Below are 47,857 nucleotides of genomic sequence, written 5' to 3'. Positions count from 1 at the left end.
GGTAGCAGTGGGCCGATCAAAGCCCACTCGTCACCCGACACACCAACCCGCTCACCCAATGCTGCCTCCAAAAGGTAGCCTTGAATCAGCGGTCGAGTCTCAGGTCAAGCTTTGTCCACGAAGCCTAAATTTTTGATTGTTTGCAATCCGGGACTTGCGCGACTGTCCCAAAATCGGGCAAGTTTACAAAGCAGATGGTCTGAGGAAGACCTGCTACTTCACCAAAAGATTTCCCGCAGAGAGCTGGCTTGGCGAAATCAATTTGCCCAGCAGGTTCGATTTGCAAACTCAGTGCCTTAACGATGGGTGCTGAACCAACATCGTTTGTAAGTAATCCTTCAAAAGAAGCGGAACCGAACGTCCGCTCTCAGGTGATTGAACCAGAAGCACGAACGGCCGAAGGTGGGGCGCATAGCGGTCGAACCTCGGTTCTGGAAAAGAGTCGATAACTTTGTTCGTCGCCTTGCCAATCTAGCCGTTTCCTAACATTTTGCCACGTACACGGGTCATACGCTCGTGGTTAAACCGCTGTTTTAGCATGGTTAATTTTGCGTGAAGGTCGCAGGTTCGCATCCTGTCTCCCCGACCAACTATCTTCCGTTCAGCGATTTGCCGGGTGCAGGCAGTTCATGCCAACGCGGCTACGGTGGTGGGCCCGGCAGGACTCGAACCCGCGACCTAGCCGTTATGAGCGGCCAGCTCTAACCAACTGAGCTACAGGCCCGACGCACCGTATGCGTGGCCTAGCCGCAGCCAATCACGAGGGCAAGACCGCTTCGGTCGGGACATTGGGATCACCGCTGCACATTCTTTAGAATTTCGCCAATTGTGGTGGGCTTCACCCCCCGAAGGCGTAACTCAGCGTAAACCGCGCGCCACCAGTCATAAAGATCGTCCAGATCCTCCTCGTTTCGGACATATGGCGTAAAACCCGGCACGAGCGACGGGCTGTGGAAGGAGAAAACGAGCACGGGCAGCTTCGCTTCGAGTGCGCAGCCGATGCCCCGCAGGGCTTCTGTCGCATTCACTCCTTCCGGGGTCAGCGAGATGCGCTCCAGCAGTCCGGCCCGGGCCATGGCGCTGCGGATGCTCGGCATGGCCTTCAGCGCGGGATAGATGCAGCGGCCGTGCTGCCGCAACCTGCCGGCAAAGGGACTGGTAAGCGGCAGTTCCAGCAGGGTGCGTTCCCGGTCGATCCAATAGGGGTGCAGGGGGTGGTTCCGGTAATCCGGCCCGCCATGCTCGCCATAATCGAAATGCGCGCGAACGGAGCTGTCGATAAGGATACCGGCATCCTTCAGCAAATCGGCCGTATTGGGCCCCAGGCCATAGCGACCGGCGCGATAGATCAACGGCTGCACGGCGAAATTCTTCGCTATGGCATCGCGCAGGCGCAGGAATTTTTCCCGCTCGACCTCGGCAGGAAGATTTCCGGCGAAACTGTTGAAACCGTTGATTTCTTCACTGTGCGGCGGGTTGACCCAGGGGTGAAGCTGTATGCCCAGTTCAGCCTTGCCGTCACGCACGGCCCCGCCGATGATCTCGATGGCAAAGGGTGAATGCGCGACCGGCCAGTCGATCAGATAAACGGGGGAGACGCCGATATTTTCGCAGAATTGCTGGAACTTCCGCAGCCGGGGCACGTGATCCAGCCCGTGCCCCGTCTGCGAAAACGGACCGTTCCAGTCGAACTCCTCCTCGGTATCGACCGTCAGCAATGCGACCGGCGCGAAGCCGGGGGCGAAAGCTGCTCCGGCCTGTGCCGGCGGAACCTCGAGCATGGAGCGCGTGAAGATGGCAAGCCCCCCTGTTGGCCTTCATCGGTTCTGATCTGCCCGGCCAGTGGCGCGCCGATGGCGGACCGGACCGCGCTAAGCGGACGAAGCCTGCCGGTCAATCGCGGGATCCAGCAGCGGCAGGCGCAGCCGGAGCGAATCGCCTACCCTGTCGAGAGTGCCGCCGATCGAGGCCGCCTCCGCACGTGAGAGACACAGGACGAAGCCGGTTCCGAACATGCCGGTATTCAAGGCGCCGGTCGGCGCCCGATTGGCGAAGGAAAAAACGTCGGCCACTTCGGCAAGCGCTTCAGGCAGGTCGAGGAGAACGGTCGCCCCCTGCGGATCGGATGACAAGCCGATTGCGATCTTCGTTCCCGTTCTGGCAGAATTTGCAAGGGTCGCCAGCAGGCGCCAAACAAGCGCCCGGCATTCATCTGCCGCCAATGCCACGCAAATATCTCCGGCGCTGTTTTCGACCGAGAAAGCAGCGCCGCGGCTCTGCAGCGAGGGAGCAAGCTGCGCGGCCGTCTCGCGCAAAATAGCGGCAAGATCGCTGCTCCCTGGCTCCATCTGCGCCGCGCCACTTTCCAGCCGGGCCAGCCGGTCCAGCGCATCGAAGCCCGACAGTATGCGTGCAGCGTCTCCCGCGATCTCGGCAGCGAAAGCGCGGTAGTCATGCGGCACCGGCCCGAACAATTGCTGCTGGATCACCTCGGCAAATCCCTGGATCGCATTTACCGGCGTCCGCAATTCGTGCAGCAACTGGCGGATGTGATCGGTAGGGTGATCGTAACCTGCCTTCGCGCAGGGTGCGAAAGCACGGCGCAGCTGGCCAGCATATCCGCTGAACGCACCCCCCGGAATGGTAAAGATCGGCACCGCGTCCAGCTGCCACGATCCGGTAATCGCCGGTGCGCCGTCCAGGACGACGGGACATTTCCGGATGATCTGGCGCCGCTGAAATGCCTCCATACCGTGGCCGGCGCGTCCTTTCGGCAGGATCTGGCCCAGCCGGATTCCAAACACCATCGCGCGAATCTGCGGTTCGGCCCGATCGATCCGGCCTTCGGCATCGGTCGCGAAATCGAACGCGTTTACCTCTCGCGGCGGCCGCGACGGAGCGAGATCGTCATGCGCTGTACCGGCCTGGCCGTTCCGAAGGCCGGGCCCATCCTCGCGGGCCTGCTTGAAGGCCGCGATCCGCCTGACGAGTGCGCCGATGGCGCTGCCCGGCTGTTCGGCAGCGGTCGCGGTCTCGTCAATGGCAGCTTCGGGCATCCGGCGGCGGCGCTGGTTCGGAGCCAGGTTCGCCTGCATGCCGGCAGGAGCCGCCGCGCCGGGTTCCGCCGCCACTTGCGCAGAAGGCCCGGCAGGGGGCTGCGGGAGACCGCGGTCGTGAATCCCGAGCCGTTCGAGCAGGCCTACGACAGAAGCCGGCAAATCCTTCCGCAGGCGCAGAAAACCACGCGCTCTCACCGGCAGATTTTCGATCAGCGCCAGCCATTCGGCTTCCGGCAGATCGGCGCGCGAAATAGCGGCCGCGGCGATATCCGGGTCCATGTCTGCCATGCGCTGCAGCACCGATGCGTTGCGGATACGCAGCCAGGGTTCGCGCAGGATCGCCGTCCGGACAGGCGCGGGGATCATCTGCGACAGGACATTCAGCCGCCGGTGCGCCTCGTCCAGCAAATTTTCGTCCGCTGCCGGATCGACCGCGCCAAGCAGATCCAAAAGCTGGCGATACTGCGTATGCGCCGCCATCGCTCCATGCGTGCGCGCACGCGTTACGGTGGCAAGGCGATCGTCGATCTGCATCTGTCTGGCGTTTTCTCCGGTGCCGCCCAATTGGCAGCCAAGCGGCCTTGCTGCAATGGCGACATATCACTTCTCCCCGACTGGCAGAGGCATGGCAGCGGGTGCGTTGCAAAGCGGGACAATTGCTGGCATCAACAATAAAATTAGCCCTTGGGGATACACAAGACGGCGAGAATTGCCTGAACGGCGCTCTTCTTTGATAGGCAAAGAAAATTGGCCTCTATGGGCGAAGAAAATCGGACAGGCAGAGGGGACAGGGGAAACATGGCCAATCTGGACCAGATAGACCGGCGGCTGCTGGCTGAATTGCAGAATGAAGGGCGAGTCACGAATGTAGAGCTGGCGCATCGCGTGGGCCTGACAGCGCCGCCGTGTCTGCGCCGGGTTCGATCGCTGGAAGAGGCAGGCGTCATTCGCGGCTACCACGCGGAACTGGACGCCTCGCAATTGGGGTTCGCCATCACGGTCTTCGCCATGGTGAGCCTGAAGAGCCAGGCCGAAGAGGCGCTGACCGAGTTCGAAAACCACATGCGCGGCCTGCCCGAGGTGCGCGAGGTGCATATGTTGAACGGCGAGATCGATTTCATTCTGAAGATCGTCAGCCGCGACCTGCAAAGCTTCCAGGAATTCCTGACCAGCAAGCTGACGCCTGCGCCGAATGTCGCCAGCGTGAAGACATCGCTCACCATCCGCACGGCCAAATATCAGCCGGGCGTGCCGCTCTGAACGGGAAATGCGCACCCCTGCGGCGGCATTTCGCAGCGGTGCACCGGAGTCAGGCGAAGGGCAGCTTCAGCGGAAGGGCTGTTGACGCGGGCCTGCTCACTTGAGCAAGGATGCAGCATGACCATGTATTTTCGGCTGTTCCTCGCGATCCTCCTCTTCTGCATCGGCCAATTGCCGGGGCAGGCAATAGCTGCGCAGACGGTGCAGATCGCCGAAGTTCCACCCTATGCCCTGAAGGATGGCAGCGGCGGCTGGAGCGGCCCTGCGGTAGACCTCTTCCGCGCTGCCGCGCAGAATGCGGGTGTCGCATACCGTTTCGTCGAAGTGCGTCCTTCGGAACTGGCCACCTCGCCTGCAATGGCGGCGTTTCCGGCATATGCTGATGGAGGTGCGCGCAAAGCCGGGACTGCAGGGACTGCCCACAGCCTGCCCTTCTATACCGATTCGGTAGGATTGATTGGCGGGGCGCAGGCAACGGGCTTCGTGGAAGGGCTCGCCAATCTTGCGAATTGGGGCTTCTTGAAAGTCGTCCTGATCGTCAGCGGCCTCATCTTCGTGGCAGGTGCGCTCTTCTGGCTGGTGGAGCGCCGCGGCAATGAATCGGTGCAGGGTTCCGAAGACCACCTCCAGCATCTTGGCGGGATCGGCAACGGCTTCTGGTGGGCCGGGGTGACCGCCACCACGATCGGTTATGGCGATATCGTTCCAAAGACCAAGGGCGGACGGGTGGTGGCCATGGTGTGGATGCTGTTTTCCATGGCATTGACCGCTATCCTGACCGCCTATCTCGTTTCGCTGACCGGCAAGCCGGGCGGCAATACGAATCTTTCCAGCGCCATAGAGGGGCAGCATGTAGGCGTCGTCGCGGGCGAGGTCGTGCAGCCTGCGGAACTCGGTTCGGCGGAGCGGGTGTCGCGCTTCGCCAGTATCTGGGAAGCCTTGCAGGCTCTGGACGCGGACCGGATCGACCTCGTCGCCTATCCTGCGGCCCAGGCCCGCGCGGTGGCGGGTGACCGGACGGTGCAGGAAACCGGCGGGTCGGTGGTCTTCCCGGTGTTCCGCTTCGCCGAAGACACAGCTTTGTCGCGCGAAATCGACCGCATCATCCTGACCCCCGCCTGGCAGAGCCGTGCACAGCAGGCATTCGGCAAAGACTGACCGGCGCGCGCCGCGGCCCGGCCGTCAGCTCTCCCGCCGGCCCAGCCAGTCCTCCAGCCATTTGATCGAATAATCGCCGGTGCGGATATCGTCCTGCTCGATCAGTTCCTGGTGCAGCGGGATCGACGTCTTCACGCCCTCGATCACCATTTCCTGCAGCGCCCGGCGCAGGCGCATCATGCATTTCTCGCGGCTGCGCCCATAGACGATCAGCTTGGCAATCATGGAATCGTAATAGGGCGGAATGGAATAACCGGCGTAGATGCCGCTATCCACGCGGACATGCATGCCGCCGGCCGCGTGATAGGCCGTGACCTTGCCGGGGCTGGGTGCGAAAGTGTAAGCATCCTCGGCATTGATCCGGCATTCGATGGCATGGCCGGTGAATCTGATTTCATCCTGCGTGCAGGACAGATTCTTGCCGCTGGCGATGCGAATCTGTTCGCGCACCAGGTCGATGCCGGTAATCATTTCCGTTACCGGATGTTCGACCTGCAGACGCGTGTTCATCTCGATGAAATAGAATTCGCCATCTTCCCACAGGAACTCGATGGTCCCGGCCCCGCGATATTCCATGTCGGCCATGGCCTTCGCCACGATACCGCCCATGCGGTCACGCTCCTCGGCCGAGATCACGGGGGAGGGCGCTTCCTCCAGCACCTTCTGATGGCGGCGCTGCAACGAACAGTCGCGTTCGCCCAGATGCACGGCCTTGCCGCGCCCGTCTCCGAAGATCTGGAATTCGATATGGCGCGGGTTGCCGAGATATTTCTCAAGATAGACCGTGTCGTCGCCAAAAGCCGATTTGGCCTCGTTCCGCGCCTGGCTCATCAGGGACTCGAGCTGGCCCTCGTCCGGCACGACCTTCATGCCCCGGCCGCCGCCGCCCGAGGCCGCCTTTACCAATACCGGATAACCGATTTCGGCCGCGACCTGACGGGCCTGTTCGACATTGTCGATCGCCCCGTCGGAACCCGGAACCAAGGGAAGACCCAGTTTGCCGGCGGTTCGCTTGGCCTCCACCTTGTCGCCCATGGTGCGGATATGTTCGGGCTTCGGGCCGATCCAGACGATGTCATGCGCCTCGACGATCTCGGCGAATTTGGCATTTTCCGACAGGAAGCCGTAACCGGGGTGGATCGCATCGCAATGCGCAATTTCCGCCGCCGAGATGATGTTGGCGACGTTCAGATAGCTGTCCGTCGCAGGTGGCGGCCCGATGCAGACGGCGTGGTTGGCAAGGCGGACATGCATGGCATCGGCATCGGCGGTGGAATGCACCGCCACGGTTTCGATACCCATCTCATGCGCGGCCCGCAGGATTCGCAAGGCGATCTCACCGCGATTGGCGATGAGAATGCGGTTTATCGGCTTGGTTTCCGGCATCGTCGGATCAGCCGATCACGACGATCGGCTGATCGAATTCGACCGGCTGCGCATTGTCGACCAGCACTGCCGTCACGGTTCCCGCCCTGTCGGCGGTGATCGGGTTCATCACCTTCATCGCTTCCACGATCAGCAGGGTGTCGCCCGCGGCAACCCTGTCGCCGATGCTGACGAAATTGGGCGATTCCGGTTCGGGTGCCAGATAACATGTGCCGACCATGGGGGAGCGGATCGCATCCGCGGCATTGTCCGGTCCGGCATCGGGCGATGCGGCTTGCGTTTGCGGTGCGGCGGGCTGACTGGCGAGCGGCGCAGCTTGGGCGGCAGCCATGTGCATGACGGGCGCGGCGGCGATGCTGCCGCGCGAAACGCGTATCTTGCGCTCCCCATCGGAAACCTCGATCTCGGTCAGTCCCGTTTCGCCCAGCATTTCCGCCAATTCGCGGACGAGTGCGCTGTCCACCGTCATTGCGCCATTGCTGCTGGCCTGTTTGTCCTCGGCATCATGAGCCATAGTGTACCTTCTGGAATATGTCAGTTGCGGGGCGGTTTATTCCGTGAAGCCGCCGGCTGGCAAGGCTGCTTCGCCTATTCGCGGCGCATTACCTGCATTTCGGCGACATATTCGAGCGCCCGGACATAGGATTGCGCGCCCATGCCCTGAAAAGTGCGGGTGGCGGCAAGGCCGACATAGGAATGGTGGCGGAAATCCTCGCGCGTGGACGGGTCGGACAGGTGGACCTCGACCACCGGCGTGCGGATGGCCCGGATCGCATCGAGCAATGCGATGCTGGTGTGAGTATAGGCGGCAGCGTTCAGCAATACGGCGTGCGCGCCTTCCGCCTGCGCTTCGTGAAGCCATTCGACGAGATGGCCTTCATGGTTGGACTGCCGCATGTCGATCGCCAGATCGAGATCGCGCGCGCGATCTTCCAGCATGGCTGCGATGTCGTCCAGCGTGTCGGAGCCATAGATCTCAGGCTCCCGCAAACCCAGCAGATTGAGGTTGGGGCCGTTCAGGACATAGACGATGTTGCTCATGCGGGCCGACTAGCCGCTGGCGCGCCGCGCGCAAACAATATTGGTAGAACGGCTTTTCCTTGTCGCCTTCTTCGGGCCCGCGCGGTTCCTCCTTCCTTGCCTTCTTATCCTCACATTCGGGTGTGACGGCAATCTGGTGAAAGTGCTCGGCGGCCCCCGGCGCGGTTAAGCAGAGCCGGCGAGTGCCATCCGCTTTTACTGCCAACTTTCCCTGCCAACTTGAAACTTTCTGCTCTCGCAAATAGGTTCATTCGGTATGGACTAGCTGCTTGTTGCAACCAGGCCGGACCGAAACCGAGCAGAAACAGGGAGGTATTTATCCCCTCGAAGCATCTGACACGAATGTCGGCTCTCATTTTGACGGCAACATCGATCATCGCCGCCTGCACGGCTTCGCCGCAGCCTGCCGGAGGGCATCCGCAGATTGCTGCGCCGATGTTGCCTGCATCGGCGAATCCCGGATTCGGTATGCGATCACACCTGCTTCAGGCTCACAATCGCGAGAGGGCGTTGATCGGTTCTGCCCCGCTCCATTGGGATCTTCAGTTGCAGGCGGAAGCCGAAGCCTATGCAGGGAAACTTGCGGCGACGGGACGTTTCGAGCATGCGCCCTCGCATTTGCTCAGGGATCAGGGCGAAAATCTTTGGACAGGAACCCGGGGCGCATTCTCTCCCGGTAGCATGGTGGCGGACTGGGCGTCCGGAAGCCGGTTCTTCCAGCACGGCGAATTTCCGAATGTCAGCCGCACCGGAAATTGGTGGGACGTGGGCCACTACACACAGGTAATCTGGCCGGAAACGCAGAAACTGGGCTGCGCGATCTCATCGTCTTCGGATTTCGACTATCTCGTGTGCCGTTACGCGCCGGCAGGAAATGTGATTGGAGCCCGGGTGCCATAGCCACGCGGGGCGGTGAGCTGAATAGCTCACCTTCGGGAAGGCTCTCTCATGCGCCGTTTCCTTGCGCCTTGCCCCATTGCCGTGCGGCGGTATAGCCGAGGTATCCGGTGCCGAACAATGCGTAGAGCGGTTCGGGCAATCCCGTCAGATAATTGTTCATCCCCGCTGCTATGTTCAGCGCCATCTGCGGGCGAAAGCCGGCCAGCACGCCCATCGGCAGCGCTGCAAGAATGATGACATACATGACGTAGAGGAAAGACGGCCGGGCGCGGCTGGTCCAGGGGTCGTCGCTTCGCGCTTCTGCGACGATGGCGGCCAGGCGCGCCTCTATCGCCTGCAGTTCCTGCGTGCCCTCCAATTCCAGCAGCTCCAGCTTCGCTCTTGCGCGGGCCTCCTTGTCGGGAACGATTCTGTCGATGATTGCGGCGATCGGCCCGACGAGCGATTGAATGACAGCCATGATGTTCCCTTCCGGTGCGTTTACCGGAAGGCTGCTAACCATATCGGTGCATGTAGGAAAGTCTTATCGGCTGAAGCCCCGGTTTCACTCACCGAGCCAGGGCGAGCAGGGCCTGCGCCTGAAGCAGATGCGGACGGTCCAGCATCGCGCCCTCGTGACCGATGGCCCCGGCTTCGGGATTGGCTGCGAACAGGGCCACGACCTCACGCGCTCGGGCAAGCTCTTCCTCACCCGGGGTAAAGGCGGCGTTGATGATCTCCACCTGCGCCGGATGGATCGCCAACATGCCCCGGAAACCGGACCGGCGCAGCATCTCCGCGCGATGTTTCAGCCCGTCCAGATCGCGGAAATCGGCCATGATGGTCTCGATCGGCGCCACCTCGGCAGCGACCGCGCCAAGCAGGCACAGGTTGCGCGCCAGTTCGTAAACCGGCGTGTAGCTGCCGTCGGGCAGGGTGCGCTGGCTGGAGCCGAGCGCGCTGGACAGATCTTCCGCTCCCCAGCTCATTGCCACCAGCCTGTCCGAACCGGGGTAGTGCCCGCGATACTCCCCTGTCGTGAACATGGCGGCGGCCGTTTCGGTGACGAGCGCGATGATCTTCGTCGCGCCCTGTTCGATGCCATTGGCCGCTTCGAGCGCCGAGAGATAATGCGACAAACGCTCGAGATCGGCGCGGCCTTCGCTTTTCGGCAGCATGATTCCCCCCGGCCTGCCGGGCATCACCTGCGCCAGATCGTCCAACGCCATTCCGCTGTTCAGCGGGTTGATTCGTACCCACAGCCGGTCATGATCGGTTGCGGCATCCAGGAAGGCCCGTGTCCTCTCCCGCGCGGCAGGCTTGCTGGCCGGAGCAACCGAATCCTCGAGATCGAAAATGACCGCGTCTGCGGGTCCGTCAGCCGCCTTTTGCATCTTCCGCTCGCTGTCGGCCGGGGCGAACAGCCATGATCTGGCGCTGAAACTGGCAGGCATCGGCATTTCCTCGACTGGTTGCTGGTTCGGCTTTTCTCTGGCGAAAAAGGGCTGCGCTGGCTAGCCCATGGCGGCATGAGCAAAACTTCCAGCAACGCACCGTCATCCGCCGGCCCCGTGCCCCATCCAGGCCCCCTGTCCGGCGTAAGGGTCGTGGATCTGACCGCCATGGTCATGGGCGCCCATGCCACGCAGATGATGGCGGATATGGGCGCCGATGTCATCAAGGTCGAGGCGCCCGAAGGCGATCCCATGCGCTGGTCGAGCGAAGGGCCGGAGCCTGAAATGTCCGGAATATTCGTCAACATCAACCGGGGCAAGCGCGGTATCGAACTCGATCTTGCAAGCTCCGCCGGAAAGGAAGCATTGCGGGCGCTGATCGAAGGCGCGGATGTGTTCATCCATTCGATGCGGGCCAAGGCCATCGCACGGCTGGGGTTCGATTACGCGGCGGTGCGGGACATCCGGCCCGATGTCGTCTATGTCAACGGCTATGGCTACGGGCGGGGCGGGCCCTATGCCGACTTCCCCGCTTACGACGACACGATCCAGGCGGAGGTCGGCCTGCCGCACCTGCAGGAAATGGTCACGGGAGAACCCGGCTTCGTCACGACCATCATGGCGGACAAGATCGCCGGAATGGCGATGTTCCAGGCCAGCCTGCTGGCGCTGTTCCACAAGCAGCGGACGGGGGAGGGCCAGGAGGTCGAAGTGTCGATGTTCGAGACGATGAGCGCCTTCATGCTGGTGGAACATGCCAATGGCGCCATCTTCGATCCGCCCACCGCGCCGGCGCATTACCACCGGATAACCTCGCCGGAACGGCGGCCCTATCGCACGGCGGACGGGCACATTGCGGCGATGGTCTATAACGACCGGCAGTGGAACGCCTTCGTGGATGCCGTCAGGCCGGAATGGTGCGACGGGAGCTATGACACTCTGGCAAAACGTGCAGCCAGGGTGGGCGAAGTCTATGCCAATCTGCGATGGACCTTCGCCACCCGCAGCACGGCGGAATGGCTCCACCTGCTGCGCGGGTTGGGCATTCCTTGCGCGCCGCTACGCTCGACCGCCGATCTGTTCGATAACGAGCATCTGGAAGCGGTCGGCTTCTTCAAAACTGTCGATTCAGGCTACGGCCAGTTGACGCTTCCCGGCATGCCCGCACGATTCTCGAAAACGCCGGGCAGGATCGCCGGACCCGCGCCGCGCAGGGGCGAACATACTGCCGAGATCCTGCGCGAACTCGGGCTGGACGAACCGCCGGGCGGCTGAACTCAGGCAAGGCCCCGCGACATATCCAGCCGCGAGGCATCGCCGACCTGACTGCCGCCATCGCAGTCAAGGATCGTACCCGTCACATAAGCCGCCGCATCGGAGCACAGGAAGACCGCGCTCTCCGCGACATCGCGCGCGGTGCCCCACCGCTTCATGGCGATCCGCGCTTCATGGGCGGCCCTTGTCGCCGGGTCCGGGGCGAGGCGCTTCATGCCCTCGGTATCGGCAATCGGACCGGGCGATATGCCGTTCACCCGCACGTCGGGGCCCCATTCCAGCGCAAGCACCCGCACAAGCTGGTTGATACCGGCCTTCGCCGCGCAAGCGTGGGATTGCAGCGCCATGGCGTTCACCGCCTGGCCCGCCGTGATGGCGATGAGCGATGCGCCGGGCGTATTCAGCAGATCGTGGGAGCCGCGAAAGACATTGAAGGTGCCATTCAGATCGATATCGACCACGGTAGCGAATGCATTCGCCGACATGGCGAGAGCGGGGGCGAGAAAATTACCGGCCGCACCGGAGATGACGATGTCAAGCGCGCCATGAGTGTCATGCGCCTGGACCATGGCACTGCGCACAATTTCATAGTCGCGAACATCGGCAGAAAGGCCCAGCGCGCCATTGCCGATGGTTGCAGCGGCGCGTCGCGCCTTGTCTTCATCGCGGCCGCAAACCGTGACTTTCGCGCCCAGTTCGGCGAGCCGGATGGCGATACCCAGGTTGATGCCGCTGGTGCCGCCCGCAATGAAGGCGGACTTTCCTGCGAACAAATTATCACGAAAAGGGCTCATCGATCCGGTCCTCGCTTCGGTGCAAATGCCGCGCAGGAATTGATACGACGAATTTGCCGCCAGGACGAGCCATGCCGATCGCCGGGTCCAGTCCGAACTGACGGTGAGGGGATTTACCACTGGTCGGGACGAGAGGATTCGAACCTCCGACCCCCACACCCCCAGTGTGATGCGCTACCAGGCTGCGCTACGTCCCGATCCAGTGGAGCGCGGGCCTATAGATCGTGGTTCGGCCCTTGGCAAGCGCGGGTTTGCCTGAATGGCGTTTGGCTGATCCGATGGCGCAATCGGCTGTGAAGCACACGCCGGGACTCGTTGCTCTGCCCGTGCAATGCTGCTAGGCGCGCCGGACGCGGCAGGCCGAGTGATCGACTGTCGGGACGCCTTTGCCAAACCTTTGACGATACAGGCTTGATTTTGTGATGAATCATTTTCTCGCTGCGGTCGGGACCGACGCGCCGCCAGCCCTGCTGCAATTCCTTCCGCTCATCGGCATGGGGCTGATCTTCTGGTTCCTGATCATCCGCCCGCAGATGAAGCGGCAGAAGGAACACGCCGCCAAGGTGGCCGGGCTGAAGAAGGGCGATCAGGTCGTCACTGCTGGCGGGCTGATCGGCAAGGTCGTGAAGGTCGATGAAAATTACGCCGACATTGAACTTGGCCAGAATATTCGCGTGAAGGCCGTGAAAAGCACGATCGGGGACATCATCCCGCCAGGCGGCACAACCGCCGCGAACGACTGAGGCTGCAACCCCGATGCTTGAATTTCCGCGCTGGAAGAAGATCTGGCTCAGTGGTCTGACGCTGCTGGCGATCCTCGCCGCGCTGCCGTCCCTGCTGTCGGTGGTGAATGTCCGCTGGCCTTCTGCGCTGCCCGATCCGATGGTCAATCTGGGTCTCGATCTGGCCGGTGGCAGCCATATCCTGCTGGAGGCCGACCCTGACGAGGTCGCGGCCCTGAGGCTGGAGAATGCCGAGGAAACCGTGCGCAGCCTGATGCGCGATGCCGAGCCGCGCATCCGTATCGGGGATCTTTCGACAGCTAACGGCCGCCTCAGCTTCATGCTGGAAAACGGCAGTGACGTGGACAGGGCGCGCGAATTGCTGCTGCCCTTCGTCAATGGAACGGGGATGACCCGCGAATGGGATCTGTCGGTACTCGACCGCTCGCGGGTGGTCCTGACGCCGACCGAGGACGGACTCGGCACCGCCGTGGCGCAGGCGATGGACAGTGCGACCGAGGTCGTGCGCCGCAGGATCGACGAACTGGGCACGCGTGAGCCGACGATCATCCAGCAGGGTGACAACCGCATCGTGGTCCAGGTTCCCGGCCTGGAAAATCCCGATCAGCTGAAGGATCTGCTGGGCCAGACGGCGGCGCTCGAATTCAAGCTCGTCGATCAGACGGCGCTGCCATCGGATGTCGCGCAGGGCATTGCGCCTCCGGGAAGTCAGATCGTGCCTTACGCGGCCGGGACGCCGTTCGAGGGACAATCGATTGCGGTTCGCCGGCTTGGCGGCATTCAGGGCGACAGCCTGGTGAATGCGCAGCAGACCTTCGATCAGCAGAATAACGAAGCTGTCGTCAGTATCGAATTCGATCAGCAGGGGGCATCGCGTTTTGCCCGGTTGACGACGGAAAATGTCGGCAAGCCCTTCGCCATCATCCTCGACGGCGAGGTGCTGTCGGCTCCCAACATCAACGAACCGATCCGTGGCGGTGCCGCCCAGATTTCCGGCAGCTTCACGGCCGAAAGCGCCAATGCGCTGGCCATTTCGCTGCGGTCGGGTGCGCTGCCGGTCGATCTCGCGGTGGTCGAGGAGCGCACGGTCGGCCCCGATCTCGGTGCCGATTCGATCCGCAAGGGCCTCCTGGCCATGATGATCGGTTCCGTGGCCGTCATCGTGCTGATGATCGTCAGCTATGGCCGTTTCGGGGTCTATGCCACCGTGGCGCTGGTGCTGAACGTGCTGATGCTGCTCGGCATCATGGCGATCATGGGAACGACCCTGACCCTGCCAGGCATCGCGGGGTTCGTGCTGACCATCGGCGCGGCGGTCGATGCCAATGTCCTCATCAACGAGAGAATACGCGAGGAACGCAAGCGCGGACGGCGGGTCGTCGCAGCGGTCGAGAATGGCTACAAGGAAGCGAGCCGCGCGATCTACGATGCGAATGTGACCAATTTCATCGCCGGCGTTCTGCTGTTCCTGTTCGGTTCGGGCCCGATTCGCGGCTTTGCGGTCGTGCTGATCATCGGCCTGTTCACATCGGTCTTCACCGCCGTCACGCTCACGCGCATGTGGGTTGCCGGCTGGCTGCGCAAGGCGCGGCCGACAGACCTCAACATCTAGAGGCGAGCCATCATGCGACTTCTGAAACTCGTCCCGGACGATACGAATATCAACTTCCTCAAGTGGCGTATGCCCTTCTATGTCGTCAGCCTTCTGCTGATAGCGGCAAGCTGGGCGCTCGTTTTCACGCAAGGACTGAACTACGGCGTCGATTTCGCCGGGGGACAGGAGATCCGCGCGACCTTCGTCGGGCAGGAGGAGGCTGACATTCCCGCCATCCGCAGGACGGTCGGCGGACTGCAGGATGTCGGCGATCCCGTCGTCCAGCGCTTCGGTTCGCCCAACGAGGTGTCGATCCGCGTTAAGCTGCCACCCGAAGCCGAGGGCAATCCGGGGTTCGCCGACCGGATGACGCGCACGATTACCGACGCTCTTCAGGCGCAGTACCCCTCCATCCGTATCGACGGGGTGGATTCGGTGAGCGGCAAGGTTTCCGGCGAGTTCAGGGAAAAAGCCGCCTATGCCCTGCTGGCTGCCATGCTGGCGATCGCCATGTACATCTGGGTCCGCTTCGAATGGCAGTTCGGGGTAGGGGCGCTGTTCGCCCTGTTTCACGACGTGTCGCTGACGCTGGGCATGTTCGCCTTGTTCCAGATGGAATTCAGCCTCCAGATCATCGCGGCCATTCTGGCGATCATCGGCTATTCGCTGAACGATACGATCGTCGTTTACGACCGCATCCGTGAAAATCTGAAGAAGTTCCGCAAGATGCCCTTGCCCGAACTGCTGGACCTCTCGGTGAATGAAACGCTCGCGCGGACCGTGATGACCTCGCTGACGCTGCTCGTCGCGCTGATCCCGCTGCTGCTGTTCGGCCCCGCCAGCCTGTTCGGACTGGTCGCGGCAATTACGCTGGGTATTTTCGTCGGCACCTACAGTTCGGTCTACATGGCGGCGCCGATCCTGATCTGGCTGGGCGTCACCTCGCGCAGCTTCGTGCCGCAGGAAGGCGCTGCCGACCGTCAGGAGCGGATCGCGCGCGGCGAAGGCTGACCGGACCGACCGCGCGAACGCGCTTTTGTCTGAAAGCGCGCGTTTACTTCACCCTCAAGGTCTCCTTCACAGTACCGGTGACTGCCGCGTCGTAATATCTCGCGAGCATCCTCGCATTTTCACGCCAGCTGAACCGCCGCGCCGCCGCAGCGGCAGCGTCGGCTGTGGGCAGAGCAGCGAGCAGATCCTGCACTCCGGCAGCAATACTCCTCGCGTCCCGTTCCACGATCAGCCCGGCGTCCCTGCCGGTGACTACTTCCCGGGCGCCGCCGACATCGCTGATGACGATGGGCGTGCCGCAGGCGAGTGCTTCGATCCAGGCATTGGCCAGGCCCTCGCTTGCCGAGGGCAGCACCATGATATCGGCCGCAGAGAGCAGCAGCGGCAGCACATCATGATCGACGGAGCCGAGAAAGTGCACGCGATCGGCAAGCCCCTGCCGCGCCGCCTGTCTGCGGAAAGTGGCTTCATCAGGCCCCTCGCCGACGAGCAGGAGATGGGCGGCAGGCAGCTCCTCCAGCGCCGAGAGGACGAGCTGCTGCCCCTTGCGTTCGACCAGGGCGCCCACGGTCGCCAGCCAGGGCGCGCTGCCGGGCAGATCAATGCCCAGTTCCGCAGCTATTCTCCGCCGGAGAGCGGCATGATCGAGAGGCCGGAACCGGTCATGGTCCAGCCCGGTATAATGCAACGCGGTCCTGTCCGGCGGAATGCCGATCGCTCTCATGTCCTCTGCCAGCGCGCCGCATACTGCCAGCAGCAAATCCGCGGTGCCGGCGCTGCGCATCATGGCCTTTCGCGCGTAGCGCTTGCCGCCCCAGAAATGAATGTCCCCCCCGCGTGCCTTTATCGCCAGAGGCAGATCAAGGGCGCGCGCGATCCGCTCTGCAGCCGGGCCGTCCGGATAGAAGAACTGCGCATCCACCATGTCGAACGGTGTTTCTGCATGGAGGCGGCGCGCGAGCGGCAGGATCGATCGCGCGATCATTGCCGGATTGATGCGTCCACCGATGCGCGGAAGCAGCGGGAAGACAGGACGGTGAACCGGGATGCCATTCTCCATCCCGTCCACCGCTGCCTCTTTCAAGGCGCGGTAGCGACCCATGGCGATGGGCGGCACGCCGATGGGATTGATGACTGTAACCTCCCAAGCCTCGTGCCGGGCGAGCGCCTCCAGCGAGCGTGCGACGAAGCTGCCGAACCGGGGCCGCTGCCGATTGGGATAGAGCGTGGAGATCGAAAGGAGGCGCCGGGTTGCTGCCGGCGCAGTATCGCCGCTCACAACCGGCGGACCAGCATTTCCGCAACCGCGATCCACGCAGGGTCATCTACCACCAGCTGTTTCTGGCCGGCACCGGGCGGCAGAATTCCGACCATGGCGCCTCGCCTGTCGATCAGACGGCCGAAGGCGAAACGGCCACCTTTTCGCGGCACCAGCACGTCACGATTGACGGCGCGGGCGGCGTCGGAGGGTTTCGCCTGCCTGAGCCAGAGCTGGTCGCCGTTTCGATACTCGCCCGCACTTGCCGTGATATCCAGAACCATCAGCGCATCGCCATTTGTCGCCAGCTCGCTCACGAGCAGTGCATCGCGGGGGCTGGACAGCGCCTCTGCGCCCCTGTCGGTCAGAATCGCCACGATCTGGGGCGCGGCCATGGCTTCGGACCGCACCAGCATCTCGGGTTCCACTTGCAGAGCAGCGCCGATACGTTCCATCCATTTCAGCGAAAGATTACGCATCCCGGTTTCAAGCCGTCCGATCGTCTGGGCCGTGGTCGGCGGGTCGCAGGCTGCCGCCACATCGGACAGGGTCATGCCCTTGTCTTTGCGGATCGCGCGGATGCGGTTGATCATACGATAGGTTACCTAACCAAATTGGCTTTTCACTTTCCTACAACCATGCCTTTTTGGCAAGCGCGGATTCAGTTCAGATAAGGATTTGCATGATGCAGCGCAAACTCGTGGAACGGGAATTGACTTCGCAGGGGCCATCGCGGCGAACAGCAGACAGGAACACCCGTCGCAGCGTCACCATAAATGTCGACGAATCGCCGCTATCATGGCTCCATGCACGGGGCCATATTGATGACCGCCTGTTCGACGCGGGCGAGCGATTGCGATCCGATTACGAGAAAGCGCAGTTGAGCCCCAGAGTGACCATGAGCTGGAACCCGGTCCGGAGCAAAGGGGCCGACAGCGGCCTGACACCGACGGAGCGGCAAATGGCCGCAAAAGCCCGGTTCGACGGGGCGCTGGAAAATGCGGGCACCGGCCTTGCCGATATTTTGTGGCGCGTGGTCTGCGGCGGCGAAAGCCTGTCCGATGCGGAGAAGGACCTGTCATGGCCGGCACGCAGCGGCAAGCTGGTCCTGAAGCTGGCGCTGGACCGGGTGGCTACATTCTACCGGATCAACTGACCCAACAATCTTTGGTCAGCCCTCGACCAGTTCCGCCAGTTCCAGCCAGCGATCTTCGGCCGTGTCCTTCTCGGCACGCGCATTCTCGATCCCTTGGGAAATTTCGCGAAAGCGGGCGTTGTCGGCGGTGAACAGGTCCGGATCGGACAGGATCTGTTCTCCCTTGATTATGGCGCTTTCCAGTTCGGCGATCCGCTGCGGCAGAAGGTCGTAATCACGCTGGTCCTTATAGGACAGCTTTCTGGATGGCGGCGGCGGCGCGGTGGGTGATGGGGCAGGAGCGGGAGGGCCGCGGCTTTCCGCCGAGGCTTTCGTGACGCGATCCCTGGACGTGCGCCGCGTCCGTTTCGCTTCCCAATCCGCATAGCCGCCGGCCACGATATCGACCAATCCGCTGCCATCCAGCCCCAGCGTCAGATTGACCGTCCGGTCGAGGAAATCGCGATCATGGCTGACGATCAGGACCGTGCCTTCGTAATCGGCAATCACTTCCTGCAGAAGGTCCAGCGTTTCGAGGTCGAGATCGTTGGTCGGTTCGTCCAGCACGAGCAGATTGGACTTGCGGGCAAATTCGCGCGCGAGCAACAGCCGCGAACGTTCTCCGCCCGACAGCGTCGCCACCTTCGTATCGACGATGCCGGGATCGAACAGGAAATCCTTCAGATAACCCTGCACATGCTTGCGAGTGCCATCCACATCGATCCAGTCGCCGCCTTCGGCCAATATGTCGCGCACGCTCTTGTCCGGCTGCAACAGGGCGCGCTGCTGGTCGATCATCACGCCGGTCAATGTCCTGGCGATGGTGACCTTGCCGGTATCGGGTGGAATTTCTCCGGTCAGCAGCTTCAGCAGAGTCGTCTTGCCCGCACCATTCGCCCCGACAACACCGATGCGGTCGCCCCTCTGGATCCGCAGGGAGAAGTCCCGGATGACGGACCGGCCGTCGTAGGTTTTCGCAACCTTGTCCGCGACGATGACCGATTTGGAGCGGGTTTCGTCCTCGCTTGCCAGTTTCAGCTTTGCCGTGCCGGCGGGGTCGATCATCGCGGCGCGGCGAGCGCGCATCTCGTGTAGTTTTTCCAGCCTGCCCTGATTGCGCTTGCGGCGGGCGGTCACGCCGCGCTCCAGCCAATGCGCCTCCAGCTTCAGCCGCGCGTCGAGCCTTTCGGCCGCGCGGGCTTCTTCCGCCATGACCTGTTCTTCCCAGGCCTCATATCCGCCGAAGCCGACGTCCTTGCGGCGCAGCAGGCCGCGGTCGAGCCACAGCGTTGCATTGGTGAGACGGTTCAGGAACGTCCGGTCGTGGCTGATAACGATGAACGCACCGCGATAGCGGCTGAGCCAGTCCTCGAGCCAGTCGATCGCGGCCAGGTCGAGATGATTGGTCGGTTCGTCCATCAGCAGCAGGTCGGGGTCCTGCGCCAGGGCCCGGGCTATGGCCGCCCTGCGCCTTTCGCCGCCGCTCGCGCCTTCTGCCGGGGTCGTCATGTCGATGCCGAGTTGATCGGCGATCGCCTCCACCTCGTAGCTTTCCGGCGCATCGTCGCCCGCCAGCGCGAAATCCATCAGGGTTTCGCAGTCCGAAAAATCCGGCTCCTGCTCCAATGTGGCGATCCGTGTGCCCGGCTTGACCTTGCGCAGGCCGCGATCGGGTTCGATGATGTCGCGGATCAGGCGGAACAGTGTCGTCTTGCCGGCGCCGTTCCTGCCGATCAGCGCCATGCGGTCACGCGGGCCGACGTGAAGATCGAGGTCGTCGCTGTCGCCGCCGCCGAACAGCCAGCGGCCGCCCTGCTGCAGACCGATGCCTTCGAGGCTGAGAATGGGTGGTTGCGCCATGCAGGGCAGTTAGGGGGGCATGCAGCCATGGACAAGGGCGATGCGCCCGCGCTACTATGTGTTCTTTAGGTTCATTGTGTTCTTGAGGTTCATTGGCTGTCCATCATGAACATTGCACCCGTGGCAGCCAGCAAGATCTGGAGTAACGATTACATGATGCGATATACATCCCGCTTCGCTGCCGCGATCATCTCGGCACCGATCTGCGCTGCGCCGGCAATAGCAGCCGAAATCCAGGTGGCGGCGCAGGGCCCGGTCGTCGAATTGAGCGTGACCGAGACGGTCGAGGCGGAACCGGACATCGCGCAGATTACCGCAGGCGTGACCACCACGGCACCGACGGCGGTCGAGGCCATGCGGATGAATGCCGAGCGGATGAACGCGGTGGTGGCGCGGATCAAGGCTCTGGGTATCGCGGAACGCGACATCCAGACGACAGGCATCAATCTTTCGGCTGATTACGAATATGATCAGCAGACCCGCCAGCAGATTTTTCGCGGGTACAATGCGTCCAACCGTGTCCAGGTGAAGCTGCGCGATGTAAGCCGCACCGGGCCTGTTCTGGACGCCCTGGTCGCGGCCGGTGCGAACGATATCGGCGGCCCGTCCTTCTCCATCGACGACGATACGCAGGCACAGGCGCAGGCACGGCAAGCTGCGATGCGCAAGGCACAGGCGCAGGCGCAGGATTATGCGCGCTGGGCGGGATATTCCGGTGTCAGATTGCTGCAGGTGGGCGAGAACGTCCGATCCGGCCCGCCGATGCCCATGGCCAGCCCCGCCATCATGGTGACCGGAAGCAGGCGCGAAAGAACACCCGTGCAGCCCGGTCTGGTGGGAACATCCGTCACGATTAACGTGACCTACGAGATGACCCGATAAAGCGCGTCAGCAAGGGAGTGGCCGATTTTGCGCCGTCCCATTCAGAAGGGGTTAAAAGCTGCGCCCTTAGGCTTCCCGGCATGATTCCAGGAATATCCCGTATCGCCACTTTCCTGCCCAGTCTGCGCATCGGCATTGCCGCCGCGGCGGGTGCGGCCCTGACCCTGTCTGCTGTCGCGGCGACGCCTGCACTCGCGCAGCGTAGCGAGCAGGGCGCGGCGCGCAAGGAGATGAAGGCGGGTAACGTGCTGTCCCTGCGCGAGATCGAACGGCGTATCCTGCCGATGATGAAGGGCTATGAATATCTCGGCCCCGCCTATGATTCGGCGGCGCTGGCCTATCGCCTGAAGTTCATCAGGGACGGACGGGTCGTGTTCGTTGATGTCGACGCCCGCACGGGCCGAGTCATCAACCGCACCCGCTGAGAGCGAGCGGCCTGATGACACACGCCCGGTGCAAGGAATTGAAACTTTGCATCGGCTTGACGCGTTCCTTCAACAAGCCCAACTGACGGGCAATGTTTTTGAAGGGGAACGGGGACCGATGCGCATCCTGATTGTCGAGGACGAACCTACACTCGGTCAGCAGCTGAAATCGACGCTGGAACAGAACGGCTATGCCGTCGATCTTTCGGCAGATGGCGAAGACGGCCATTATATGGGCGCGAACGAGGATTACGACGCCGTCATTCTCGATCTCGGTCTGCCCGAAATAGACGGCCTGACCGTGCTCGGCATGTGGCGCATGGAAGGGCGGGTGTTCCCCGTCCTCGTCCTGACCGCCCGGGACAGCTGGTCGGACAAGGTGGCGGGTCTCGATGCAGGGGCGGACGACTACCTGGCCAAGCCATTCCAGACCGAGGAACTGATCGCCCGTCTCCGCGCGCTCATCCGCCGCGCTTCGGGCAATACCAGCAGCGAGTTGACGGCGGGCGACGTCCGGCTCGACACGCGCAGCGGCCGGGTTACGCTGAACGGCGAGCCGGTGAAGCTGACCGCGCAGGAATACAAGCTGCTCAGCTATCTGATGCATCACAAGGGCAAGGTGGTCAGCCGGACCGAGCTGATCGAGCATATCTACGACCAGGATTTCGATCGCGATTCGAACACGATCGAGGTTTTCGTCACCCGTATCCGCAAGAAACTGGGCGCGGATGTCATCACAACGATACGCGGCCTTGGCTACAGCCTCGACGATCCCGCCGACCAGCCGCGCGCCTGACGTTCCGCTACGGCCGGGCGAGGACGTTTTGCCGGGCGGGGCGCATGACGACGCACCTGCGGAAGCGGTGGAGGAACCGCATACGGGCAGCCTTGCCCGGCGGATGATGCTGATCGCGGCAGGCTGGATCATGATCCTGCTGCTGGGCGGTGGATTTGCGCTGGATCGCACGCTGGTCAATCTGGTCGAGGACAATTTCGACGATCAGCTTCGTTACATCCTGACGGCAATGATCGGTTCGACCGAGATCGAGCAGGGCGGTGAAGTCTATCTCAACCGGCCGCTGGGCGACCAGCGCTTTCTCGAACCGGGTAGCGGATTATACTGGCAGGTCAGCGGCGCGGGATATGAGGATCTGCCGTCGCGTAGCCTGTGGGATCGCCAGCTCCAGGTTCGCGGCGACCATGCGGACAATGACGTTCATACCTACGACAGCGCGCAGTTTCCCGCCGAACCGCTGCGGATTGCCGAACGATCGTTGAAACTGCCGAATAGCGACACCAACTGGTGGTTCGTCGTGGCCGCCAGCCGCGAGGAGCTGGACGCACAGATCAGGCGTATTCGGTCGATCCTGGTCTGGAGCTTCGCCGTCCTCGGCTTCGGCCTGTTTGCCATGGCGATGCTGGTCACCTATTACGGGCTTCGGCCCCTGCGCCGTGTTCGTGTGGCCATTCAGCGCATCCGCACCACCGGCGAAAACAGGGTGAACGAACCGCTGCCATATGAGGTTCAGCCACTCGTGCAGGAATTGAACGCGCTGCTGTCGCATTCGGAACGGCAGGCGGAAGAAGCGCGCACCCATGCAGGCAATCTGGCTCATGCCTTGAAGACGCCGCTGACCGTCATCAACAATGCGGCAACGGCCAAGGCTCCCGACCTGCCGGACACGGTGATCCGCGAAGCGACGACGATGCGCCGGCATGTCGATCATCATCTGGCGAGAGCGCGGGCGGTTGGCCGCCGCGCCGTGGGCCATGCGCGCACGCCGGTGTGCGAAAGCGCGGAAGCCGTGCGGCGGGCCGTGGAACGGCTCTATCCCGATGTCAGGTTCGATCTCGACGGCAACAAATTGGCGCAGGTGGCGATCGAACGACAGGATCTTGACGAGATACTCGGCAATCTGATCGAGAATGCAGCGAAATATGGGGGCGGCAGCGTCTTCGTCACGGTGGATGCGGAGGAAGCCAACCCGCAATGCGTCATCTGGGTGGAGGACGATGGGCGGGGCATTCCCGATGCGGAGCGTACCCGCATTTTCGCTCGCGGTGCGCGGCTGGACACCGGCAAACCCGGAACCGGGCTGGGCCTCGCCATCGTCCGCGATGTGGCCGAAATCTATGGCGGCAGCGTCGAACTGGGAGTGAGCGAAGATCTTGGCGGGCTTTTGGTCAGCCTGAGCCTGCCCCGTCCGCTCCATAACGCAGGAACTGCGAACTAAAAAAATCGCACTTCCGACAAGGATCTTCTGCCGATGCAGCCATAAAAAACGGGGCTGAAACTCAGCCCCGTTTTCGCTTATTCGATATGGCGTTCAAGCCGAAACAGGCACGTCATCCTCATCGATGAAAACGTCATCCTCATCGATGAAGATGAAAAGAGCCAGGGCCACCAGAGCGAAAAGGCCAATCAGTCCTGCAGTGGAGTTGCCGGCCACGTTGTTTTCGGCGACCACCGGGGCGGCAGCACGGTCCATGTCAGCGGCCGAAGCCATGACGGGAGCCGTGGCCAGTGAAAGGGCCGCTGTTGCGGCTGCGAATTTGCTCAACTTCATAACATCCTCCAGGTGTTTCATCTGGTTCACCGCACTACAAGGCGCTCCGTATTTGGCAACAGGCCCGGCACCTGACCACGAAATTGGGCCAGCAGGTGCGGCATATATGTGACGATCAATTATGTGACGATCAGTTGTCCCGGGCGTTCTGATGGTGGCGAATTACCTCATCGATAATGAAGCGGATGAACTTTTCGCCGAACTCCGGATCGAGATTCGATGCCTCGGCAAGTTTGCGCAATCGTGCGATCTGCTCTTTCTCCCGTGCAGGGTCCGCAGGCGGCAGGTCGGATTGCGCCTTGTAGCGGCCGACGGACTGCGTGATGCGGAACCGTTCGGCAAGCATGTGGACAAGCGCTGCATCGATATTGTCGATCGAACGCCGGAAACCGGCGAGAACCTCGTCCTCATCGCCGCTGCCCATGGTGTAAGCGACATTCGGCGTGCCAGCTGGATCTGCTTCGTTTTTCCGTTCCATGCCACACGGGTAACATGCGCGCGAAGGTCGATCCATCCGGCAGAATGGCGATTTCGTCCCGGCATGACTTGCCAATCAGGAACGCATCGCCCATCTGCGCCTGCACTATGACGGCCGAAGTGGTCCCCCTCCCGCGCAAGCGATCCGAAAGCGTCCGATCGGCTGACGGAGGGCAGCCATCGCTCGATCCCATCCTGGCCCTGACCGCGGGCGGCATGAATTCGGTCAATTCCATCATCCTCGATCGGATGCAGAGCGAGATCCCGCTGATCCCGGCTCTTGCCGGGCATCTCATTTCCGGCGGAGGCAAGCGGCTGCGCCCGATGCTGACGCTGGCCGGCGCTGAACTGGTCGGCTATCAGGGCACCCGCCATCATCGCCTCGCCGCCGCTGTCGAATTCATCCACACCGCCACCCTGCTGCATGACGATGTGGTCGACGGGTCGGACCTGCGGCGCGGCAAGGCGGCGGCGAACATCATCTTCGGCAATCCGGCCACGGTGCTTGTCGGCGATTTCCTGTTCAGCGGCGCTTTCGAACTGATGGTGGAGGAGGGCAGCCTGAAAGTGCTGAAGATCCTTTCGTCCGCCAGCTCGATCATCGCCGAAGGAGAGGTCGACCAGCTGACCGCCCAGCGGCAGATCGAAACGAGCGAGGAACGCTACCTCGCCATCATCGGCGCCAAGACCGCCGCGCTTTTCGCGGCAGCCAGCCGGATTTCGGCCGTGGTCGCCGAATGCGACGACCGTCAGGAGCAGGCGCTCGATGATTACGGTCGCAATCTGGGCGTCGCGTTCCAGCTTGTCGACGATGCCATCGATTATGATTCCAGTGCGGCGGAAATGGGCAAGACCCGCGGCGACGACTTCCGCGAGGGAAAGATGACGCTGCCGGTCATCCTCGCCTATGCCCGTGGAGACGAGGCGGAACGCGCCTTCTGGAAATCCGCCATTGGCGGCCACCGCACGTCCGACGGCGATCTGGGCGAAGCCATCGGCCTGATCGAGAAGCACGGCACGGTGGCCGCAACCCGCGACCGCGCCCGGCATTTCGCCAGCCGCGCCATCGAGGCGATCTCGATTTTCCCCGATGGCAAGGCCCGCCGCGCGATGGCCGAGGCTGCCGAATTCGCCGTGGCGCGTTTCTACTGAGCGTCGATCCATGTGGCAGTCTGGCGTTAGCGCAGGCGTCCGGCCGTGACTGAAGACAGGCTTCCGATCCACGCCGCGTTGCCGGCACTGCTGGAAGCACTAGGGAAAGGCAACGGCGCCGTTCTCGTCGCTCCGCCCGGTGCGGGCAAGACCACGGCGGTCGCTCCGGCCTTGCTGAGGCAGGAATGGTGCACCGGCACGATCGTCATCACCAGCCCGCGCCGCGTCGCTGCGCGCGCCGCTGCCGAACGCATGGCGGAAATGCTGGGCGAAGCTGTGGGCCAGACGGTCGGCTATCTCACCCGGATGGACAGCAGGCAGTCTGCGGCAACGCGTATCCTGGTGATGACGGAAGCGATTTTCGTCTCGCGCATCGTTGCGGATGCGGACCTTTCCGGAGTGAGCGCGGTCCTGTTCGACGAGGCGCATGAACGGCATCTCGACAGTGATCTCGGCTTGGCTCTGGCGCTGGAAACCCGCGAGATCCTGCGCGAAGATCTTCGCATCTGCGTCATGTCGGCGACCATCGACGGTGCGCGCTTCGCCAGCCTGCTCGGCCCCGAAACACCGGTAATCGAGAGCGAGGGGAAAGCATTTCCGCTGCGGATCGAATGGTGCGGTGCGCGGCCAGACCTGCGGATGGAGGATGCGACGACCTTGGCCATCATGCAGGCCTGGCGGGAGGAGCAGGGCGATATTCTTGCCTTCCTGCCGGGCGTTCGCGAGATCGAGCGAGTGGAGGAAAGGCTCGCCGCCAGGCTGCCCGGTGTGCCGATCCTGCCGCTGCACGGTCAGGTGCGCCCGCCGCAGCAGCGGGCAGCGATTCGCCGCGATGCGGAGGGGCGGCGCAGGATCGTGCTGGCCACGGCGATTGCGGAAACCTCGCTGACGCTGGAGGGCGTTTCAGTGGTGGTGGATAGCGGGCTGGCTCGCAATGCCGAATATGACAAGGCCGCCGGCACGACCCGGCTGGTGACGGTACGGGCATCGCAAGCGGCAGCGGCGCAGCGGGCGGGGCGGGCGGCGCGTACCGGCCCCGGCGTGGCGTATCGCCTGTGGGCAGAGGCGGCGCATGCGGGACGCCCTGCCTTTACCGCGCCCGAAATCGTCAGTGCCGATCTGGCACCGCTGTCCCTGTCACTGGCGCGCTGGGGTTCGGGCGATCCGCTCGATCTGCGGTGGCTCGACCCGCCGCCCGCACCGGCGCTGGCCGCTGCGACGGCTCAATTGCGGCTGGCGGGCGCATTCGATGCCGCCGGTCGGCTCACCGAATTCGGCGAAAAACTGTCTCGCCTGCCGATGGCTCCGGCGATGGCGGCAATGGTTCTGCATGGCGCAAGATCCGGTGCCGCGGGCGAAGCGGCGCGGATCGCGCTGCTGCTTCAGGAACGTGGACTGGGCGGCAGTGGCGAGGATCTGGCGCAGCGGCTGGAGCGATGGCATTCTGATGGCGGCAGCAGGGCCATCGCCGCGAAGAAGCTGGCGGGCAGGTGGGCCAGGCAGGCAGAACGGCTGATGGTCAGCGACAGCGAGGGTGCCCGGGCACCGCCGCCCGGTATTCTGCTGGCGCGCGCCATGCCCGGTCATCTTGCCCGGCGGCGCGATGCAACCGGCGAGCACTGGGCCTCGGCAGGGGGCCGCGGCTATGTTCTCGATCCTGCTTCCCCGCTTGCGCGGGCGGAGTGGCTGGCGATCGGTGACGCACAGGGGCAGGCGAAAGGCGCGCGGATCACCGCCGCCCTGCCGCTCACGCAGGCCGAGGTGGAACTCTGGCTGGGCGACCGGATCGCGCAGCGCAGCGTCCTGCGCTGGAACGATGGACAGGATCCCGCCCGCATCGAAGCGCGGGTGGAGCGCCGGCTGGGTGCGATCGTAATGGCGACCGGCCCTGACGCGGAACCCGACAGCGCCGCGGTGGAGGCCATGTTGCTGGAACGCGCATGCGAACGGATCGGGGCGTTCTTGCCTGCCGACCTGCTGGCGAGGGGGCGTTTTGCTGGCATCGCCGCGCTCGACCCGAACCGACTGGCAGCGGATGCCGAAATCTGGCTGGTGCCGCTGCTGCATGGGCGGCGCGATCTTGCGGTTTCGCCGGGGAAGCTGGCGGAAGCCGCGCTGAGCCTTGTCGACTGGGACGACCGGCAGAAACTGGATCGTCTCGCCCCGCGCAACTACACCTCCCCGGCCGGAACGAGCCATTCCATCGACTACACGGGCGACGATGCACCCGGCGTCGCGGTCCGCGTGCAGGCGCTGTTCGGCCTCGACCGGCACCCCTTTGTCGGCGACACGCCGCTGCTGCTGAAACTGACCAGCCCGGCCGGTCGTCCGATCCAGTCTACCCGCGACCTGCCGGGGTTCTGGCGGGGCAGCTGGCGCGACGTGGTGAAGGACATGAAGGGCCGCTATCCCAGGCACCGCTGGCCGGACGAACCCTGGACCGAAAAGCCCAGCCTCAAGACAAAGAACGCCTTCGCCAGGTCTTGATTTTCGCCGGACATGGGCGCAATTGCATGATTATGCCTGCACGTATCTATCAACGCCCCAGAAGCGCCATGCAGTCCGGCCGTGCGCGGACCGATGAATGGGTGCTGGAATTCGAACAGAGCGAAGCGCGCCGGGCCGATCCGCTGATGGGCTGGATCGGCAGCGGCGACACACAGGCACAGGTACAACTCACCTTCAGCGATGTTGCCGAAGCGCGGGCCTATGCCGACAGATATGGCATCCCCGCCCGTGTGCAGCCGACACCCCCGCGCAAGCTCAAGCTGCAGGCCTACGCCGACAATTTCCGCTGAAACCGGCATCACGTCGGCAAGCGGTCTGGACAAACTCGCCACCTTTCGCCATATGGCGCGCGGGAGTCGGGCGGACGTTTGCGTTCGTTAACCTGGTCAGGTCCGGAAGGAAGCAGCCATACCGGATTGCGGCGGGTCGTTCGGCTCCTTTCCTGCCAGCCGCGGCGGCGGATATCCGGCAAAGCCCCATGACATTCCGGCGACCAGGCCCTAGTTTAGGGATATGGGTGATTCATCGCAAATTTCCGATTCTCCACCGTGGGATACAGGTTCTTTAGGGACGGGCTCCGATCTGGACGACGAATCTCCGTCAGCCGCCGAGCTCGAGGCTGCAGGGCAGTCGGCCCTGTTCGGTGCTGCCCCTGAACCCGCACCATCCGGGGGCAACGGCAACTCCGAAGCCGGGCCGGGGGCACCCGCCGCAGCGCAGCCTTATCGGGTGCTGGCGCGCAAGTACCGGCCGCAGACCTTTTCGGAACTGATCGGGCAGGAACCCATGGTCCGCACGCTGGGCAATGCGATCGAGCGGGACCGGCTGGCCCATGCCTTCCTGATGACCGGCGTGCGCGGCGTGGGCAAGACCAGCACTGCGCGCCTTATTGCCAAGGCCCTCAATTGCATCGGCCCGGACGGGCAGGGCGGCCCCACCATCGACCCCTGCGGTGAGTGCGAACCCTGCCTCGCCATTGCGGAAGGGCGTCATATCGACGTCATCGAGATGGACGCTGCCAGCCATACCGGCGTGGACGACGTGCGCGAGATTATCGAGGCCGTGCGTTATGCCGCCGTCTCGGCGCGGTACAAGATCTACATCATCGACGAAGTTCACATGCTGTCCCGCAATGCTTTCAATGCCTTGCTGAAGACACTTGAGGAGCCGCCTGCACATGTGAAGTTCCTGTTCGCGACCACCGAGGTGGATAAGCTGCCGATCACCGTGCTCAGCCGGACGCAGCGTTTCGATCTCCGGCGGATACCGGCAGAAATGCTGGGCCAGCACTTCGCAAGCATCTGCCGGCGCGAGAATGTCGAGGCCGAGGACGAGGCGATCGCTATGATTGCCGCCGCGGCCGAAGGTTCGGTACGTGACGGCCTGTCGATCCTCGATCAGGCCATCGCCCATGCCGACATGGGCGGCGATGAAAACGAAGGCGAAGGCAGCACGGTCACGGCGCAGCGCGTGCGCGACATGCTTGGGCTTGCCGATAAGACGGCGCAGCGCCGCCTGTTCGCCAACATTTTGGAAGGCGATGCCAGGGCGCTGCTGGGCGGCATTGCAGATCAATACTCATTGGGTGTCGAGCCGCTCGCCTTGATGCGGGCGATGATGGATTTCGCGCATCGCATCACCGTCACGCAGGTCGGCGGCGAAGCGGATGCGCCCGATGCGGCAGGGCGCGCCATTCTCACCGAATGGGCGGCAAAACTGTCCGCCGGGCAATTGCACCGCCTGTGGCAATTGCTGCTGAAAGGGCATGACGAGGTGAAGCTGGCGCCCGATCCGCTGGTCGCGGCGCAGATGGCGCTGTTGCGGGTGCTGCATGCCGCCGATCTGCCCGATCCGGGCAGATTGGCGCAGCAATTGCAGGACCTAGCCGTGAACGGCATCGCTGCTGCGCCGCGGTCGCAGGCAGGCGATGGTAGCGGCGCGCCACAACCGGCTTCGGCTGCGCCTGTCGCGCAGCCGGCACGGCAACTTGACTGGGCCGAACTGGTCGACCGCATCGAAGGGGTCGCCGGCATGCTGGTCGCCGACCAGTTGCGGATGCAGCTGCGTATCGTCACGCTGGAGCCGGGCCGCCTCGTCTATGCCATGAGCAAGGGCTTCGACAATGATTTCAGCCCGCAATTGCGGCAGGCGCTTCTCGAAGCGACGGGGCAGCGCTGGGAAGTCGAACGCGCCGACGGCGAAGCCGCGGCCAAAGCGCAGCCCTCCATCGTGGAACAGGCGGAAAGCGCCAGAGCCGATGCCAGGGCCGCACTTCGCCGCGATCCGCTGGTCGAGGCAGCCTTCGCCGCCTTTCCCGATGCCGAATTGATCGAGAATGACGATATGCCGCCGCGGCGGGAAATAGCTTTCAGCAGAAACGCATGACCGGAGAATAAGACAATGCAATCCATGGAAGAAATGATTCAGGCAGCGCAGAAGGCCGCCGAACAGATCCAGACGCAGATGAACGAAACCCAGGCCAAGCTCGACGGGATCGAGGTCGAAGGCGTAGCTGGTGGCGGCATGGTGAAGGTGCGCTGCACGGCCAAGGGCCGGATGCTGGGCGTCGCGATCGACGACAGCCTGATGAAGGCGGAAGAGAAGCAGATGCTGGAAGACCTCGTTGCCGCCGCTTTCAACGATGCGCGCACCAGGGCCGACCGCGTGGCTAATGAGGAGATGCAGAAGGCGCAGGCGGGTATCGGTCTTCCCCCCGGCTTCAATCTGCCCGGGATGAGCTGACGCCGCCACCGTGCAGGGCTGTTGCAGCGGGCGGCGATGCTACCCATATAACGACCATGGATAGCGCCGCCCGGCTGCTGATTTGCCGGGCCAATCGAGCGAAAGTATCTGCATGACATTACTACCCCTCCTGCCCTTGCGCGACATCGTCGTGTTTCCCGACATGGTCGTTCCCCTGTTCGTGGGCCGCGACAAATCGGTCGCCGCGCTGGAGGCGGCGATGGAAGGCAGCAAGGACATCTTCCTGCTGGCTCAGCTGGACCCTGCCTGCGACGATCCGCAGCGGGACGATCTCTATGATGTCGGCGTGATCGCCCAGATCGTCCAGTTGCTCAAACTGCCCGACGGCACCGTTCGCGTTCTGGTCGAAGGTGGTGCACGTGCGACGCTGGAAAATCTGCGGGACGAAGGCGATTTCACCGTCGCGGAAGTGACCGTGAACGAAGAGCAGACCGCCGCAGGCAGCGAAGTGACGGCGATGATGCGCCAGATCGTCGAACAATTCGGCGAATATGCCAAGCTGAACAAGAAGCTGGGCGAGGGCGCGGGCGACGAATTGCCGGAAATCGACGATGCCGGGCTGCTGGCCGATGCCGTTGCCGGTGCGCTGAATGTGAAGGTGTCGGACAAGCAGGCGCTGCTGACCGAGCCCGATCCGCTGAAGCGGCTGGAGATGGTGATGGCCTTCATGGAAGGCGAATTGTCGGTCCTGCAGGTGGAGCGCAAGATCCGCGGCCGCGTAAAGCGCCAGATGGAAAAGACGCAGCGCGAATATTATCTCAACGAACAGATGAAGGCCATCCAGAACGAGCTGGGCGGCGAAGATGGCGAGCAGGACGAACTCGCCGAACTCCAGTCACGCATCGACAAGCTGAAGATGCCGAAGGAAGCGAAGGCCAAGGCCGAGAGCGAACTGAAGAAGCTCAAGGGTATGCAGCCCATGAGCGCCGAAGCCACCGTCATCCGCAACTATCTCGACGTGTTGCTTGGCCTTCCCTGGGGGCAGAAAAGCAAGATCAAGAAGGACATCGCCGAAGCGCAAAAGGTGCTGGATGCGGATCACTATGCGCTGGAGAAGGTCAAGGACCGGATCGTCGAATATCTCGCGGTGCAGGCGCGGACCAACAAGCTGAAAGGCCCGATCCTGTGCCTCGTCGGCCCTCCCGGTGTCGGCAAGACCAGCCTCGGCAAGAGCATCGCGCGTGCGACCGGGCGTGAATTCATCCGCCAGTCGCTTGGCGGCGTGCGGGACGAGGCGGAAATCCGCGGGCACCGGCGCACCTATATCGGCTCGCTGCCGGGCAAGATCGTCACCAATCTGAAGAAGGCGGGCAAGTCCAATCCACTGTTCCTGCTCGATGAAATCGACAAGCTGGGGCAGGACTTCCGCGGCGATCCGGCTTCGGCCCTGCTCGAGGTTCTGGATCCCGAGCAGAATTCGAAATTCCAGGATCACTACCTGGAGCTGGACATTGATCTCAGCGACGTGATGTTCGTGACGACGGCGAACAGCCTGAACCTTCCCCAGCCGCTGCTCGACCGGATGGAGATCATCCGGCTGGAAGGCTATACCGAAGATGAAAAGGTGGAGATCGCCCAGCGTCACCTGATCGCCAAGGTCGTCGACGAACACGGGCTTGCAGAGGGCGAATTCGAACTGACCGAAGAAGGGCTGCGCGATCTTATCCGCTACTACACGCGGGAGGCCGGTGTCCGCACGCTGGAGCGCGAAATCGCGCGGCTGGCGCGCAAGACCCTTCGCAAGATCCTGGAGAAAGACGTGACCAGCGTAACGATTACGCCCGATAATCTGGGCGATTTCGCAGGCGTCAGGAAATTCAAGCACGGAATGGGCGAAGACGATGCGCAGATCGGTGCCGTGACCGGCCTCGCCTGGACCGAAGTCGGCGGTGAACTGCTGACGATCGAAAGCGTCACCACGCCGGGCAAGGGCGAGATCAAGACGACGGGCAAGCTGGGCGACGTGATGAACGAAAGCGTGGCCGCAGCCTTCAGTTTCGTGAAGGCGCGGGCGCCCGCCTATGGCATCAGGCCGAGCATTTTCCAGCGCAAGAACATCCATATCCACCTGCCCGAAGGCGCGGTGCCGAAGGATGGGCCGAGTGCCGGTGTGGGCATGGTCACCTCCATCGTTTCGACGCTGACGGGGATCGCGGTGCGGCCCGATGTCGCCATGACCGGCGAAGTGACGCTGCGCGGCCGAGTCCTGGCGATCGGCGGATTGAAGGAAAAACTGCTGGCCGCCCTGCGCGGCGGGATGAAAACCGTGCTGATCCCTGAAGAGAATGTGAAGGATCTTGCCGAGATACCCGGTAATGTGACCGAAGGGCTGGAGATCGTACCGGTGTCGCATGTCGATCAGGTGCTGCAACATGCCTTGACGCGGCCGACTGCGGAAATCGAATGGACCGAGGCGGACGACCTCGCCAGCCAGCCTGCGGCGATCATCCACGGGCAGGGCGGGGTGGCGACAGCGCATTGAGTAAGGGCGAGCCGGCCACTTGTTCTCCCGGTCCGGTATCGGGGGGGCAAGGGTCGGCTGCACAGCAGTTCGACAATCGGTTCGTCGCAAAAGCTGCTCGATAAGGAGCGAAAGCGCAGTTTTCTGCGGTTTTTTCTTTGACAGCCTGCCGCAAACCGGCTCAATTTGCGCGCCATCGGCGAGGCGATTCACCGACAACGCTGAAAAGAACAGAATTAGGGGGACTTATCCATGAACAAGAATGATCTGATCACTGCAGTGGCGGACTCGAGCGGCCTTTCGAAAAGCGACGCTTCCGGCGCCGTGGAAGGCGTTTTCGACGCCATCACCCAGGCTCTGTCCAAGGGTGACGAAGTCCGCCTCGTGGGATTCGGCACGTTCTCCGTCGCGAAACGCAAGGCATCGACGGGCCGTAACCCGCGCACGGGTGAACCGATGACGATCAAGGCGTCGAACCAGCCGAAATTCAAGGCCGGCAAGGGTTTGAAAGATGCAGTGAACTAAGAATCTCCACTAGCGGCAGACTTATCTGCCACCGGCAGGAGTAACGCCGCATCGGACCGGTCCGATGCGGCGTTGTTCGTTTCGGTCCTGCGACAGGTCAGCCAGCGCGTGTGGCGATTGCATATAGCGCGACGGCAGCGGCATTGGAGACGTTCAGACTTTCCATCGTGCTGCTGATCGGCAGACGGGCGAGCGCATCGCAATGATTTGCGATATTCTGCCGCATGCCTTCCCCTTCGGCGCCCAGCACCAGCGCCACGGGGCCGGTGGGCAGCGCTGCTGCCAGATTGCTTTCCGCTTCGCCGGCAAGGCCGATGCGCCAATAACCGGCTTCCGCCACCTGCTCCAGCGCCCGCGCCAGATTGACGACACGCACCCATGGCACGCTTTCCAGCGCGCCGGATGCGGATTTCGCCACCGTGCCGCTTTCCGGCGGCGCATGGCGGTCCTGCGTCACGATGCAGGCGGCATCGAAAGCCGCAGCAGAGCGCAGGATCGCGCCGACATTATGCGGATCGGTCACCTGGTCGAGAAAGACGATCACCCGCCCCTCGGCCTGGTCCAGAACCTCGTCCAGATGCATGTCTTCCAGCCCGGCACATTCGAGGACCAGCCCCTGGTGCGGCGCATCGCGGGCGACGAGCCGGCCGAGATCCTGCACATCGGCATATTCCACCGGAAAATCCGCGGGCAATTCGCCGTCCAGTGAAGCCACGCCCTCGCGCGTTGCCCACAGCTTGCGGTGACTACGTGACGGATTGTTCAGCGCCGCTTCAACGGCATGGCGGCCCCACAGGCGCACGCTGCCCGTGCTGGCTCGTCCGCTGCCTCGTCCGCCCTGCATACGGCCCGCCCTGCCGCGCAAGGCCTTCTTGCGTTCGCCCTTTGCCACGTCTCACTCCTGATATTTCGGTAATTTCCGCGGCCCTGATGCCAGCACCCCCATTGACAGGCAAGCGCCGCTTCGCCATTGCGCGCGTCTCGGCCGAACAGCCTCGCCAGCGGCGGGGCTTGCAAACCGCCTTCGCGCGGATGAGCAGGGCATGTGGACAGGTGGCCGAGTGGTTAAAGGCAGCAGACTGTAAATCTGCCCGCGCAAGCGTACGCTGGTTCGAATCCAGCCCTGTCCACCACCGCCCTTTCTCAGCACATCCCCGGAAACCCCTAGAAATCGCAGAAAACCAAGGGTATTATCGCCCTTACCGTCCGCATTTGACCGCTGCAATTTGCCTGCAACCGGAGCCAAGTGTGGGGGTAATGTGGGGGTAAAGTGGCTTACCCCCACACTTTGGTTTCGCAACTCGGTCCCGAAAAGTGTGGGGGTAGAGCAATGGGCAAACTCACGGCGGTGGCGGTCAAGGCAGCCTTGGCGAATCCGGGCACCTATCAGGACGGTGACGGATTATTTCTGAAAGTGGACAAACGCGAGGGTGCCTACTGGAATTTACGACTCCAGCAGGATGGCAAGCGACGCGACATCGGAGTGGGTAGCGCAAAGCTGGTGACGCTGGCCGAGGCCCGCACGAAAGCTGCCGAACTACGCAAGGCGGTTAAGGTCGAGAAGCGCGACGTGCTAACGGAGCGAAAGGACGAGGAAGCCGCCAAGGTTACCTTCCGCGAAGCTGCCACCCAATATCATTCGGAGAACGAGGCTGGCTGGAAGAGTGATGTCTATGGTCGCCAGTGGCTGGCCAGTTTGGAGAACTACGCCTTCCCGAAATTGGGCGACATGACGACTGGCGGAATCACCGCTGCCGACATTATCTCGGTCCTTACGCCGATCTGGCAGGAAATTCCCGAAACAGCCCGTCAGGTTCGCAACCGGATTTGTGCGGTCCTCGATTACTCACATGCAAAAGGATGGCGCTCCACGGAGGCTCCATCGGGCAACAGCAGCCTGAAAGCGGGGCGGGGGCTGCCTAGGCAGGTCAAGAAACCGGCAAACCGTAAGGCCATGCCTTATGTAGCCGTTCCTCCATTCCTGACCGCGCTGCGCCGCAAGCCATCCTACTCTCGTCTCGCGCTCGACCTGCTCATTCTGACGGGTGTTCGCTCGCAGGAAGTGCGGCTCGCGAAGTGGGACGAATTCGATCTGGACCAGCGCCTTTGGTCAATCCCAGCCGAACACATGAAGCGCAGCAGGGCGCACATTGTGCCGCTTTCAGAGGCAGCTTTGGCGGTGCTCGTGAAGGCGGACGCAATGCGGCTTGAGGGAGCCGAAGTGGTTTTCCCCGGCATGACCGGCAAGGCGATGTCCAACATGACCCTGCTCAAGGTCATGCGGGACATGCAGGAGCCTTTCCATGTCCACGGTTTCCGCTCCAGCTTCACGGATTGGGCTGCGAACGAAGGCTTCCCCAATGCGGTTGTCGAAGCGGCATTGGCGCACAAGACGCCAGATGCGGTGCAGGCCGCCTATCGCCGCACGACCTATCTCGGCACCTCAGATAATCCTGGCGCGCGGGTTAAGCTGATGGAAGCGTGGGGGAATTATTGCTCGGGCTATTCCACTGCGCCAGAGAGTTTTGATCGCAGCGAATAGGGCATCTCGCCTACTACAGCTCATTGGGTGACTGCCAGAGCCTTGGCGAGGCTTGGTTGGCTACCACGTTCCATGGCATGTGCGAGAGATAAGCTATTGCCCCATATGGTTGCCTTTCAAATGAATTGCCTAAGTTGACGATGATCAGTGAGGGTCGCTACTTGGAAATAGGAGCTCCAGAGAGAGGTTACGAAGGCCGGTAACGATCCTATTTTGCATTCGGGTTGAGTGGTTCGATCACATCACCTTGTATGCGACGCTCGGCGAGGCGAATGATCGATGTAATGTCAGGATCACCAACTGCACTTTCTGCAGCCTTTAGAGCGATCATAGCTGCGTCAAAAACCTCATGACGTCCGGTGAGGCGATAATATTCGATGCCTACTCTGGAGTAGGATGCCAAAATCGATTTGTTATTCGCGTACTGGTCCGCAGCGCTTGCAGCATGCTGGGCGGCATCATTGATCCGTGCCACTCGATCTTCATGCATGATTCCAATAGTCCTGACGGCCTTTGCTACCATCAGATCAATCTCGTATCTCGTTGCTGGAGCGTCGCGTCCAAAATCACTTTTGAAGATTTTGATCTCAGTCTCTGCTCCTTCAAGATCTTCGAGGTCTAACAGGTTTCTAATCAAGCGGTGCCGAGGTACACGTTCCGCAGGCGCGATTGAGATGATCTTTCGCAATAGTCGGTTCTGGACACGCTTATCGGGGATGCGGGCTAGTCCGGTCTCAAGGTTGCAAATCTCCCTAAGAGAGCGCCGCTCGATTTCGTATGTGGGGGAGATAGCGTCAATTATTTGGTCAAAAAGTCCAACAGTGCTGTCGATATCATTATATTTGTAGTGAGAAATTATGCCCACAATTACGGGGTGCCTTCCTCTCCATCCGTATACATTTTCGCGTTCATCGATCGAATATTCAGAAATAATACCTTCTAGATTTTCAAGCACGGCGCCGATTTTGTCAGCTCCAAGCCCTAGTAGTCTTATTACCATCTGCCGGTGTACGCGAACTCCTGCGTGTTCTGTCGCTGCGACAACTTTGTAGATGTCTTGCAGCGGCTCAGACAGCGCTGCAAACTCGCGTAGAATTATGTCGTCGAAACTATCTGACGCAAATATGTTTTTAAGACAGACAAACGTTTCTGATTCGCATCGATCGACCAAACGACGGCGACGCTCGGTTCTAGAAAAGCCGCTAAAGTCATCTTCAAGGAGTGGCCGGAAGGTTGGGTTCTGTTCAACCAAATTCAAAAGTTTCTCAATCTCTGCGGCTTCCAGCCTGCTCATTTCATACTCTCGACCTTGTTTGAAGAATGCTGGAGACTTTACCCGGCCGGACCAATGGTTCTTGCTCGATACGCAAACCAATTTCAGGTGACGATTTTGTGCTGCTGCAAGCGTATCGACGAGAATCGTGATTTCCCGCAAATGAAGGTGTGCGTCATCTATCAGCAATACCCCCTGGGTTTGGGCGTCTCGAAGCTTCTCGGCCACCGTTGCCCAAAGATCGTTGCGAAAGGGATGGTCGACTTTGTGTTCCCACGAGTGCATTCCATTTGCGTGAAGGCGGACCATTGCTTGGCGAGCTGCCGTTGTTTTTCCCACGCCGCTCGGTCCGAGTATCACTGGAAAATCGATATCGCGACTCAATACGTCTTCACTCAGGAGTGCAGAGCAATTGCGTTCGAATGTGAGGAGAGCGGCAATATCTCCATATCCAGCAGCCCAACCATTGAACATTGCGCTCGCATTCGCATCTGCGGCATTGTGGGCATGAGCTACATCGATCGTGAGAGGCCTTAAGCCAGAGACACTGTCGAAAAAGTCGCCAGTTTCTTCATAAACCAGATGATGAGATGGTTGTTCGTCCGCTAAAGCGGAAAAAAAGTCGTCGATTCCGCCAAATGCGACACCGATGCCCCTTGCTTCGAACAACGACGCTCGAGCTTCGTCGCGGGTGTAAAGAAGCAGCGTAATCTTACCTACGCCAGAGCTGGCTGCATTGATCTTGGCAGCTCGATTGACGACCTCCCTTATGTCAGGGTCCGCTAGGGAGTGGCCGATGATAACAAGATGGCCGCCAGCCAAATCTGCTTTCAACCGGTCGTACAGCAGTTCTCGATAGTCATTTGTCAGCTCGTAATCGTGTTCTGTGACTATCATTCGGCTTTGATGGCCCAGGCTTACATCCTCATCGATCGTACCATGAAGTTTGAATAGCTTTGTAGCGTCGGCGACCTCTTCCTTAGAGAAATCGAAGTTGCTCGAATATGATATTATTGGTCGTTTTGCCCTGCCGTAAGTATCTTCGATGAGGGTTTCATAATTTGTCGTAAAAATTGACCGCCAAGAGAAAAGAGGTAGATTCAGCAGGCCTCCAGTGGGTCGCAAGTTGTTAAATGGCTCCCTAAGTCGATCAATCATTTGCCTGCGGCTACGCGATTTTTGCTCTATAATGCCTGTCAGTTCTGCTAGGTTGTAGTCTCCTCGTTCCTGCTTGAACGACTTGGCCAAGTGCATGCACAAATCTTCTACGCTTGGGGCTCCAGACGGGATGGATGCACCTGATCCAAAAAGTAGAATTGTGCGGCTTGGGATGATTTCTGAGGCGAGTTCCTTGACAGATTGCGGCATAAAATTTTCTTTCCGATCAGATGAGCAATATCCGTCCCATCTGGCTCATCATGCCTGGTTCGAGCAAGGCAATGCGTAGGGAGTTAAAAGAAAGAACATTAAACGGTTTTTGTCCCTAAACATGCAAGGGAGGACTGCGCAAAACAGAGTCCTTTTGCACGGAAGAATTCGAAGGTAGCAGGCTGAGATCTGAATGTTCTCGATTATCGGCCCAATACCGTAGAAGGTTCATCATGGTTCAATCCGAATTGAACAGCTAATCGACGTTTCCGCCTTTTCCGCCCGCTCCGTGCAACGATTCAACGCTTCGCGGTTTGCGCTGAGAATGTGCTGCGCCGCCGCCAACTCTTCCCATGCTCCGGGGTTCTGAGAACGGATCAACCGAATGCCCGCCTCCACGATGGTCGGCTCACCAACAGCCTTACGCGCCATCCGTTCGGGCCAGTGCCAGCTTTCGGGCATGGCGCGGGCGATGGTGCCGGGAAGGATCGACCAAAGCAGGATACCGGCAACCAGCCCGACGCCTGCAAAGCGCCAGGTCTGACGCTTCTGCTCGGCCTCGGTGCGGACACGCCCGACAATTGCAGCGAGCCGACCAGTTGCGATGTCCAGATCTTTGCGACCCTGCCGGAACAGGTCGCTGCTGTCGCGCAGCATGTCGAGAGAGGTGCGTTTGATCTGGACTGCAACGTCTTCCGGCGTCATCTCGATGGCAGGCTTGCTGCCGATTGTGCTCAACGTCTTCGAGACCTGTGCCAACTGTTCGGCCATCTGGCTGAGCGTTGCGGTGTAGTCCGGGATCACGATGTCGGCTCGCTCCCTGGCCATGTTTTGCACCGTATGGCGCACCATTGCCATTTCGCCTTCGAGGCGGGCGAAGGCTTCGGTTGCCGGATCTGTTTCCGTCGCCGCCTCCGGTTGTGGTTCCGGGGTTGGCGGATCCTCGACTTCAAGGTCTAGCTGCACTTCTTCGATGTGATCGTCTTCCATGTCGTTTCTCCTAAATGCCCATGTGGAAGGCGCGGGTGCGCTCGCCGGCAACGGTTGCGGTGAGTTCGTTTGCGATGCTGCGTTCGGGCTTGGGATCGATGCCAAGTTCGCGGGTCTTGCCGCGCAGCAAGCTTTCGACCTGCGGATCGCGTTCAAGCCACTTCGCCATTTCATTCTGCTTCGCGGACACGCGGGCTGCGCCTGCGCGGTCACCTTGCTGCTCAAGCTGCTTGCGTGCTGTGCTAAGTCCCTGCCAGTCGCTGACAAAGCGCTCGGTTCGCAGCGCCGGATCGGTGCGCACTGCGGCTTCGTGCTGCATGGCGCGCATGGCTTCCTGGCTGCGCCCGCCTGCGGCCTCTGCAACTAGTTCAGGACGCCGCTCTAGCGCCTTGGCGAGATCGGTGGCAGCATAGGGCCGGATCACGTCGACGGCCTTTCCAGCCTTCTCCAGCGCTTCCTTCTGGTGTGGGAGAATGGGCAAACCCTGGGCCTGCATCGTGCCAATATCGCCAAGCGCACGGGCGTATCGTTCTACCGCGCGGCGCTGGTCGTTCTGGGTGTTTGTGTGCGCCGGGATTGGCTCAAGATGGCGTGCGTGCGGGCGGAAGTTTCCGAAGATGGACTTGGCCTTCTCCGGCACATGCCGAACCATCTCAATAATCCGCTCGAGGAAGCTGATCCCGCGCAGTTCGGCGAAGGCCTGCTCGGGCTTGTAGTCGCCCGCCATATCCTTGCCCCGCTCACGACCCAGCGTGCGAACCAGCTTCGACTGATTGCCAAAATCATCGCGGCCATAATGCAGCGCCAGCCCCTCGCGGTGGCGCGATATGGCGACGTAGGCGGAATGGCTGTCCATACCCGGCGTAGCGAACACATGGGCGCGGTCCACGGTCATGCCCTGAGCCTTGTGGATCGTGGCTGCGTAGCCATGATCGATATGGGCATAATCCTTGGTGTCGAAGGCAACTTCGCGGCCATCACCGGTGCGGACGGCCATGCGTTGCGCGCTGGCCATTGCGACTGTGCCCAGCGTGCCGTTCTTCACCCCAAGCCCGCGCTCGTTGCGCAGGAAAATGATGCGGTCGCCCGATGCAAATTGCCGCTCGCCGCGTGCCGCCTTGATCGTGGCATCGGTCCCTAGCGCGCCAGCCTCGCGCATCTTTCCGCGCGCCATCTGGTTCAGCTCGCGCACCTCGTCATTGGTGTGGGTGAGGATGATCCGGCTGTCGTCTGGGCTGGCCTGACGCTCCCGATCCCAACGCTCGATCAGGGCCGTGCGCGCAGCTTCGCGGGTGTCGGCGGCATGGACCATGCCGCGTTCCTCGTAGCTGCGAATAGCTTCACCGGTGCGGCCTGTTGCAAGCTGCCTGGTCGCATCCTGCTGGCGGATTGGCGATGATCCGCTCGCCGTTGCGCTGAGCAATGGCGCGGTGCTCTTCGATCCGCTCGGCTTCCAGCCCGCGTCCGCCAATGCGTGAGGCGGCGGGGCCGATCTTGTCCTGCGGTTCCAGCGCAATCCCCTGCGCTTGCAGGCTGCGATGATCGATCCGCGCGTCGATGTCGCGTTCCGCCAATGCGCGGTTGACGTGATTGGCCCAACGCTCGCGCAACCGCTCGATCAGCGCGGTCTTGTTCCAGTCGCGGACCTTCGCGCCAAAGCCGTCCTTCGTCACCTCGCGCATCGTCAACATGACATGCGCGTGCGGCTTGGCCTTGCCATCTTCGGCAATATCCCAATGGACATTGAGATCGGCGATCATGCCTTTCTCGACGAACTCGGCCTTCACGAACTCACGCGCCAGCTTGACATTGTCTTTCTTCGAAAGCTCGCGGGGCAAAGCGAACTCGACTTCGCGGGCGAGTTGGGCATCCTTGCGCTTCTCGGCGGCCTCGACCGCATTCCACAATGTGGCCCGGTCGGTGAAAGCTTCGGGCGCGCCCTTTGGCAGCATTATCTCGGAGTGAAGAACGCCTGCCTTGTTGGTGAAATCATGGGTCCTGTCGATCCGCTCATCGTGCAATCGCTCGCCAGCACGATAGGCCGCTGCCGCAACGGCACTGCGTCCGCTCGACCTTCCGATGACCTTTGCGCTGAAGTGAAAGATTGCCATGTCGGCAATCCAGTTACACCCCAAAGCCTGCGTCGGCACGACGTATAAGCGCGCCCTCTCATGATAAAATCCTGATCGGGACTAGGCTGTTTCACACTGTCCCGGCGACCTTACTGCATTGGGAGAGCTCACCGATTATCATGGCTCCATCACACCAACGATGGAGATAACATATGCGCAAACCCCGCGATTTTGATTCGGAGTTGAAGGCTGTTGCCGACAAGGCGAGGCAATTAAAGGAACGCCGCGTGCGCGAGCTCGGTACGCTGGTCACGGCAACCGGGGCCGACGCGCTCGATGCCGATGTGCTGGCGGGCGCGCTGCTCGAAGCTGTGGCCAACACCGACAAAGCGACCGGGGAGGGCTGGCGCAAGCGCGGCGCGGCATCGGCTTGAAGCGGCAAAGGCACGAACCGACATGCGCGAATGGCAGGTCAAGCGACGCGAACGAACCCGGCAACTGATCGAGCTTGGCGGCTTGGTTGTGAAGGCCGATCTTGTTGAGCTGATGGACGATGATCGCGCGGCGCTTTACGGTGCATTCCTCACCGTCGCCGCCAAGCTGTGCTGGCCGGATGGCGAGCAAGCGCTGGTGCTGTTCCGGCGGAAAGGGAAGCGCGCGTTTGAGGCGGAGCAGGAAGCTGAAAGCAGCCGGTGATCAGGCTGCCAGCAGCAACTCGATACGCTCGACTTCCTGGGCAAATTCGAATCGCAACTGGTCCCGCTCATCCTCGGGCAACCAGTTCGCCATCTGCGGGAAAACTACCTTGTGATACTTGAAGGTCCGCTCATCCCACGGGCATTCTTCCTGAGCGCTTCGGGCCTCGGCCAATACTTCCTGCAATTCGCGGCGTACTTCGTCACGATCCGGCTCATAAGATGGTGCGGGCGCGGAATCGCCGAGGTCGAGGCCCAATTGGGCCGCGCCACCGAACAGATCGCCAGAGTCTTCCGCCATTTACTTATCCAAAGCCGTTGCGGGCATCGCGCGCCCTGTGCCAGATGATATGAACGGGAGGTACCGGGTGACGCAAGCCAGCACCATCGAAAAGGCTGTGGGAGATTTTGGCGCATCGGCCAAGGCGAAGCTGGCTGGCGGTGACGGCCAGCCGGAAGACCAGCTGCGCGCGCCGCTCGAAACGCTGCTCGCAGAAGTTGCGGCGATCCTTCATCCTGTCGTGAAAAATCTCGTGATGACGGGGGAAACTTCGCTCGCCGAGATGCGCACCCGGCCTGACTACGCGGTCAAGGTCAACAATGCCCTGGTCGGCTTCATCGAAGTGAAGGCTCCGGGCAAGGGTGCCGATCCGCGCAAATGGAAGGCAGGCCATGACAAGGAACAGTGGGACAAGCTGAAGGCGCTGCCCAATCTGCTCTATACTGATGGCGACAGTTTCTCGCTGTGGCGTGATGGTGCGCTGGTTGGTCAGATTGTCCACCTCGATGGCGGGGTCGAACATGCGGGCGCGAAGCTCACCGCGCCGCAAACCTTCCTGCCGCTGCTGAACGATTTCCTGACGTGGAAACCGATCGCTCCGAAGGGCGCCAACGAGCTGGCCCGCGTGTCGGCGAGGCTGTGCCGGTTCCTGCGCGACGAAGTGCTCGAACAGCTCAATGCGTCTGAGAAGAACACCAAGCTGACGGACCTCAAGGACGACTGGAAAGCGCTGCTTTTTCCCGATGCGGATGATGACAAGTTCGCCGATGGATATGCCCAGGCGGTCACCTTCGGGCTGCTCATGGCTAAGTCTAAGGACATGTCACTGGCAGGCGGGCTGGATCATGTCGCCAAGGAACTGGGCAAGGCCAATACGCTGATCGGCACCGCGCTGCGGCTGCTGACCGAACAGGACCTCAACCTTGGCCCTGCGCTCGATACGCTGACCCGTGTGCTGGACGAGGTTTCGTGGGCCAAGGTGTCGAAAGGCGATCCCGAGGCTTGGCTCTATTTCTATGAGAACTTCCTCGAGGTCTACGACAACAAGCTGCGCAAGCTGACGGGCAGCTATTACACCCCGCCCGAGGTGGTGCGCACGATGGTGCGGCTGTGCGACGAGGCATTGAAAAGCCCGCGCTTCGGCATTGCCGATGGGCTGGCTGGCAACGACGTGCATATCGTCGATCCCGCTACTGGATCGGGCACATTCCTTCTAGGCACGATAGAGCGGATCAAAACGACCATCGAGGCGAACCACGGAGGTCCCGGCGCGGTAGCGCCTATGATGGAAGATGTGGCCGGGCGGCTGATCGGCTTCGAACTGCAGTTCGGCGCGTTTGCGGTCGCGCAGTTGCGACTTCTGGCTGAGATGCTGGAAATAGGTGCGGACGCAACGCCGCGCCTGTTTGTCACCGATACGCTGGGCGATCCCTACGCCGATATCGAGAGCGGACAGGGTATCTACCGCGAGATTTCCAAGTCGCGGACCGAGGCCAACAAGGTCAAGCGCAGCGAGCCGATTACCGTCGTGATCGGCAACCCGCCTTACAAGGAAAAGGCCAAGGGTAAGGGTGCGTGGATCGAGAGCGGAAACAAGAACAAGAGTGCGCCGCTGAACGACTGGCAGCCGCCCAAGGCGTGGAAGATCGGAACGCATGCAAAGCACCTGCGCAACCTCTACATCTACTTTTGGCGTTGGGCAGCGTGGAAGGTTTTCGAGCAAGGCGCGGGAGGGCGCGACAAGCAGCCGCCGGTCGAAGAAAAGCTCGCCGGTATGGTCTGCTACATCACTGTTTCTGGCTTCCTCAACGGCCAAGGTTTCCAGAAGATGCGGGCCGATCTGCGCAGCCAGTGCGACGATATCTGGGTGATCGATTGTTCGCCTGAAGGGCATCAGCCAGAAGTGGCGACACGCATATTCCAAGGCGTGCAGCACCCGGTCTGCATTGTGCTCGCCAGCCGTTCACGCACACCGGGCGAAGGTGCTGCAAGGGTGCGCTACCGTGCGCTGGCAAAAGGGCGGCGTGATGAGAAATTCGCTGAGCTGAAAACAGTCACGCTTGGTGGCAAGGGATGGAGCGATTGCCCGTCTGATCCGCGTGCGCCATTTCTCCCCGAACTGCGCGAAGGTTGGGGCGCCTTTGCCCCGCTTGACGCCGTGATTGGCGATTGCGGTTCGGGTGTAATGCCTGGGCGCACTTGGATCATTGCGCCGGATCAAGTGTCGCTCAAGCAACGTTGGAAACGGCTGATCGACGAGCCGAAAGCGGCAAAGCGCGAAGAGTGGTTTCAGCCGCATCAAGGTGGCGACCGGACTATCTCAAAACCCGAAAATAAAGGTCTCACCGGCCATCACGAGAAGTTGGCCTCGATTGAATTCGGCCTTGCGCATCGTGACAGTGATGATCCCGCTTTTAAGGTCAACGCGACTGCTGCCCTAAAGCTGGTTCAACCGACCCAATACGGCTTCCGTTCGTTTGACCGCCAATGGATCATCCCCGACAAGCGACTCATCAATCGCCCCAATCCCGGCCTCTGGGACAACTACAGCAGTAAGCAAGTCTATCTCACGGCACCAATGGACCGCGCTCCTAGCAACGGTCCTGGCGCGACTGCTCTCGCCGTAATTCCCGACCTTCATCACTACGCCGGTCGCGGTGGTCGCGCTTTCGCCCTCTGGAAAAACGCCGCCGCGACCGAGTCAAATGTATCCCCCGCCGTCGTCGCGCTGCTGGCCAAGGCTTTCGGTGCGCCTGTCGATCCGGTCGATGTCTTTGCCTATGTCGCGGCACTGCTCGCGCATCCGGCCTACACCGCCAGTTTTGCCGAAGATCTCGTCCGTCCCGGCCTACGTGTCCCTCTGACCGCAGATGCCGCGCTGTTCGCGGAAGCCACCAAGCTGGGACACGAAGTTGTCCGCCTGCACACCTTCGGTGAACGCTTCGCCACCGAAGACCCGCCTCAGCCTCCCAGAGTGGCGAAGGGTGGTCCGGTCATCCCCAAGGACGGCGCAATCCCTTCGACGCCCGAGGGCTTCCCTGACACGCTGGACTATGATGCGGCAAAGCGCCGTCTGCTGGTCGGCACCGGCTTCATTGACAATGTGTCACCGGAAGTCTGGGCCTATGAGGTTTCCGGCAAGCAGGTGCTCCGCCAGTGGTTCAGCTATCGTCGCAAGGACCGCGAACGCCCCCTAATCGGCGACAAACGCCCGCCGTCCCCTCTCGGCGATATCCAGCCCGATCACTGGCTGCCTGAATACACCAGCGAACTTATCAACGTGCTCAACGTCCTGACGCTGCTCGTCGGACTGGAGCCGAAACAGGCAGACCTTCTCAAACGCATCTGTGACGGCCCGCTGATCCCCGCGAGCAAGCTGCCGGTTTGAAACCTAGCCAATTCGCATAGTTAAGCTTGGCGTTCTTGCGATTTCGCAAACCTGAGGCAGGGCGCTGAGCGCATTCGATTCGCGCAGATCTCGGTAGGCTCGGCGCGCAATTTGGCCATTTACGACGTGAATTCGCGCGCAGGGTGACGATATTTGCTCGACGGGAAAATTTTCTTACTTTGCAGAACTTTCTCCGACACTTGTCCAAGAACGTCTCAATAAATCCGTAGCCCTCTCTTTCACACTAACCGGGGCGGTTAGAACCGATTTTCAATTCGGGACGACACCTTGCGTTATCCTTAAATGTTCTCATTATGTTCCGTAGAGGGGCTGCCAGTGTCAAAATGAGAAGGCCCAATGTCCAATACAGAACGCATCATCCGCTTGAAGACCGTGCTCGACCGCACCGGCCTTTCCCGCTCCACCATTTATCGCAAGATCGCCGAGGGCACGTTTCCGTCACAGGTGAAGATCAGCGTGCACGGTGCAGGCTGGCATGAGTCAGCCATCAATCGCTGGATCGCCGATCCCGCTCACTACCGTGAAGAGGAACCAGCGGAATGAGCGGCCAGCAATCCGTCGAGCCGATCTGCGTAAGGGTCAATGATGCTGCCCGCATGATCGGCGTCGGGCGCACAAAGCTCTATGAGCTGATCTCCCATGGTGAACTTGAAACCGTCAAAATTGGCAAAGCAACGCGTATTACCACTGCCAGCTTGCACGGACTGGTTGAGCGTCAGCGCCAATAGAAAGCGGGCTGCTTCTTGGCTATCAAAGAGCAGCCCGTCCGTCTCAGGGGTCCTGGCGTTTCGCGATATGACTGCGAATTATCTTTATCGCTGTGTCGATCTTGCCGAATTGCTGCCTCAATGGTGCGCAATCAGGATAATGCACGCTGAGCTTTGCTTTCAGTTCGTCCAAAATCCGAATGAGCCCTTCTGATGATTTCGATGCCTCTGTATACGGCCCTGTTTCATCAGCATCGTGGTAGTAAACATCGAAAAATTCCGGGCCGTCCAACTCGTCTCGTCGAATTTCACTGCTCATCCAGTCTTCCAGCGTAGATCGGACTGAATCCATTCTTTGGTTTACTGAATACGGTTTTTGCGCCGACGCCAGCACTGACTTGATGATTCTCCCGGCCTCAATATGCGATGGGATAGGCATCTTGGCCCTCGGCTTGCGTCTCTCGTGGCCGAACGCGCCGTATGGGACTGTGGTTTGACTGGCTTCCCGGATTATCGTCCCTTTGCATCTGGCACGACGCATATCCTGAGTTGTTGTTGCCATAGGGCTTGTGAACACCTCGTGACCTGGAACAGAAGTACCGTTCCAATCCTCCATGAGCAGAGGTGCTTCTAGGTTTCGTGGACAAAGGGTATCCAGAGTTTGATTGAAGCGAGGGCGACGAAGCCAAGGTAGGATTCTTTGGTTTTGTCGTAGCGAGTGGCGACCCGGCGCCAGTTCTTCAGCTTGTTGAACAGCCGCTCGACCAGGTTGCGCCAGCGGTATTTCTCCCGGTCGTGCGGGGCTGGGTTGCGGCGGTTGCTCCTAGCCGGGATCACCGCCTCGACGCCGGCAG

Annotated in this window: 43 protein-coding genes, 3 tRNA genes, 1 other RNA gene and 2 pseudogenes; 27 read left to right on the top strand and 22 right to left on the bottom strand. The window is 61.6% G+C overall.

Going from position 1 to position 47,857, the window contains the following annotated elements; translation table 11 throughout:
• Positions 1–647: 647 nt before the first annotated feature.
• The 3 genes from HG250_RS01370 to HG250_RS01360 form a co-directional block, all read right to left on the bottom strand.
• Positions 648–724 (bottom strand) — tRNA-Ile (locus HG250_RS01370).
• Positions 725–794: 70 nt separating this feature from the next.
• Positions 795–1,781, bottom strand: a complete 987-nt coding sequence (locus tag HG250_RS01365) for a polysaccharide deacetylase family protein (protein ID WP_205763484.1) — start codon at positions 1,779–1,781, stop codon at positions 795–797.
• Positions 1,782–1,871: 90 nt separating this feature from the next.
• Complete coding sequence (locus HG250_RS01360) at positions 1,872–3,593, bottom strand: sensor histidine kinase (RefSeq protein ID WP_170002084.1); 1,722 nt, start codon at positions 3,591–3,593, stop codon at positions 1,872–1,874.
• 264 nt (positions 3,594–3,857) lie between these two features.
• On the opposite strand from HG250_RS01360, the gene HG250_RS01355 reads away from it, so the two are divergent.
• Both HG250_RS01355 and HG250_RS01350 read left to right on the top strand, forming a co-directional pair.
• Positions 3,858–4,319 (top strand): Lrp/AsnC family transcriptional regulator, encoded by a 462-nt coding sequence (locus HG250_RS01355; protein ID WP_170002082.1) that lies wholly within the window; start codon positions 3,858–3,860, stop codon positions 4,317–4,319.
• 117 nt (positions 4,320–4,436) lie between these two features.
• Positions 4,437–5,477: an ion channel gene (locus HG250_RS01350; protein WP_170002080.1), complete on the top strand. Its 1,041-nt coding sequence runs from the start codon at positions 4,437–4,439 to the stop codon at positions 5,475–5,477.
• 24 nt (positions 5,478–5,501) lie between these two features.
• Here HG250_RS01350 and accC read toward each other — a convergent pair whose 3' ends face one another.
• The 3 genes from accC to aroQ all read right to left on the bottom strand — a co-directional run bounded on the left by accC (position 5,502) and on the right by aroQ (position 7,904).
• Positions 5,502–6,863 carry an acetyl-CoA carboxylase biotin carboxylase subunit gene (gene accC / locus HG250_RS01345; protein WP_170002078.1) on the bottom strand — a complete coding sequence of 454 codons (1,362 nt, stop codon included), beginning with the start codon at positions 6,861–6,863 and terminating at the stop codon, positions 5,502–5,504.
• A gap of 7 nt (positions 6,864–6,870) precedes the next feature.
• Positions 6,871–7,377 carry an acetyl-CoA carboxylase biotin carboxyl carrier protein gene (gene accB, locus HG250_RS01340; RefSeq protein ID WP_240956840.1) on the bottom strand — a complete coding sequence of 169 codons (507 nt, stop codon included), beginning with the start codon at positions 7,375–7,377 and terminating at the stop codon, positions 6,871–6,873.
• A 74-nt stretch (positions 7,378–7,451) separates the two neighbouring features.
• The gene (gene aroQ, locus HG250_RS01335) at positions 7,452–7,904 is read right to left on the bottom strand and encodes a type II 3-dehydroquinate dehydratase (protein ID WP_170002076.1); all 453 of its coding nucleotides are present in this window, start codon (positions 7,902–7,904) and stop codon (positions 7,452–7,454) included.
• A 219-nt stretch (positions 7,905–8,123) separates the two neighbouring features.
• On the opposite strand from aroQ, the gene HG250_RS01330 reads away from it, so the two are divergent.
• On the top strand, positions 8,124–8,804 hold the full coding sequence (locus tag HG250_RS01330; protein ID WP_170002074.1) for a CAP domain-containing protein: 681 nt from the start codon (positions 8,124–8,126) through the stop codon (positions 8,802–8,804).
• A 46-nt stretch (positions 8,805–8,850) separates the two neighbouring features.
• Here HG250_RS01330 and HG250_RS01325 read toward each other — a convergent pair whose 3' ends face one another.
• Entirely contained in the window at positions 8,851–9,264 is a 414-nt protein-coding gene (locus tag HG250_RS01325) for a holin family protein (protein ID WP_170002072.1), read from the bottom strand.
• Between the two features lie 88 nt (positions 9,265–9,352).
• Complete coding sequence (locus HG250_RS01320) at positions 9,353–10,237, bottom strand: HpcH/HpaI aldolase/citrate lyase family protein (RefSeq protein ID WP_170002070.1); 885 nt, start codon at positions 10,235–10,237, stop codon at positions 9,353–9,355.
• A 75-nt stretch (positions 10,238–10,312) separates the two neighbouring features.
• On the opposite strand from HG250_RS01320, the gene HG250_RS01315 reads away from it, so the two are divergent.
• Positions 10,313–11,512 (top strand): CaiB/BaiF CoA transferase family protein, encoded by a 1,200-nt coding sequence (locus HG250_RS01315; RefSeq protein WP_170002068.1) that lies wholly within the window; start codon positions 10,313–10,315, stop codon positions 11,510–11,512.
• A 2-nt stretch (positions 11,513–11,514) separates the two neighbouring features.
• Here the strand turns inward: HG250_RS01315 and HG250_RS01310 are convergent, their stop codons facing one another.
• Entirely contained in the window at positions 11,515–12,306 is a 792-nt protein-coding gene (locus HG250_RS01310; RefSeq protein ID WP_170002066.1) for an SDR family oxidoreductase, read from the bottom strand.
• 120 nt (positions 12,307–12,426) lie between these two features.
• A tRNA-Pro gene (locus HG250_RS01305) sits at positions 12,427–12,503 on the bottom strand.
• A gap of 225 nt (positions 12,504–12,728) precedes the next feature.
• On the opposite strand from HG250_RS01305, the gene yajC reads away from it, so the two are divergent.
• From yajC to secF, 3 genes are read left to right on the top strand one after another with little or no spacing between them, the layout of a single operon-like run.
• Positions 12,729–13,049, top strand: a complete 321-nt coding sequence (yajC, locus tag HG250_RS01300) for a preprotein translocase subunit YajC (protein WP_170002064.1) — start codon at positions 12,729–12,731, stop codon at positions 13,047–13,049.
• A gap of 13 nt (positions 13,050–13,062) precedes the next feature.
• Positions 13,063–14,661, top strand: coding sequence for a protein translocase subunit SecD (secD, locus tag HG250_RS01295; RefSeq protein ID WP_170002062.1), 1,599 nt, complete (start codon positions 13,063–13,065; stop codon positions 14,659–14,661).
• 12 nt (positions 14,662–14,673) lie between these two features.
• Positions 14,674–15,654: a protein translocase subunit SecF gene (secF, locus tag HG250_RS01290; RefSeq protein ID WP_170002060.1), complete on the top strand. Its 981-nt coding sequence runs from the start codon at positions 14,674–14,676 to the stop codon at positions 15,652–15,654.
• 43 nt (positions 15,655–15,697) lie between these two features.
• On the opposite strand, the gene HG250_RS01285 is transcribed toward secF, so the two are convergent.
• Together HG250_RS01285 and HG250_RS01280 are read right to left on the bottom strand one after the other, a co-directional pair.
• The gene (locus tag HG250_RS01285; protein WP_170002058.1) at positions 15,698–16,933 is read right to left on the bottom strand and encodes a glycosyltransferase; all 1,236 of its coding nucleotides are present in this window, start codon (positions 16,931–16,933) and stop codon (positions 15,698–15,700) included.
• A complete protein-coding gene (locus tag HG250_RS01280) occupies positions 16,930–17,505 on the bottom strand; it encodes a helix-turn-helix domain-containing protein (RefSeq protein ID WP_170002056.1) in 576 nt (191 codons plus the stop codon). The genes HG250_RS01285 and HG250_RS01280 overlap by 4 nt, the downstream gene beginning before the upstream one ends.
• Before the next feature lie 92 nt (positions 17,506–17,597).
• Here HG250_RS01280 and HG250_RS01275 point away from each other — a divergent pair, with 92 nt between their 5' ends.
• Positions 17,598–18,068 (top strand): DUF6456 domain-containing protein, encoded by a 471-nt coding sequence (locus tag HG250_RS01275; RefSeq protein ID WP_170002092.1) that lies wholly within the window; start codon positions 17,598–17,600, stop codon positions 18,066–18,068.
• Positions 18,069–18,083: 15 nt separating this feature from the next.
• Here HG250_RS01275 and HG250_RS01270 read toward each other — a convergent pair whose 3' ends face one another.
• Positions 18,084–19,907, bottom strand: a complete 1,824-nt coding sequence (locus HG250_RS01270) for an ABC-F family ATP-binding cassette domain-containing protein (RefSeq protein ID WP_170002054.1) — start codon at positions 19,905–19,907, stop codon at positions 18,084–18,086.
• A 105-nt stretch (positions 19,908–20,012) separates the two neighbouring features.
• On the opposite strand from HG250_RS01270, the gene HG250_RS01265 reads away from it, so the two are divergent.
• The 4 genes from HG250_RS01265 (at position 20,013) to HG250_RS01250 (ending at position 23,448) form a co-directional block, all read left to right on the top strand.
• Entirely contained in the window at positions 20,013–20,789 is a 777-nt protein-coding gene (locus HG250_RS01265; protein ID WP_240956839.1) for an SIMPL domain-containing protein, read from the top strand.
• A gap of 80 nt (positions 20,790–20,869) precedes the next feature.
• Complete coding sequence (locus HG250_RS01260; RefSeq protein WP_170002052.1) at positions 20,870–21,214, top strand: PepSY domain-containing protein; 345 nt, start codon at positions 20,870–20,872, stop codon at positions 21,212–21,214.
• A 118-nt stretch (positions 21,215–21,332) separates the two neighbouring features.
• Positions 21,333–22,010, top strand: coding sequence for a response regulator transcription factor (locus HG250_RS01255; protein ID WP_170002050.1), 678 nt, complete (start codon positions 21,333–21,335; stop codon positions 22,008–22,010).
• Complete coding sequence (locus HG250_RS01250) at positions 21,943–23,448, top strand: sensor histidine kinase (RefSeq protein ID WP_170002048.1); 1,506 nt, start codon at positions 21,943–21,945, stop codon at positions 23,446–23,448. Before HG250_RS01255 ends, HG250_RS01250 begins: the two co-directional genes overlap by 68 nt.
• A gap of 93 nt (positions 23,449–23,541) precedes the next feature.
• Here HG250_RS01250 and HG250_RS01245 read toward each other — a convergent pair whose 3' ends face one another.
• A complete protein-coding gene (locus HG250_RS01245) occupies positions 23,542–23,811 on the bottom strand; it encodes a hypothetical protein (protein ID WP_170002012.1) in 270 nt (89 codons plus the stop codon).
• Between the two features lie 100 nt (positions 23,812–23,911).
• On the bottom strand, positions 23,912–24,205 hold the full coding sequence (locus HG250_RS01240; protein ID WP_205763486.1) for a chorismate mutase: 294 nt from the start codon (positions 24,203–24,205) through the stop codon (positions 23,912–23,914).
• A gap of 161 nt (positions 24,206–24,366) precedes the next feature.
• Between HG250_RS01240 and HG250_RS01235 the strand changes: the two genes are divergently transcribed.
• From HG250_RS01235 to HG250_RS01200, 8 genes are all read left to right on the top strand, one after another.
• Positions 24,367–25,410: a polyprenyl synthetase family protein gene (locus HG250_RS01235; RefSeq protein ID WP_170002044.1), complete on the top strand. Its 1,044-nt coding sequence runs from the start codon at positions 24,367–24,369 to the stop codon at positions 25,408–25,410.
• Between the two features lie 45 nt (positions 25,411–25,455).
• On the top strand, positions 25,456–27,897 hold the full coding sequence (hrpB, locus tag HG250_RS01230; RefSeq protein WP_170002042.1) for an ATP-dependent helicase HrpB: 2,442 nt from the start codon (positions 25,456–25,458) through the stop codon (positions 27,895–27,897).
• 32 nt (positions 27,898–27,929) lie between these two features.
• A complete protein-coding gene (locus HG250_RS01225) occupies positions 27,930–28,208 on the top strand; it encodes an ETC complex I subunit (RefSeq protein ID WP_170002040.1) in 279 nt (92 codons plus the stop codon).
• Positions 28,209–28,267: 59 nt separating this feature from the next.
• An RNA gene (gene ffs / locus HG250_RS01220) (signal recognition particle sRNA small type) lies at positions 28,268–28,362 on the top strand.
• Between the two features lie 69 nt (positions 28,363–28,431).
• The gene (locus HG250_RS01215; RefSeq protein WP_170002038.1) at positions 28,432–30,303 is read left to right on the top strand and encodes a DNA polymerase III subunit gamma/tau; all 1,872 of its coding nucleotides are present in this window, start codon (positions 28,432–28,434) and stop codon (positions 30,301–30,303) included.
• A gap of 15 nt (positions 30,304–30,318) precedes the next feature.
• Positions 30,319–30,660 (top strand): YbaB/EbfC family nucleoid-associated protein, encoded by a 342-nt coding sequence (locus tag HG250_RS01210; protein ID WP_170002036.1) that lies wholly within the window; start codon positions 30,319–30,321, stop codon positions 30,658–30,660.
• A 112-nt stretch (positions 30,661–30,772) separates the two neighbouring features.
• Entirely contained in the window at positions 30,773–33,163 is a 2,391-nt protein-coding gene (lon, locus tag HG250_RS01205) for an endopeptidase La (protein ID WP_170002034.1), read from the top strand.
• 231 nt (positions 33,164–33,394) lie between these two features.
• Positions 33,395–33,667 (top strand): HU family DNA-binding protein, encoded by a 273-nt coding sequence (locus HG250_RS01200; RefSeq protein WP_170002032.1) that lies wholly within the window; start codon positions 33,395–33,397, stop codon positions 33,665–33,667.
• A 97-nt stretch (positions 33,668–33,764) separates the two neighbouring features.
• On the opposite strand, the gene rlmB is transcribed toward HG250_RS01200, so the two are convergent.
• A complete protein-coding gene (gene rlmB / locus HG250_RS01195) occupies positions 33,765–34,559 on the bottom strand; it encodes a 23S rRNA (guanosine(2251)-2'-O)-methyltransferase RlmB (RefSeq protein WP_338103815.1) in 795 nt (264 codons plus the stop codon).
• 155 nt (positions 34,560–34,714) lie between these two features.
• Between rlmB and HG250_RS01190 the strand changes: the two genes are divergently transcribed.
• A tRNA-Tyr gene (locus HG250_RS01190) sits at positions 34,715–34,800 on the top strand.
• 197 nt (positions 34,801–34,997) lie between these two features.
• Positions 34,998–36,209: a tyrosine-type recombinase/integrase gene (locus HG250_RS01185; protein ID WP_170002030.1), complete on the top strand. Its 1,212-nt coding sequence runs from the start codon at positions 34,998–35,000 to the stop codon at positions 36,207–36,209.
• A gap of 208 nt (positions 36,210–36,417) precedes the next feature.
• Here the strand turns inward: HG250_RS01185 and HG250_RS01180 are convergent, their stop codons facing one another.
• The 3 genes and pseudogenes from HG250_RS01180 to mobQ form a co-directional block, all read right to left on the bottom strand.
• Positions 36,418–38,850, bottom strand: coding sequence for an SIR2 family protein (locus HG250_RS01180; protein ID WP_170002028.1), 2,433 nt, complete (start codon positions 38,848–38,850; stop codon positions 36,418–36,420).
• Between the two features lie 231 nt (positions 38,851–39,081).
• A complete protein-coding gene (locus HG250_RS01175; RefSeq protein ID WP_170002026.1) occupies positions 39,082–39,840 on the bottom strand; it encodes a DUF6118 family protein in 759 nt (252 codons plus the stop codon).
• Positions 39,841–39,850: 10 nt separating this feature from the next.
• Positions 39,851–41,951 (bottom strand): annotated as a pseudogene (gene mobQ, locus HG250_RS01170) (MobQ family relaxase).
• Between the two features lie 173 nt (positions 41,952–42,124).
• On the opposite strand from mobQ, the gene HG250_RS01165 reads away from it, so the two are divergent.
• Together HG250_RS01165 and HG250_RS01160 are read left to right on the top strand one after the other, a co-directional pair.
• Complete coding sequence (locus HG250_RS01165) at positions 42,125–42,346, top strand: conjugal transfer protein TraD (protein ID WP_170002024.1); 222 nt, start codon at positions 42,125–42,127, stop codon at positions 42,344–42,346.
• A gap of 22 nt (positions 42,347–42,368) precedes the next feature.
• Entirely contained in the window at positions 42,369–42,608 is a 240-nt protein-coding gene (locus HG250_RS01160; protein ID WP_170002022.1) for a conjugal transfer protein TraD, read from the top strand.
• Here HG250_RS01160 and HG250_RS01155 read toward each other — a convergent pair whose 3' ends face one another.
• Positions 42,609–42,908, bottom strand: a complete 300-nt coding sequence (locus tag HG250_RS01155) for a hypothetical protein (RefSeq protein ID WP_170002020.1) — start codon at positions 42,906–42,908, stop codon at positions 42,609–42,611.
• A 67-nt stretch (positions 42,909–42,975) separates the two neighbouring features.
• On the opposite strand from HG250_RS01155, the gene HG250_RS01150 reads away from it, so the two are divergent.
• The 3 genes from HG250_RS01150 to HG250_RS01140 all read left to right on the top strand — a co-directional run bounded on the left by HG250_RS01150 (position 42,976) and on the right by HG250_RS01140 (position 47,024).
• Positions 42,976–46,275: a type ISP restriction/modification enzyme gene (locus tag HG250_RS01150; protein WP_205763482.1), complete on the top strand. Its 3,300-nt coding sequence runs from the start codon at positions 42,976–42,978 to the stop codon at positions 46,273–46,275.
• A gap of 357 nt (positions 46,276–46,632) precedes the next feature.
• On the top strand, positions 46,633–46,839 hold the full coding sequence (locus tag HG250_RS01145) for a helix-turn-helix transcriptional regulator (RefSeq protein WP_067673162.1): 207 nt from the start codon (positions 46,633–46,635) through the stop codon (positions 46,837–46,839).
• Entirely contained in the window at positions 46,836–47,024 is a 189-nt protein-coding gene (locus tag HG250_RS01140) for a helix-turn-helix domain-containing protein (RefSeq protein WP_170002018.1), read from the top strand. Before HG250_RS01145 ends, HG250_RS01140 begins: the two co-directional genes overlap by 4 nt.
• Before the next feature lie 43 nt (positions 47,025–47,067).
• Here the strand turns inward: HG250_RS01140 and HG250_RS01135 are convergent, their stop codons facing one another.
• Positions 47,068–47,544, bottom strand: a complete 477-nt coding sequence (locus HG250_RS01135) for a DUF5623 domain-containing protein (RefSeq protein WP_277348054.1) — start codon at positions 47,542–47,544, stop codon at positions 47,068–47,070.
• An 89-nt stretch (positions 47,545–47,633) separates the two neighbouring features.
• Positions 47,634–47,857, bottom strand: a pseudogene (locus HG250_RS01130) (IS5 family transposase); the annotation flags it as partial.

It is taken from the genome of Pseudopontixanthobacter vadosimaris, assembly GCF_012979275.1.
Lineage (GTDB): Bacteria > Pseudomonadota > Alphaproteobacteria > Sphingomonadales > Sphingomonadaceae > Pseudopontixanthobacter > Pseudopontixanthobacter vadosimaris.
This window is presented reverse-complemented; position numbering and strand designations above follow the sequence as displayed.

What these genes read in the sequence shown, in the direction of transcription:
- HG250_RS01225 (WP_170002040.1), top strand. Translation starts at nt 27,930, where the DNA reads ATGCCTGCACGTATCTATCAACGCCCCAGAAGCGCCATGCAGTCCGGC.
- HG250_RS01140 (WP_170002018.1), top strand. Translation starts at nt 46,836, where the DNA reads ATGAGCGGCCAGCAATCCGTCGAGCCGATCTGCGTAAGGGTCAATGAT.
- HG250_RS01240 (WP_205763486.1), bottom strand. Translation starts at nt 24,205, where the DNA reads ATGGGCAGCGGCGATGAGGACGAGGTTCTCGCCGGTTTCCGGCGTTCG.
- HG250_RS01200 (WP_170002032.1), top strand. Translation starts at nt 33,395, where the DNA reads ATGAACAAGAATGATCTGATCACTGCAGTGGCGGACTCGAGCGGCCTT.
- HG250_RS01160 (WP_170002022.1), top strand. Translation starts at nt 42,369, where the DNA reads ATGCGCGAATGGCAGGTCAAGCGACGCGAACGAACCCGGCAACTGATC.
- HG250_RS01175 (WP_170002026.1), bottom strand. Translation starts at nt 39,840, where the DNA reads ATGGAAGACGATCACATCGAAGAAGTGCAGCTAGACCTTGAAGTCGAG.
- accC (WP_170002078.1), bottom strand. Translation starts at nt 6,863, where the DNA reads ATGCCGGAAACCAAGCCGATAAACCGCATTCTCATCGCCAATCGCGGT.
- HG250_RS01155 (WP_170002020.1), bottom strand. Translation starts at nt 42,908, where the DNA reads ATGGCGGAAGACTCTGGCGATCTGTTCGGTGGCGCGGCCCAATTGGGC.
- HG250_RS01350 (WP_170002080.1), top strand. Translation starts at nt 4,437, where the DNA reads ATGACCATGTATTTTCGGCTGTTCCTCGCGATCCTCCTCTTCTGCATC.
- HG250_RS01210 (WP_170002036.1), top strand. Translation starts at nt 30,319, where the DNA reads ATGCAATCCATGGAAGAAATGATTCAGGCAGCGCAGAAGGCCGCCGAA.
- HG250_RS01325 (WP_170002072.1), bottom strand. Translation starts at nt 9,264, where the DNA reads ATGGCTGTCATTCAATCGCTCGTCGGGCCGATCGCCGCAATCATCGAC.
- HG250_RS01180 (WP_170002028.1), bottom strand. Translation starts at nt 38,850, where the DNA reads ATGCCGCAATCTGTCAAGGAACTCGCCTCAGAAATCATCCCAAGCCGC.
- HG250_RS01365 (WP_205763484.1), bottom strand. Translation starts at nt 1,781, where the DNA reads ATGCTCGAGGTTCCGCCGGCACAGGCCGGAGCAGCTTTCGCCCCCGGC.
- HG250_RS01185 (WP_170002030.1), top strand. Translation starts at nt 34,998, where the DNA reads ATGGGCAAACTCACGGCGGTGGCGGTCAAGGCAGCCTTGGCGAATCCG.
- HG250_RS01145 (WP_067673162.1), top strand. Translation starts at nt 46,633, where the DNA reads ATGTCCAATACAGAACGCATCATCCGCTTGAAGACCGTGCTCGACCGC.
- HG250_RS01255 (WP_170002050.1), top strand. Translation starts at nt 21,333, where the DNA reads ATGCGCATCCTGATTGTCGAGGACGAACCTACACTCGGTCAGCAGCTG.
- secD (WP_170002062.1), top strand. Translation starts at nt 13,063, where the DNA reads ATGCTTGAATTTCCGCGCTGGAAGAAGATCTGGCTCAGTGGTCTGACG.
- HG250_RS01315 (WP_170002068.1), top strand. Translation starts at nt 10,313, where the DNA reads ATGAGCAAAACTTCCAGCAACGCACCGTCATCCGCCGGCCCCGTGCCC.
- HG250_RS01360 (WP_170002084.1), bottom strand. Translation starts at nt 3,593, where the DNA reads ATGCAGATCGACGATCGCCTTGCCACCGTAACGCGTGCGCGCACGCAT.
- yajC (WP_170002064.1), top strand. Translation starts at nt 12,729, where the DNA reads ATGAATCATTTTCTCGCTGCGGTCGGGACCGACGCGCCGCCAGCCCTG.
- HG250_RS01355 (WP_170002082.1), top strand. Translation starts at nt 3,858, where the DNA reads ATGGCCAATCTGGACCAGATAGACCGGCGGCTGCTGGCTGAATTGCAG.
- secF (WP_170002060.1), top strand. Translation starts at nt 14,674, where the DNA reads ATGCGACTTCTGAAACTCGTCCCGGACGATACGAATATCAACTTCCTC.
- HG250_RS01320 (WP_170002070.1), bottom strand. Translation starts at nt 10,237, where the DNA reads ATGCCTGCCAGTTTCAGCGCCAGATCATGGCTGTTCGCCCCGGCCGAC.
- HG250_RS01265 (WP_240956839.1), top strand. Translation starts at nt 20,013, where the DNA reads ATGAACATTGCACCCGTGGCAGCCAGCAAGATCTGGAGTAACGATTAC.
- HG250_RS01270 (WP_170002054.1), bottom strand. Translation starts at nt 19,907, where the DNA reads ATGGCGCAACCACCCATTCTCAGCCTCGAAGGCATCGGTCTGCAGCAG.
- HG250_RS01165 (WP_170002024.1), top strand. Translation starts at nt 42,125, where the DNA reads ATGCGCAAACCCCGCGATTTTGATTCGGAGTTGAAGGCTGTTGCCGAC.
- HG250_RS01250 (WP_170002048.1), top strand. Translation starts at nt 21,943, where the DNA reads ATGTCATCACAACGATACGCGGCCTTGGCTACAGCCTCGACGATCCCG.
- lon (WP_170002034.1), top strand. Translation starts at nt 30,773, where the DNA reads ATGACATTACTACCCCTCCTGCCCTTGCGCGACATCGTCGTGTTTCCC.
- HG250_RS01280 (WP_170002056.1), bottom strand. Translation starts at nt 17,505, where the DNA reads ATGATCAACCGCATCCGCGCGATCCGCAAAGACAAGGGCATGACCCTG.
- HG250_RS01135 (WP_277348054.1), bottom strand. Translation starts at nt 47,544, where the DNA reads ATGCGTCGTGCCAGATGCAAAGGGACGATAATCCGGGAAGCCAGTCAA.
- HG250_RS01215 (WP_170002038.1), top strand. Translation starts at nt 28,432, where the DNA reads ATGGGTGATTCATCGCAAATTTCCGATTCTCCACCGTGGGATACAGGT.
- aroQ (WP_170002076.1), bottom strand. Translation starts at nt 7,904, where the DNA reads ATGAGCAACATCGTCTATGTCCTGAACGGCCCCAACCTCAATCTGCTG.
- accB (WP_240956840.1), bottom strand. Translation starts at nt 7,377, where the DNA reads ATGGCTCATGATGCCGAGGACAAACAGGCCAGCAGCAATGGCGCAATG.
- HG250_RS01275 (WP_170002092.1), top strand. Translation starts at nt 17,598, where the DNA reads ATGCAGCGCAAACTCGTGGAACGGGAATTGACTTCGCAGGGGCCATCG.
- HG250_RS01260 (WP_170002052.1), top strand. Translation starts at nt 20,870, where the DNA reads ATGATTCCAGGAATATCCCGTATCGCCACTTTCCTGCCCAGTCTGCGC.
- HG250_RS01310 (WP_170002066.1), bottom strand. Translation starts at nt 12,306, where the DNA reads ATGAGCCCTTTTCGTGATAATTTGTTCGCAGGAAAGTCCGCCTTCATT.
- HG250_RS01235 (WP_170002044.1), top strand. Translation starts at nt 24,367, where the DNA reads ATGACGGCCGAAGTGGTCCCCCTCCCGCGCAAGCGATCCGAAAGCGTC.